The following is a 55949-nucleotide window of genomic DNA, read 5'->3' as shown; positions in this document are numbered from 1 at the left end:
CGTGGCGCCGCGCGGACCTCGGCGCCGTGAACGGGCACGGCAACGCGCGTTCGGTCGCGCGGATCCTCTCGGCCCTCGCGCTGGGCGGCACGGTCGACGGCGTCCGCCTGCTCGGCCCGGACACGATCGAGCTGATCTTCGAGGAGCAGGCCAACGGCGTCGACCTCGGGCTCGGCGTCCCGCTGCGCTGGGGCATCGGCTACGGGCTGCCGCTGTGCGAGGCGGTGCCGTCGATCCCGGACGGCCGCATCTGCTTCTGGGGCGGCTGGGGCGGTTCGATGATCATCACCGACCTCGACCGGCGCCTGACCATCTCGTACATGATGAACAAGATGGGCCCGGGCATCATCGGCTCCGACCGCAGCGGCACGTACGTCCAGGCGGTTTACGACGCGCTGGGATAATCCCGGCATGGACTCGGGGACGACCACGCAGCTGATCACCGTGGGCGCGACGCTCGGCGGGGTGGTGCTCACCCTGCTGACGAACACGTTCGTGGAGAGCCGGAAGCTGAAGGCGACCCAGCGGGTCGAAGCGCAGAAGCGGGCCACGGACCAGGCCAACTGGCTGCGCGACGAGCGGGTCAAGGCCTACGCGGGCCTGTCGACGGCGAGCGAGGAAGCGTTCCAGCTGATCCGGTCAGAGTTCATTGGGCTGCAGGAGGACCGACCCGCGATCGAGGCCCGGTGGCGCGAACGCCGCAACGAGCTTCGCAAGGCCTACAACCAGGTGGAGCTGTTCGGCACCGACGAACCACGCCGCCGCGGCAAGGAGCTGTGGAAGGCCGCCCGCAACGGGGTGAACGGCGTCTTCGCCGAACTGGATGCCGGGGAACCGCTGGTGCAGCGGGAAAGCCTCGACCGGGTGCTGACGGGGATCAGCGAAGCGGGCGAACGGTTCCTGGAGGCGTGCCGCGCCGACGTCCAGGGCACGGCCGAGGAGCGCTGAGCCCTCGTCAGGCCGGCCCGGCGAGGCCGATCAGGTTGCCCTCCGGGTCGGTGAAGTGGGCGACGACCAGGTCGCGGCCGGGCGCGCGGTCCGGGCCCATGCGGCGCTTGCCGCCGAGGCGTTCGGCCTGCTCCAGCGCGGCCGCGACGTCCGGAACGCCCACGTAGAACACGGTTTGCCGCGCGAAGGACGCGCCGCCGCCCACTCCGCCGGGGATGCCACCTGTTTCCACGAAGCCGTAGTCGCCCGGCTCCGACACCTGGTCCGACACCGGGCCGGACGTGTCGTACTCCCAGCCGAACAGCTCGGCGTAGTACCCGCGCAGGCGCGCCGGGTCGGTGCCGATGATCTCGAAGTGCACGACGGGGGCGGCCATGGCCGGTTCCTTCCGTTCGACGTCCGGAGCTTCACCGTAGGCTAAACTAGTTGTTAAAAACAACCTCGGAGTTGTAAATTAGCTCCATGCCGACCAGCCGGACCTACGGAGACGCGTGCGCCACCGCCCGCGCGCTCGACGTCGTCGGGGAGCGATGGGCCCTGCTCGTCGTGCGCGAGCTTTTACTGGGGCCGCAACGGTTCTCCGACGTCCGCCGCGCGCTGCCGGGCGCCAGCTCGAACCTGGTCACCGACCGGCTCCGCGAGCTTGAGGGCCGGGGCGTCGTGACCCGCCGGACGCTACCGCCGCCCGCCGGTTCGACGGTCTACGAGCTGACCGCGTGGGGCCGCGAGCTGGAGCCGATCGTGCTCGCGCTGGGCGCCTGGGCCGTGAACGTCCCGCTCCCCGAGCCCGCGACGCTCGGCGCGACGTCCGTGCTGCTGTTCCTCCGCGGCTCCGCCCGCCCGCGCGGTTCGGCTTGCTACCGCGTCGAACTGGACAGTCGCGTGTGGACGGTCCGCACCGAACCCGGCCGGCTGACCGTCGAGCCGGGCGAACCCGCGGCACCGGACGCCGTCGTCCGGACCGATCCCGTCACGTTGAACGCCCTCCTCGAGAACCCGGCCGGCTTCGACGCCGCGATCGCGGACGGCCGCGTCGAGATCGAGGGCAGCAAGAAGGCCGTCCGCAAGCTGCTGCGCGAGCACGCTTAGGCGAACTCGGCGGCGTGGTCCTCGGCCCAGACGGCGAAGCCGCGAGCCGGCCGGCCGGTCACTTCCAGGACGGTCTCCGTGGTCGGCTGCGGCCGGTCCACCAGCGCCGCCAGCCTCCGGATCCGCGCTTCGACGACGTCCGCGGAGCCGACCGTGCCCAGGCCCCGGGCCTCGAACGCCGTCGTCAGCTCGCGGCGGTAGTCGTCGAGGTCCTGGCGTTCGACGCTGACCGGACGGCCGATGGCGTGGCCGATCAGCTCGGCGTGGCGCCGCACGGTCAGCGATTCGGGCCCGGTCAGCGTGTACGCCGCTTTGAGGTGCCCGGACGACGTCAGCGCGCACACGGCGACGGCGGCGATGTCCGCTTCGTGGATCAACGCCGCCTGCGAGTCCGGGAACGGGTCGCGCACCACGCCGGCCGACCGGATCGCCTCGGCCCACAGCAACCGGTTGGCCGCGAACCCGACGGGACGCAGGAAGGTCCACGGGATCCCTGAGTCGCGCACGGCCTGTTCGGCTTCGCCGTGGGCGCGGGTGATGGCGTCTTCCGACGCGGGATCGGCGCCCGCCGCGGACAGCAAGACCACCTGCGCCAGGCCGCCCGCGTGGGCGAGGAACCCGCCGAGCCCCGCCGTCCCGGCGTACAGGAACACCTTCGTGACGCCGTTCAGCGCGGCCTCCCAGCTTTCGGGCCGGGACAGGTCGGCCGCCACCACCTCGACGCCGCCGGGCAGCCGGGCGCGGCCCGGGTCCCGTCCGGCCGCCCGTACGTCCTGCCCCGCGTCCAGCAGCTTTCCCACCAGCGCGCGGGCGACGTTCCCGCGGGCTCCGGTCACCAGAATCGTCATGCTTCCCAGGCTGGTCCCGATCCGGCCGGCCGGGGTAGGCCAACCGGTACCACCCCGGGGCGGGGTGATGATGGCACCGTGGACAGGGTGGAACTGAGCGGTTTCCTGCGCAGCCGCCGCGACCGGCTGCGACCGGCCGACGTCGGGCTGGTGCCCGGCCCGCGGCGGCAGACGCCGGGGTTGCGGCGGGCGGAGGTCGCGCTGCTGGCCGGGATCTCCGTCGACTACTACGTGCGGCTCGAACAGGGCCGCGGGCCACGGCCGTCGGAGCAGGTCCTGACCGCGCTCGGCCGGGCGCTGCGGCTGACCGGCGACGAGCACGCCTACCTCCGGCGGCTGACCCACCCGGTGCCGATGACCCCGCCGCGCGAGGTGCCCGCCAACGTCCTGCGGCTGCTCGAGCGCCTCGGTGACGTGCCGGCGATGGTGATCGACGCCGGTTTCGACATGGTCGCCTGGAACCGGATGCTCGTCGCGCTGATCGGTGACCCGACGGCGTGGCCGCCGCGGCGCCGCAACCGGCTGCGACGGCTGTTCGACACCGGAGACACGATCACCGGCAACCGGCTGGACCTGGCCCGGCTGTGCGTCGCGGACCTGCGCGCGGGCGGGCGGTACCCGGCCGATCCGGCGGTCCGCTCCCTCGTGGACGAGCTGCGGGAAACGAGCCCGGAGTTCGCCCGGCTGTGGGCCGAGCGGGAGGTCGAAGTGCAGCGGACGCTGACCAAGCGGACCGTGCACCCGGTGGCCGGGGCGCTGGAGCTGGACTGCGAGATCCTCGCGGTCCCGGGCCACGAGCACCGGCTGCTCGTCTACACCGCGGCGCCGGGCACTTCGTCGGCCGAAGGGCTGCGACGGCTGGCCTCCCTCAGTGAGGGGGCGAGCAAGAAGATCCCGAGCGTCACCACGACCGCCGACGACAACGCCCAGTGCAGCCCGACCCGCGTCGCCAGCGCCCCGACCAGCACCGGCTCGACGAGGAACCCGAGGTAACCGCAGGCGGCGACGGCAGCCACCGCCTGGCCCGGCCTGTCCGCCTGCTTGCGGCTCGCCACGCTCCACGCGATCGGCACGATCCCGGCCACGCCGAGCCCGACCACGGCGAAGCCCAGCACCACCGCGACCGGCCACGGCGCGAACAGGACCACGGCGAACCCCAGCACCGCGACCGCCGTGGCCACGCGGGCGAACCGCACCGCGCCCGTCCGTGCGACGATCCGGTCCGCGACCAGCCGGATCGCGATCATGGTCGTCGAGAAGGCGAAATAGCCCAGCGACGCCAACGCGGGTGCCGCGCCCGTGACGTCGGCGAGGTACACCGCGCTCCAGCTGTTGACCGCGCCCTCGGCGACGAACCCGCAGAACGCGATCACGCCGAGCGGCACCAGCGCACGGCTCGGCCACGCGAACGCCGCCTCACCCTGACCGCGATCCGCGCCGGTGAGGAACCGCGTGCGCGCGGCCCACAACGCGAGTGCCAGCAGCATCGCGCCGGCGATCGGGAAGTGCACCGACACCGGGACGTGCGCGGCCTCCATCAGCGCGTCCACGCCGGAGCCCGCGAGGCCGCCGATGTTCCAGAAGGCGTGGAATCCGGCGAAGATCGGCCGGCCGTACCCCTCCTCGACGCGCGCCGCGTGCGCGTTCATCGCGACGTCGAGCAGGCTGTTGCCGACGCCGAGCACGACCAGCGCGGCGACGAACACCGGCGCCGACCAGGCGAACGCGACCAGCGGCAGTCCGGCGCACAGCACGACGGCGCCGAGCACGACGGCCGCGCGGCTGCCGATCCGGGCGAGCAGCGCGCCGGCACCGAGCAGCGCCAGCACCGACCCGGCGGCCAGCCCGAACAACCCCGTCGCCAGCTGCCCGGTGCTCAACCCCAGCTGCGCCTGCACCGCCGGCACCCGGGCCAGCCAGGTCGCGAACGCCGCGCCGCAGACCGCGAACACGACCGAGACCCCCAGCCGGGCGCGCTTCAGCTCCCCCGCCATGCGGCCACCCTACGGATTGCCCTGACGTCCGTGGCGAGCCGGGAAGACGCCGGCCGGATCGCGCGCGGGCTCCCGTAGGTGACCGAGGAGAGCGCTTGCCGTTTCCCACCGATCCTCGTCGAACTCGACCGCGTCGACGTGCCGACGCTCGGCGAGGTGCTGACCGAAGCCTGGTTGTGCCGGGCGCCGAACAGCTTGCCAAGGAATGGCTCGAAAGCGGCTAAACTTCGGCGTTCGCTCCGCATCTGCGGGATCTGGGAGGTCGGATGCTGTTCCGCGTACTCGCCCTGACGACCGTGCTGCTCGCCGGGACCACGACCGCCGCCGGGGCGTCGACCCGGACGCTCACCGTCGAAGGCGCGGTGACGACTCCGGCGTCCTACACCAGCGCTCAGCTGAAAGCGCTCGGCGAGACGACGTATCCGCAGGTCACCGGCGTCGACCTGACCAAGGTGGTCGCCGCCGCGGCGCCCGTCCTGCCGCCGGGCAAGAACACCGCGCTGCGCGTGACCGTGACGGTCACCGGCGCCGCGCACCGCTCGGTCACCTTTGCCCTCGCCGAACTCGACCCGGCCTTCGGCAACCACCCCGCCGTGCTCACCACCGGCCGCGACGTCGACCTCGTCGTCCCCGGCGACCGCGACCGCAGCCGCCGCGTGGACGACGTCCGGTCCGTCCGGGTCGCCGTGTCCGCGGCCCAGAAGGCCGAGCGGGCGGTACGGATCACGACCGCGCACCGGTCCGTCACGCTGCCGCCGTCGCTGTTGAAGCTGCTGCCCTCCCGCACCGTGACCGCGACCTTCGCGTCGGGGACAGGCCAGCAGACGCACACCGAAACCGGGCCGTCGCTCCGGCTGGTCCTGCTGGTCGCCGGCGTCCTGCCGCGGCCGGACACCACGGTGGTCGCGGTCGGCGACGACGGGTACGGCGCCGCGGTCACGCTCGCCGAGGAGTCCACGGGCGGGCGGCCGCTGCTGCTGTCCACCGCGGAGGACGGCACCGCGCTCACGCTGCCGCGGCTCGTCCCGCTGGGCGACGTCAAGGGCGGCCGGTACGTCTCCGGGGTGACGGCGCTCGACGTGCGCTGACCTCAGATGTGGTGCACCGACTCGACGGTGTACAGCTGCGGGTCGGCCTGCGCGATGTCCAGCGCCGCCTTCATGTGCCCCTGGCACGCGGGGTCGGCGAGCATCGCGCGAAACGCGCCTTCGCTCTCCCACTGCGCGTAATTGACGACGCGGGTGCCGTCGGCGCCGGCGTGGATGTTCGCCGAGACGAAGCCCGGCTGGTGCCGCATCGTCTCTTCGGTCGCCTCGGTCAGCAGGTCCACCAGCTCATGCTGCCGCGCGGGCTCGACCGTGAAGACGTTGATCAGGGTCGTCAGCTTCGCTTCGGTGTCGATCGTCGTGGTTGCCATGCGTGCTCCTAGGCGCCCAGCTGGCGCTGAACCAGGCCTGCACCGACCGGCTGCGGCCGCTCGAGCTGTCAATGTCGCAGTACACCGTACTCCGCGCTCGACGACCACCCGGCGCGTCGTCGGCCGAACTTGCCCGGATCACCTTCGTCACGCGGCAGTCGCTGCGGGACGTCCTCGGTGGGCTGCGGTCGGCCGGCCTGGTCACCGTGGCCGAGCAGGCGACCACCGGGCGCGCCCGGCCCGTGACCCTGACGACGTCCGGCCGCGCGAAGCTGCACGCCGCCGACGAGCTCGTCGCCGAGGCCGAGACGCGGATGCGTATCTGCGTCGCGAACCTGACTTGACCGGACCCGTATAGTCGGAACCGACTAATAGGGAGCGACTGACGACCATGGCAGCCCGCAAGATCCGCAACACCCTGGCGCTGGCCCTGCTGGGCCTGCTGCTCGAACGCCCGATGCACCCGTACGAAATGGCGTCCACGCTGCGCGAACGCAACAAGGACACCAGCTTCAAGATCAACCCCGGCTCGCTCTACGACACCGTGGAGTCCCTGGCCAAGCACCGCTGGATCGAGCCCGTCGAGACGGTCCGGGAGGGCAACCGGCCGGAGCGGACCGTCTACGCCCACACCGAGCTCGGCCGGCAGGAGTTCGTCGCGTGGCTCGACGAACTGGTGCGCGTCCCGGTCGACGAGTACCCGAAGTTCGTCGCGGCCGTGGCCTACCTCGGCGCGCTCGGCCCGGAGCGGGCCGCCGACGCGCTGGAGGAACGCGCCCGGCACCTCGCCGAACGGGTCGAAGGCGCGGAGACGGCGCTGGCGGACACGGTCGGCCAGGGGGCGCCGCGGCTGTTCATGATCGAGGTCGAGTACGTCAAGCACGCGTGGCAGGCCGAACTCCATTGGGCGCGCCACACCGCCGCCGAAATCCGCAGTGGCTCCCTGCCCTGGCCCGAACACTTCTGAGGGGAAGACCGTGCCCGATCTCGAAACCGACGTCCTCGTCGCCGGCGCCGGACCCGCCGGCCTGCTGCTCGCCGCGGAGCTCGCGCTCGCCGGCGTGCGCACCACCGTCGTCGAACGGAACCCGGAAAAGCCGCCGTACTGCCGGGGTTTCAACCTGAACTCACGCTCGCTCGACCTGCTGGCCCGGCGCGGGCTGGCCGAAGGCCTGGTCGCCGAGGGCCACCGGGTGCCGCACGCGCCGGCCACCGGGATGCCGGGGCCACTGCTGCTCGACGGCGCCGCGACCGACCACCCGTTCTCGCTCGGCATCCCGCAGACCCGCGTCGAAGAGGTCCTGGAGGCGCGGGCACGGGAACTCGGCGCGGACCTGTTGCCCGGTCACGAACTGAAGAGCTTCACCCAGGACGAGGACGGCGTCACCGTCAAAATCGACAATGGACGGACGATCCGCGCGCGGTACCTCGTCGGCTGCGACGGCGGGCGCAGCACCGTGCGCAAGCAGGCCGGGATCGGCTTCCCCGGCGTCGACGCCCGGTGGTTCGCGCTGCTCGGCGACGTCGAATGCGAGCTGCCGTACGGGGTTTCGGCCGGACCGGACGGCCGGACGCTGTTCGTCATCCCGCGACCGGGGTACGTCCGGATCGTCGTGCGGGAGGACGATCCGCCCGCGGACAAGGACACCCCGGTCACGCTCGGCCGGCTCCAGTCCCAAGTGGACAGCGTGCTCGGCCGGCACGTCGAGCTGCGCGCACCGCGCTGGCTGACCCGGTTCGGCGACGCCGCGCGGCTGGCCGAGCGCTACCGCGAGGGCCGCGTCCTGCTGGCCGGCGACGCCGCGCACATCCACCCGCCGGCCGGGGCGATCGGCGTCAACGTCGCCCTCGACGACGCGTTCAACCTCGGCTGGAAACTCGCCGCGACGGTGCGCGGGACCGCGCCGGACGGCCTGCTCGACAGCTACCACACCGAGCGACACGCGGCGGGGGAACACATCCTGGCCAACACCCGCGCGCAGGTCGCGCTCGAAGAGGCCGGGCCGGAACCGCTGGCCGACCTGATGCGCCGCGTCGCCGCGCACCCGGGCGGCAACCGCGCGCTGGCCGAGATCATCACCGGGCTCGACGCCCGCTACGAACCCGGGGACCACCCGTGGCTCGGCCGACTCGCGCCGGACATCCCGTTGCGGGGCCCCGAAACGCACCTCGCCGCCCTGCTGCACCCGGGACGTCCGGTACTGCTGGACCTGACCGACGATCACCACTTCGCCGCGTGGTCACCGGGAATCGACGTGGTCGCCGCACAGTCCACTTCGGACGTACGGGCGCTGCTGCTGCGCCCGGACGGGCACGTCGCCTGGCTGACGACCGGCTCGGACGGCACCGGCCTGGCGGAGGCGATCCACCGCTGGGTGGGCGACGTCCCGGTTCCGGCGACGGCGTAGGACGGGTCAGCGCGGGCGGTCCAGCACCGCCCGCCGCTCCCGCCGTCCCTCGAGGGTGAACGTGCTGTGCGTCGTGAACCCCAGCTTCTCGACGACCCGGCCCGACGCCTCGTTCGCCGGCTCGTAGACCGCCAGCAGCCGGTCCGCGAACCCGGACGCGAAGACGTGGTCCCGCACCGCTTTCGTCGCCTCGGTCGCGTAACCGCGGCCCCAGCACGGCCGCGCGATCCACCAGCCCATCTCCACCGCGGGATGCCCGATGCCCGACTCGACGCCGTCGCGGCACACCAGCGCGACCACGCCGTCGAACGAACCGGGCGCCGCCGACACGGCGAACCAGCCGAAGCCGTGCTCGGCCCAGTGCTCGATCGTCGCGCGGTGCTTGGCGAGGGTGTACTCGCGGGTCCACGGCTCGCCGGTGCCGACGTACCGGACGGTCTCGGGCACCTGGGCCATCGCGAACAGGTCGTCGAAGAAGTCGTCGGACCAGGGGTGCAGCGTCAGCCGTTCCGTGGTGATGCGCATCGCGCCGAGTCTAGGACTCCTTGAGCAGCACGGCGATCCCGTCGAGCTGCACCCGGAGGCCGAACTCGAACGCCTCGTCGAGGTCGACGTCGCTCAGCCCGGTGATCGTCTCGGTGAGCGCCGGGAACCGGCCCGACTCCAGGTGCCCGACCAGCACGGCCATGTCGGCCTCGAGCCGCTGGGAGCCGGTGATGCCGGTGTCCAGCTCGGCCTCGACCTCGAACGCGTGGCTGACGGCGAGCCCGCCGACCCAGCCGTTGAGCGTCATGATCACCTGCAGCCGCGTGCGGCGGTGCAGCCCGGTGCCGGCCAGCGCCCGCAGCATCCAGTCGACCAGCCGCAGCCCGCTCGCGACGACCGGCGGCCGCACCAGCGAGTGCAGCATCACCGGCGCCAGCCACGGGTGCCGCCGGTACGCGCGCCACTGCGTCCGCGCGGCCAGCTCCAGCCGCGGGCGCCACTCGGCCGGCCCCGGTTCGGGCAGCTCCTCGGCGCCGAGCGCGGTGTCGGCCATCAGCCGCACCAGCTCCTCCTTGTCCGGGACGTGCCGGTACAGCGCCATCGGCCCGACCCCGAGCTCGGCGGCGAGCCGGCGCATCGACAGCGCCCCGCGGCCCTCGGCGTCCGCCAGCGCGATGGCCGCGCGGACGAGCCGCGCGCGGCCCAGCGGGGGTTTCTGCGGGGTCCGGTCGCTCACCACGGTGCCGCTGCCCGGCACCGCGCGCACCCAGCCCTGCTCACCCAGCACGGTCAGCGCCTTCGCCGCGGTTGCCATGGCCACGCCCCACTCGCGGACCAGCGACCGGGTGGACGGCACGCGCTCGCCGGGCCTCAGCTCACCGGCGGTGATCCGGCGGCGCAGGTCCGCCGCGATCCGCAGGTACGGCGCCTGCTCGGCCACGAACACCCCGATCCGTACTAGAACACTTCCCCCTCACACCTAGAACGGTTTCAGGGTACTCCCCCATTGTCGTCAGCAAGGATTGTCGCGTCCTCCCGCTGGTCAATACGGTGCGGATACACCGTAAGAGACAGGGGGACGGCATGACCACGACCGAGAAGCCGGCGTCGACCGGGGAGGCCCGGCGCAGCACAGCGTGGTGGCGGCGCCCGTGGGTGTTCCCGCTGGGGCTGCTGGTCACCGTGTTCCTGGTGTACTCGCTGCCGCCCTACCTCGGGCTGGACCCCGCCGAGTCGCGGATCCCGGCCCCGGCGGGCGTCGGCTGGTACTACCCGGTGCTGGTGACGCACATCGGCTTCGCGACCATCGCGATGGTGACCTGCTCGCTGCAGATCTGGCCGTGGCTGCGGCGGAAGCACCCGGTGGTGCACCGCCGGACCGGCCGCGTGTACGTCTTCGCGGGCGCCATCCCGGCGTCCATCGCGGGCTTCGCGATCGCCGTCGCCGCGCCGTTCGGGCCGGTCGGGGCGGTGTCGAACGTCCTGCTCGCGACGCTCTGGTTCGGCTGCACCGTGCAGGGCTACCGGATGGCGCGCGCCCGGCGCTTCGGCGACCACCGGCGCTGGATGATCCGCAGCTTCGTGCTGTGCATGTCCATCATCAGCAACCGGATCTGGGGCGTGCTGTGGGCGATCGTGTTCGCGCCGCAGCTGGACACGACGTTCGGCGGCAGCGAGCTGGCGATGGGCCAGGCGATCGCCGGGGTCACGACGTGGACGGGCTGGGTGATCCCCTTCCTGATCGCCCAGTGGTGGCTGGAGCGGGGGCGCCGTCGCACTCCGGCGGCCGCGTGAGCACGGGTGGAACCGGTCTCCGGGGCCGGTTCCGCCCGTCACCGGCGGTCATGCCCCCGAACGGCCTATGGTCCGGACCACATTAATGGTCTATACCAATTAGGACAGGAATTCCCGCCGCCGCGTTCGTCGTCGTGGAGGTCCCCCATGCGTCTGTCCCGTCTCCGTCCGCTCCTGGCCGCCCTGGGCGGTTTGGCCGTGCTGGCCACCGGGTTCGCGGCACCCGCCGGCGCCGCGGCCGGCTCGCCGATCCCGGTCGGCCCCTACGTCGACATGGGGGCGTGGCCGACACCCAGCCTGTCGGCGATGTCCGCCGCGAGCGGCGTCAAGAGCTTCACCCTCGCCTTCGTCAACTCCTACGGCTGCAAGGCCAGCTGGTTCGGCGCCTACGACCCGCGCACGGCGTGGCAGAAGGACGAGATCACCAAGATCCGCAACGCCGGCGGCGACGTCAAGATCTCCTTCGGCGGCGCGTCCGGCATCGAGCTGGCCCAGGCGTGCAGCACGTCGGCCCAGGTCGCGGCCGAGTACGACGCGGTCGTCAAGGCGTACGGCCTGAAGTACGCCGACTTCGACATCGAGGGCGCGGCCGTCGCCGACCCGGCGTCGATCAGCCGCCGCTCGCAGGCGCTGAAGACGTTGCAGAACAACAACCCGGGGCTGAAGATCTCGCTGACCCTGCCGGCGCTGCCGACCGGCCTCGACGCGAACGGGCTCAACGTCGTCAAGGCCGCCAAGGACGCCGGGGTGAACCTCGACCTGGTCAACATCATGGCGATGGACTACTACCAGGGCGCGGGCGACCAGGGCGCTAAGGCGATTTCGGCGGCCAAGGCCACGCAGGCGCAGCTGAAGTCGCTGTACGGCCTGAGCGACGCGGCGGCGTGGAAGAAGGTCGGCGTCACCCCGATGATCGGCGTCAACGACTCGCAGAACGAGATCTTCTACCAGAAGGACGCGAAGGCGCTGGTGGCGTTCGCCAAGACGGTCCACCTGGGCATGCTGTCGTTCTGGGAGGCGGGCCGCGACGCCAACGCGTGCACGGGCGCGCTGTACAAGTGCACCAACGTGCCGCAGGCGAAGTACGAGTTCGCGAAGATCTTCGCGGGCTACACGGGCTGAGTCACCACCGGGCGGCGTCCGCGAGCAGGGCGTCCCGCACTGCCGCGGGCCCGGCCCGGCAGGGTTCCACCCGAGTCACCACGAAGAGCGTGTTGATCGGCGGCTCGGCCGGGTCCAGCAAAGCGACCAGCGAGCCCGACGCCAGTTCCGCCGCGCACAAGTACCGCGGCAGCACGCTGACGCCGAAGCCCGCGAGCACGCACGCCAGCACACCCCGCAGGTCAGGGACCACCACCGCGGGTCCGGGTGGCGGGCGCACGCCCAGCACCGAACGCCAGTAGCGGCGGATGATCGGCAGGTCCTCGGCGTACGCCACCAGGGGCGCCGTCCGCGGGTCGCCGGTGAAGCCGCGGGGGCCGACCAGGACGAACTCCTCGTCGGTCAGCGGGGTGGCCGTGAAGCGGCCACGAGGCCGGATCGTCGAAATCACCAGGTCGTAGCGGCGTTGCGTCAGCCCGGCCAGGAGGTCGTCGGCCAGGCCGAAGCTCACTCGCAGCTTGAGGCCGGAGGCGACCAGACCCGCCAGTGCGGGGAGAACCCGGACCGTCGTCAGCTCGGCCGGTCCGGCCAGGTGGACAGGCGCGGCGAACGGGTCGACCCCGCCGACGGTCAAGGAAGAAAGCGCGTCGACGTGCGGGGCGATGCGGGCCGCCAGTTCGTCGGCCACCGAGGTCGGCGTGACGCCTCGCGCGCGCCGGACGAACAGCTGCTGCCCGAGCTGCTCCTCCAGGGCCCTGACCTGCGCGGTCACCGTCGGCTGGGACAAGCCCAGCGACGGTGCCGCACCGGTCAGCGAGCCCGCGCGGTGGACCGCGAGGAACGTCCGCAGCAGGTCGAGGTCCAGCTCAGTCCTCGATCAGCTCGATCGAGTCCACGACGTTCGGGTAGAACGCGACGTGGTCCTTGATCGCCGCGACCGCGTCGTACGGCTTCTCGTACGTCCAGATCGCGTTCTCCGCCTGCACGTCACCGGCGTTCAGGCTGTAGTAGCTGCTGTCGCCCTTGTACGGGCAGTACGTCTCGTGGTCGGTCCGCTCCAGCAGGCTGAAGTCGACGTCCGCCCGCGGGATGTACTGCGCCGCCGGGTAGTTCGACTCCTGCAGCGTCAGCGCGTTGCGGCTGTCGGCCACCACGCGCCCGCCCGCCTTGACCACCACGCGCGCCTTCGTCGGCTCGACGGTGATCGGGTGGTCCGGGCCCGGGACCAGCACCTTCTTCTCCGGCATGTCAGCTCCTCGAAAAGGTCGTGTACTGGGAGCAGCACCCGGGACCCGGCGGTTATTCCGCCGTCAGGGCAGGTAGTACATCGGGTTCGGCAGCTTGACCGGACGCAGCGCGTAGCCGCCTTCGAGGTCGCTGAACTGGTCACCGAGGTTCAGCACGATCTTCGCGCCGGTCGCCTCGATGTGCGCCCGCGTGCCCGACTTGTACTGGACGGTGTTGCAGGTCAGGCCGCACGGCAGGTAGTCCGGCGCGGTCACCTTCGGCTTGAAGAACGCGCCGGCCGGGGCCGGGAAGCCCTCGTTCGCGAGGTTCTTCAGCGACTGCGGGCCCTGCAGCTCGTTGCGGCCGGTCAGGAAGTAGACCTTGACGCCGTGCTGCGCGGCCCAGTTGCTCAGCTCCAGCACCGGCTTGTTGGCCGTGAACGTGCCGTTGTCGATGGCCTGCTGCTGCTTGACCGGGTCGAAGCCGAAGTCGTTGTCGGCCTCCCAGCCGTAGGTGACCTCGGAGGTGTCGTCGACGTCCAGCACGATCGCCGGGTTCTTCACCCAGCCCAGCTGCTGCTGCAGGTAGCGCTTCGCGTCGGCGACGACGTTCTTGGTGTCCTTCACGAACCGGCTCGTGTCGGAGTAGTGGTGCTTGCCGGCGGCGTCGAGGTAGTCGCCGTAGTAGGCCTTGACGTCGTTCTTGACCTGGCCGATGTTGGCCGGTTCCTTGGCGCGGGCGGCGGTGGCGTCGTCCGAGCCGGCCAGCGCGGTGGCCCCCGAAGCGACGGTGGCGCCGATCGCCGCGGCGGCGGCGAGCTTGACGAGACCTGACCATTTTCCGGACACGGGCGACCCTCCAGTGCAGACTTGACGACGGAGGGAACCTACGTCACGTTCACCTGGAGTTCCACCCTACGTTGGTTCCTGTTCACCTAAACCCGCTCGGCGCGGCACACGAACGCCACCGGCGCGCGGCCGATCCGCGTCAACACCACCGAAGCTTCCGCCGAACCGCGTGGTTTGAGCCTGCGGCGCAACGCGTCCGGGTCGACGTCCAGGCCGCGAATCAGGATCTCGAGCCGTCCGACGTCGTGTCGCTTGAGGACGGCCTTCAGCGCCTTTTCGCTGTACGGGCCCTGCTCCAGCACGCGGAACGCGCGCACCCCCGGCGGCGGTGTGTCCCCGGTCAGGTAGGCGATGCGCTCGTCCAGCTGCCACAACCCGTGCCGCGCCGCGTAGTGGCGGACCAGGCCGGCCCGCACGACGGCACCGTCCGGGTCGACGATCCACTCCCCCGGCGCCCGCGCCGGCAGGTCGTCCGGTTCGGCGTCGGTGACCGTCCACTGTGTCCCGTCCGAGCGCAGCACGCTCGCCCGCCGGGTGACGCCCGTGCCCAGGCCGCGCCACAGGCAGGACTCGCGCACCTGGCCGTCGAGGGACACCAGCTCGACCTCGTCCGCCCACGGCGCGATCGCGAAGTCGAGGCCCGGCGCGCACTTCACGGACAGCGGACGCCCCGGGTACGCCTCGACCAGGCCGTCGAGTGGCGGGGTGAAGTCGGCGGGTTTCCAGGCCCGGCGTCCGGCGGAGTCACGCCGGGCCGGGTCGGCGACGACCACGCCGGAGCGGCTCACCGGCCGCAGCGCGTCGGCTTGCGCGAGCCCGAACGAGACGCCCGCGGAGACGCCGTTGTGCCGCGCCATCGCCAGCCGCACCGGGTCCACATCGGACCCGAGGGCGCGCTTCGCCACCCGGGCGATCTCGACCAGGTCGGCCCCGACCGAGCACGTGACGTCGTGGACGTCCAGCCCCGCGAGCCGGGAAGCCCGGTGCCGCGCGACCAGGGAAGCACTCGCCTGCTGAAGCGCGTCCGAGGTGAACAGCCAGTCCACACCGGACAGTTTGCCGACGGCTTTCCGGCGCAGAAGCACGGTTTCCAGCACGGCGGCCGCGCGCTCTTCGCCGACGACGCGGCGCACGGCGGCGACGTCGGCGATGTGGTCGGTCAGCGGCCGCGCCGCGACCTCGGCGAGCGCCGCCTCACCCGCGCCGGAGCGCAGGTGGGCGACGTCGCCGAGGGTGAAGGAATAGCCCACTCAGGACGGCCGCTTGGTCCCGGTGATCATCACGTTGTAGAACAGCTCGCGCGGCAGCACCTTCGCCAGCAGCTTCTTGTCCACAGCGGACAGCCGCAGCCACAGCTTGTAGGCGAACAGCCGCCACCGGACGGTCAGCTTCTCCTGCGGCACCGCGGCTTCGAACGTCCGGATCGGCCAGCCGGCCAGCGCCGCGGCGAACTCCTCGGTGACCGCGCGGACGTCCTGGGCCCCGGCGCCGCGAGCCATCGTCTCCAGCTCCGACGGGTCGAAGGTGTGGATGTCGACGACGGCTTCGAGGGCGGCGGCGCGCGAGGACTCGTCGAGCTCCTCCTGCGGACGCCGCCAGCCGCTCAGCGCGGGCAGCTTCGTCACCCGGGTCGTCAGGAACCAGGTGAACTGGCCGAGCTTGCGGGCGTAGAAGTCGCCGATCTTGGTCGGCTCACCGGCGAACACGAACCGGCCACCCGGCTTGAGCACGCGCAGCACCTCGCGGAACGCCGCCTGGACGTCCGGGATGTGGTGCAGCACCGCGTGCCCGACCACCAGGTCGAACGTGTTGTCCTCGTACGGGATCCGCTCGGCGTCGGCGACCCGGCCGTCGACGTCGAGGCCGAGGCTCTCGGCGTTGCGCAGCGCGACCTGCACCATGCCGGGCGAGAGGTCGGTGACCGAGCCCTTCTTGGCGACGCCGCCCTGCATCAGGTTCAGCAGGAAGAACCCGGTGCCGCTGCCCAGCTCCATCGCGTGCTGGTACGGCTGGCCGTCATCACCCGCGACGGCGTTGAACACGTCCGTCGCGTACGAGATGCAGCGCTCGTCGTAGGAGATGGACCACTTCTCGTCGTAGGTGCCGGCTTCCCAGTCGTGGTACAGCACGTTCGCGAGCTTGGGGTCGGCCCAGGCGGCCTGGACCTCCTCCGCGGTGGCGTGCGGGTGCGGGGCCGGGTCGTTCACGTCGGTCAAGGCGTCATTTCCCTTCGAAAGTGGCCTTGCCGGGGCCGTTCTCGATGAACGACTTCATGCCGTTCTGCTGGTCTTCGGTCGCCCAGAGCGCGGCGAACAGGTGCGATTCGAGCTTGAGGCCGTTCGCGAGGTCGGTGTCGAGGCCGCCGTCGATGGCCGCCTTGGCCGCGCGCAGCGCGACGGCCGGACCGTTCGCGAACCGGGACGCCCACTGGTGGGCGACGGCGTAGACGTCGTCGGGGGCGACGACCTCGTCGACGATCCCCAGCGCCAGCGCCTCTTCCGCCTTGACGAACCGGCCGGTGAAGACGATGTCCTTGGTCTTGCTCGGCCCGATCAGCCGGGCCAGGCGCTGGGTGCCGCCCGCGCCGGGGATGACACCGAGCTGGATCTCCGGCTGGCCGACCTTGACGTTGTCGCCGGCGACCCGGCGGTCCGCGGTCAGCGCGAGCTCGAGGCCGCCGCCGAGGGCGTACCCGGTGATCGCGGCGACGACCGGCTTCGGGATGTTCGCGATCGCGGCGAGCGTCCCGGTGAGGGTGGCGCCGAACTTCGCGATCTCCGGGTAGGTGCGGGTGGCCATCTCCTTGATGTCCGCGCCGCCGGCGAAGGTCTTCTCACCGCCGTAGAGGATCACCGCGCGGACGTCGTCGCGCTCGGAGACCTCCTTGGCGAGCTCCGCCAGCTCGGCGGTGACCTGGGCGTTCAGGGCGTTGACCGGCGGCCGGTCGAGCCGGATCGTGCCGACCCCGTCCTTGACCTCCAGCGATACGAACTCTCCCACGCCCATCCTCCTCGTTGACGATCTGCCAGCACGCTACCGGCGGGTAAGGACAGCCTAGCGACGGCGGGCGAAGAAGCGATCCCCAGAGCGTTCCAAGACCAGGTCCTGGTCGAACGTCTTGGAGAGGTTCTCGCTGGTCACGACGTCGTCGACGAGGCCCGACACGACCGCGTGACCGTCGCGGAGAAGCAGCGCGTGGGTGAACCCCGGCGGGATCTCCTCCACGTGGTGGGTGACGAGCACCATGGCCGGCGCGTCCGGGTCGAGGGCCAGCGCGGACAGCCGCGCGACGAGGTCCTCGCGGCCGCCGAGGTCCAGCCCGGCCGCCGGCTCGTCGAGCAGCAGCATCTCCGGGTCGGTCATCAGGGACCGGGCGATCAGGGCCCGCTTGCGCTCGCCCTCGGACAGCGTGCCGAACGTCCGGTCGGCGAGGTGCCCGATGCCCATCGCGCCCAGCAGCTCGGTCGCGCGCTCGGTGTCGAGCTTGTCGTACTCCTCGCGCCAGCGGCCGACCACCGCGTAGCCGGCGCTCACCACGACGTCCTTCACCAGCTCGTCGCCCGGGACGCGCTGGGCGATCGCGGCGGAGGTGAAACCGATGCGGGGGCGCAGCTCGAAGATGTTGACCTTGCCGATGCGCTCGCCGAGCAGGTCGAGCTCGCCGGTGCTCGGGTGCAGCTCGGCCGCGGCCAGGCGCAGCAGGGTGGTCTTGCCCGCGCCGTTCGGGCCGAGCACCACCCAGCGTTCGTCCAGTTCGACGTTCCAGTCGAGGCCGGCGAGGAGGTCGTTGGTCCCGCGGCGGACGCCGACACCGGCCATCCGGACCACGAGGTCGTCAAGTTCGCTGGGCTGGATCGGCTCGCTCACGAACCCCATTCTGTCTGCCGTCGCGCGCGCGTGCGCACCCGCCCGGGTGAGACGGCGAACCGGCAGGTCGGAGACGTCCACGACGTGGAACGCCGCAGTCCGGAAGTGTAGGTCCCGGCGCCGTTGTGGCAGGATCGGCAGCATGTCGGCAGACGCGCCCGTGCCCCCGGTGACCCGGGGCTCGTTCTGGCGCCGTCGCGCGATCGACCTGCTTCTCGTCGCTTCGGCCGGGTGTACCCCGGCACGGCTCCGCTGACCCGTCGCGTCCTCGTCCGGACGCGTGCGGCCGGTGCCGTGCTGGCCCCGCGTCCCGATCACTTCGCGTCCGAGGAGCACCCGCGTTGACCACTTCGATCGTCCGTCCCGCCGTCGAGATCCACCCGCAGCTGACCGACCCGCTGCTGCCCGAGCTGCTGCACCCGTCGCGGCTGCTCTGGACACCGCGTGAGCTGGCGGAGCTGACCGCCACCGTGACCACCGAGCTGACCGCCGGCCTGCGGGGCATCCTGCGGTTCGACGAGGACCAGCGCTGGTGGGCCCGGCTGGCCCTGACCGACGGCGTCGAGCTGTGGCTGCTGTCGTGGCTGCCCGGCCAGCAGACGAAGCCGCACGACCACGGCGGCGCGTCCGGCTCGTTCACCGTGCTGCAGGGCGAGGTCGGCGAGGAGTACCGCTACCCCGGCGGCCCGGTCCGGCGCCGCACGCACACCGCGGGCGAGGGCCTCGGCTTCGGCGCCGGGCGCGCGCACCAGGTCACCGGCATCGGCGAGACTCCGGCGGCGACGGTCCACGCGTACTCGCCGCCGCTGGTGCCGACCCGGGAGTACGCCACGCTCGCCGACGTCCCGGCCGAAATCCCGCCGCTGCCCGCTATCGTCGGCCGATGAGCGCGATCGACTCGTTCCTGGAGAAGGCCCGGTCCGGCCTGGACCGGGTCACCCCGGCCCGGGCCCGCGAGCTGCAGGAGGCGGGCGCGCTGCTCGTCGACATCCGGCCGCACGCGAACCGGCAGGCCGAGGGTGAGATCCCCGGCGCGGTGATCGTCGAGCGGATCCACCTGGAGTGGCGGCTGGCACCGGACAGCGACTGGCGGCTGCCCGCGGTGACGCCGGACTCGACGGTGATCGTGCTGTGCAACGAGGGTTACTCGTCGAGCCTGGCGGCGGCCGACCTGCAACGGCTGGGCCTGCCGCGCGCGACGGACCTCGACGGCGGCTTCCGGGCCTGGGCCTCCGCCGGCCTGCCCGTGCAGACCGGCGGAAGCCCGGCGGTTCCCTAGGTTCCTCGGGTTCTCAGGCCAGCGCGGGAGCGACCTGCGATGTGAACAGGTCGATGCCGGCGCGGTCGTACGCGGCTTCGGGGAAGTTGAAGATCGCGTAGGACATGCCGAGCGCGCCCAGCTCGGCGAGCTTCTCGGTGACCTGCTCCGGCGTGCCGGTGGTCGGGCCGTTCGCGAAGTTGGCGTACCAGCCCTCGCCGGCCTCGCCCGGGGCGTACTTCGCCAGGTGGGACTTCAGCCAGGCCAGCTTGTCCTGGACGTCCTTCTCGGTCTCCCCGATCACGACGTTGTGGTTGACCGAGCGCACGATCGCGTCGTAGTCGGTGCCGACGTCCTTGCAGTGCTGCGCGAGGATGTCCGACTTGCGGGTGAACGTCTCCGGGTCGCCGGCGAAGTTGGTGTACTTCGCGTACTTCGCCGCGATCCGCAGCGTCTTCTTCTCACCGCCACCGGCGATCCACAGCGGGATCCCGCCTTCCTGCGGCGGCAACGGGCGCAGGATCGCCCCATCGGTCTGGTAGTGCTTGCCGTCCAGAGTGGACGTTCCGGTGGTCCAGAGGTCCCGCATGATCTGGACGCCCTCGTCGAGCTGCCCGAGCCGCTCGCCGGCGCCCGGGAAGCCGTAGCCGTAGGCCCGCCACTCGTGCTCGTACCAGCCGGCGCCGATCCCCATCTCGACGCGGCCGCCGGCGATGGTGTCCGCGGTCGCGGCGACCTTCGCCAGGTAGGCGGGGTTGCGGTAGCCCATGCAGGTGCACATCTGCCCGAGCCGGATGGTGTCGGTCGCGGCGGCGAAGGCCGAGATCAGCGACCACGCCTCGTGCGTGGCCTCCTCCGTCGGCACCGGCACGGTGTGGAAGTGGTCGTAGACCCAGATCGATTCGAAGGGCCCGGCTTCCGCGTGCTTCGCGAGGCCGAGCATGGTCTTCCAGTGGTCCGCGGGGTCGATGCCGGCCAGGTCCAGCCGCCAGCCCTGCGGGACGAAGAGTCCGAAGCGCATGCCCCCAACTTAACGCGGGCAGCGCCGTCGCGCGGTGTGGTTTTCAAGCTTTTGGGCTGGAGTTGCTCCAGGTCAGACGCGGCTTTCCGTCAGGCGAGGACGACCCGGGCCAGCTCCGCCGGGGTCGCCAGCAGGCCGTGCTTCGGCAGCACGCGCACCGTGTACCCGATCGCGCCCGGTTGCGGCAGCTTCAGCCGGGCCGCGAACGCGCCGATGCCGTCGCCGGTCATCGGGACCGTGACCGGGTCGCGCAGCTCGTCGTCGTCGCCCACCCGGCCGACCACCGCCTGGATGTCCACTTCGGACGGATCGAGGCCGGCCAGGTCGATGCGCGCGCGGATCGTCACCTCCGTGCCGACCACCAGCGGCTCGGCCGCCTCGATCTGCAGCTCCGAGTCGAAGATCCGCAGCCGCGGCCACGACACCTCGAGCTTCGTGCGGTAGTCCGCCAGCGACAGCGCGCCGCGGTAGCCGTCGCCGGTGGCCGCCGCGACCGTGCGGGACGCGGGCAGGTAACCGTTGTCGACGTACTCGCGGACCATCCGCGACGCCTGGACCCGCGGGCCGAGCGTCTCCAGCGTGTGCCACACCATCGACAGCCAGCCGGACGGGACGCCGCCCGCGTCACCGTCGTAGAACAGCGGCGCGATCTGCTGGCCGAGCAGGTCGTAGAGGGCCGCGGCCTCGAGGTCGTCGCGGCGCAGCGGGTCGGCGACGCCGTCGGCGGTCGGGATGGCCCAGCCGTTGCTGCCGTCGTAGCACTCGTCCCACCAGCCGTCGCGGATCGACAGGTTGAGCCCGCCGTTGAGCGCCGACTTCATCCCCGACGTCCCGCACGCCTCCAGCGGCCGCACCGGGTTGTTCAGCCAGACGTCGCAGCCGCGGTAGAGGTACCGGGCCATCGACATGTCGTAGTCCGGCAGGAAGACGATCCGGTGCCGGACGTCCGCGCCGTCGACGAACCGGACGATCTGCTGGATCAGCTGCTTGCCGTTCTCGTCGGCCGGGTGCGACTTCCCGGCGACGACGACCTGGATCGGCCGTCGTTCGTCGAGCAGCAACGTCCGCAGCCGGTCCGGGTCGCGCAGCATCAGCGTCAGCCGCTTGTACGTCGGGACGCGGCGGGCGAACCCGACGGTCAGCACGTCCGGGTCGAACACCGAGTCCACCCAGCCCAGCTCCAGCGGGGACGCGCCGCGCTGCAGCCACGCCGCGCGCACCCGGCGCCGCACCTCGAACACCAGCTTCTCGCGCAGCTCGCGCCGCAGCGCCCACAGCTGGGCGTCCGAGACGCCGTCGCGCAGCGGTCCCTCACCGGTGTCCAGGCCCCACTCGCGGCCGAGCAGCGTGCTCAGCTCGCGCGCCACCCACGTCGGGCCGTGGACGCCGTTGGTCACCGACGAGATCGGCACCTCGTCGTGGTCGAAGCCGGGCCACAGCCGAGAGAACATCCTGCGCGTGACGCGGCCGTGCAGCTGGGAGACGCCGTTCGCGCGCTGCGCCAGCCGCAGGCCCATGTGCGCCATGTTGAACAGGCCCGGGTTGTCCTCGGCGCCGAGCGCGAGCACGCGCCGCGGGTCGATGTCGGGCACCAGGCGCCCGTCGCTGAAGTAGCGCTGCACCAGGTCCACCGGGAACCGGTCGATGCCCGCGCTGACCGGGGTGTGCGTGGTGAACAGCGTCCCGGCGCGGACCGCGGGCATGGCCTCGTCGAACGCGAGGCCGTCGGCCTGCACGATCTCGCGGGCCCGCTCCAGCCCGAGGAACCCGGCGTGGCCCTCGTTGGTGTGGAACACCATCGGCTGCGGGTGGCCGGTCAGCTCGCAGTACTTGCGGACGGCGCGGAAGCCGCCGATCCCGGCGAGGATCTCCTGCCGCAGCCGGTGGTCGGCGTCGCCGCCGTAGAGCCGGTCGGTGACGCCGCGCAGGTCTTCGTCGTTGGCCTCGGTGTCGGTGTCGAGCAGCAGCAGCGGCACCCGCCCGACGCGGGCCTGCCAGATCTGCGCGCACAGCTCGCGCCCGCCCGGCATCGCGACGCCGATCAGCACCGGGCGCCCGCCCGCGGTCAGCAGCTCCAGCGGGAACGCGTTCGGGTCGATCACCGGGTAGTGCTCGACCTGCCAGCCGTCGAGCGAGAGCGACTGCCGGAAGTAGCCGTTGCGGTAGAGCAGCCCGACACCGACCATCGGCACGCCCAGGTCGGACGCGGCCTTGAGGTGGTCGCCGGCGAGCACGCCGAGGCCGCCGGAGTAGTTCGGCAGGGCTTCGGTGACGCCGAACTCCATCGAGAAGTAGGCGACGGCGGGCGGCAGGTCCGCGTCGTCACGCTGCTGGTACCAGCGCGGCTCCGACAGGTAGTTCTCCAGGTCGACGGCGGCGACGCGGGCGCGTTCGAGGAAGTCGTCGTCGACCGCGAGCTCGTCGAGGCGGGCCGGCGGCAGCGCGGTGAGCATCCGCAGCGGGTCGCGGACGGCGTTGAACAGCTCGGCGTCCATCGACGCGAAGAGGTCGCGCGTCGGCGGGTGCCACGTCCAGCGCAGGTTGGTGGCGAGCGCACCGAGTCCCGACAGCGACTCCGGCAGGCTGGCGCGGACGGTGAACCGGCGGACTGCACGCATGGACAGCGACGATATCGGGCCGCCGCGCGCGCTGCTCGGGGAGTACTTCGGGGATTACGCGCACACGCCCCGTAAGCCCTGGGTATGGTCCTGGCCGTCGGGTACGCGCAGGTCGGGAGTGGAGCACGTGAAGATGATCCGAGGGGGACGCGGGCTGGTCGCCCTGCTCGCCGTCGCGGCGGTCGCCGTGAGCGGGTGCAGCGGCAAGAGCGGCTCCGGGCCGGTCGCGGACACCGGTGCCGGCTCGGTGGCCGGGCTGCCGGTGACGCACTTCGAGAGCGGGCTCAAGCCGGACGCGCCGACCCCGAGCCTCGACGTCCGCAACGCCGACGGTGGGGAGGACGACAAGCTCGCCACCGCCGCGATCGACGACGTCCAGACGTACTGGGGCGAGATGCTGCAGTCGGACTTCGGCGTGCGGTTCGAGCCGGTGAAGTCGCTGCTGTCCTACGACGCGCAGACCGACACCGAGCAGACCGGCTGCGGCAGCGTGAAGAAGCTCGTGAACGCGTTCTACTGCCCGACCGACGACTCGGTGGCGTGGGACCGCGGGGTGCTGCTGCCGATGCTGCGCAAGCGGTTCGGCCCTATGTCGGTCGTCGTCGTGCTCGCGCACGAGTTCGGCCACGCCGTCCAGTACCGGCTCGGCGACAAGGCCGGGATCACCAAGAGCACCCCGACCGTCGTGAAGGAGCAGCAGGCCGACTGCTTCGCCGGTGGTTACTTCCGCTGGGTCGCCGAGGACAAGAGCAAGTACTACCGGGTGTCGACGTCCGACGGCCTCAACCAGGTGATGGCGTCGATGTTCCTGATCCGCGACCAGGCGGGCACCAGCGCCGCCGACAAGGGCGCGCACGGCACGGCGTTCGACCGCACGTTCGCGTTCCAGGCCGGGTTCGAGAAGGGCCCGAAGGAGTGCGCGGCGATGAACACGGAGAACGTGAAGGCCCGGCTGACCGAGCGCCCGTTCGACAAGGGCGACACGAGCAAGGGCGACGCGAAGTTCAACGACCAGGCCGTCGAGCTGCTGAAGAAGAGCTTGGACGAGGCGTTCAAGGGCGCGGGCGTGGCGGCCCCGGAGATCAACGACGGCGGCAGCTGCAGCACCACGGCCCCGGCGTCCTACTGCCCGGACGACAACACGGTGAGCATCGACCTGGCGAAGCTGTCCGAACTGGCCCAGCCGATCGACCGCGACGCCGAGATGAAGGGCGAGGACCCGGGCGGCATGGGCGACTTCGCGGCGTTCGCGGAGGTGGCGTCGAGGTACGCGCTGGGCATCCAGAAGGGCGTCGGGGCGTCGATCGACAACCCGAACGCGGGTTTGCGGACGTCGTGCCTGGTGGGTGCGTGGGCGGCGTTCACCAACCGGCCGGGCGACCTGCGGCTGTCGGCGGGCGACCTGGACGAGGCGATCGCGGACCTGCTGCAGCCGGAGAGCCTGGTCGCCGCGGACGTCAACGGAAAGCGCCCGGACAGCGGTTTCGACCGGGTGGAGTCGCTGCGTCGGGGGTATTTGGAGGGGTCGTCGGTCTGCTCTAAGCAGTACGGCTGAGGTTCGTTGCTTGGGAAGGCCCCCACCTGCTTGGTGGGGGCTTTTTCGTGTCTGGGGGTGGGTCGGTTCGGTCGCGTTTCGGTGCGAACGGTCCGCTGGTGCGCTCCGCGGTGCGAACGGTCCACTCGCGCACCCGCACGAACGGTCCACTCGCACCCCTTGCGCACCGCGACCAACGGTCCACTCGTGCTCGCCGCAGTGCGAACGGTCCTTTCGCGCCGTGGCGCGGCGCCACCGGACCGTTCGTCACGCGCGCGGCACGAACGGTCCACTCGTGCTCCCGGCGGTGCGAACGGTCCACTCGCGCCCCCGCCATCGCCGGAATGCCGCGAGGGGCACCCCCATGGACATAAGCCATGAAGGTGCCCCTCACAACACCAAACCTCAGATCAGCGGCTCAGAACAGAGCGCTCGCCAGATCCCGCCGTGCCTTCATGACCCGCTCATCAGCCGGGTCGAAAAGATCAAACAACGCCACCAGGTGCTCCCGTGCCTTGTTGCGGTCATCACCAGCAGTACGACGAACCACGTCGATCAGCCGCTTGAACCCAGCCTCGACATCGTTCTCCGCGATGTCCAGATCGGCCGCCGCAAGCTGAGCCTCCAGGTCCGAAGGATCAGCGTCGGCCTTCGTACGCGCCGAGGGGTCCGCAGCCTCCGCTCGAGCCGTGAACTTGACCTGGGCCAGGGCGTTCTTCGCCAGCTCGTTGGCCGGCTCGACGTCCAGGATGCGCTCGTAAGCCGCCTGCGCGGCAGCGAAGTCGCCCCGCTCGAAGGCCTCCTCCGCCTCCGTGAAGCGCGGGTCCTCCGGCTCCTCCACCGGGCCGGCGCCACCGGCCTCCGCCTCGCGGATCGCCGGGAGCTTGTCGCGCAGGGCGTCGAGCAGGGCGTTGATCCACTTGCGGATCTCCGGCTCGGGCAGCGCGCCGGAGAACGCGTCGACCGGCTGGCCGCCGCCGATGGCGACGATCGTCGGGATCGACTGAGCGCCGAACAGCTGCGCGATCCTCGGGTTGGCGTCGACGTCGACCTTCGCGACGACCCAGGCGCCGCCGGACTCGCCCGCCATCCGCTCCAGCACCGGGGAGAGCTGCTTGCACGGGCCGCACCACTCGGCCCACAGGTCGACGATCACCAGCTGGTGCAGCGACCGCTCCACGACCTCGGTCTGGAACGTGGCCTCGGTGACATCGATCACGGCCTCGGACGAGGACGGGGCGCGCGGGGGCGGGCCCTCGCCGCCGGGGCCGGCCGGGCCGGCGGGCGTGGCCGGCTGCGGGCGCGCCGTTTCGGCGCGGGCCTTGAGCGCGGACAGGTCGACCGCGCCGGACAGGGCGGCGGACAGGGCCGCTGACTTCGCTGCAGATCCGCGTGGTTGTGTCACGCTTCCATCCTGGCACGCGCGCCGGAGCGTTTCACCGGGTGGCCCGGCCCGTCCGCTTGGCAGGAACCGCCCACCTGCGGCACGCTCGGCGGGTGCACATCCGGCGTGACATCAAAGTGGGGCTGTCCGTCGCCGCCGCCGTCGCCTGGATCGGCGCGGTGACGCTGCTGATCGTGCACGAACCGGACCCGGGCGCGGCCTCCCCCGCCGAGCTGCGCGACCAGCTCGCCACCGCGCTCGCCGAGCACGACGCCGACGCGCTGGCCGGCCTGCTCGACTACCCCGGCTCCGGCGCGGACGACTTCGCCAAGGACTACGTCGCGGTGCTGGCCGGCAACGGCGTCCACGCCGTCACGGTCCGACTGGCCCCGGACGACCGGGACCCGACCCGCGCGACGGTCGACGGCGTCCTCGCCGACGGCCGGCCGTTCAGCTACCCGCTGACGGTGACGACCGAAGAAGGCCGCTGGACCGTGGCCTTCACACCGCCGCTCCCCTAGGACTCGCGCAGGTGGGCCTCGATCCGGTCCACCTTGGCCTCGAGCTGGTCGGCGAAGCCGGGCCGGATGTCGGCCTTGAGGACGAGCCCGACGCGCGCCGAGCCCTCCCCCGCCGCCTCGACCGCGCGCTTGACGACGTCCATCACCTCGTCCCACTCACCCTCGACGTTGGTGAACATGGCGTTGGTCGAGTTGGGCAGCCCGGACTCGCGGACCACCTTCACCGCGCGGGCGACGGCCTCGCTGACTCCGCCGTCGGGCTCCCCGCCGGACGGGCTGACACTGAACGCGACGATCATGCTCGGAAGTCCCTTCTTCGGTGCTCTTTCCGCCGGTCGTGCGACACTCGCCGGTACCCGCTGGTAACTTCGCGTGTCATGAACCGTCCGCTGCCGTTCGACCCGATCGCCCGCGCGGCACAGCTCTGGGAGGCCCGGATCGGGCCCTCCGGCACCATGGCCGCGGTCACCGGCGTGATGCGGGTCCAGCAGATCATCCAGTCCGCGGTGGACGGCGCGCTCAAGCCGCACGGCCTGACCTTCGCCCGGTACGAAGCGCTGGTGCTGCTCACCTTCGCCCGCAGCGCCAGCCTGCCGATGCGGGTGATGGGCGAGCGGCTCCAGCTGCACCCCACCAGTGTCACCAACATAGTCGACCGGCTGGAGCGCGACGGGCTCGTGAAGCGGGTCCCGCACCCGACCGACCGCCGCACGACGCTCGTCGAGATCACCGACGAGGGCCGCAAGCGCCGTGAGACCGCGACCGTGGCGGTCACCGAGATCGACTTCGGGCTGAGCGGGCTGACCGAACGGCAGACCGAGCAGCTGACCGACCTGCTGACGAAGGTGCGCCGCGCCACCGGCGACTTCACCGAGTAGCAGAAAGGCCCGCACCGAAGTGCGGGCCTTTCTCACATGCCGGGATCAGGCGGCGACGGGTTCCTGCACCTGGAACAGGCCGACACCGCCGTGGGACAGCCGCTGCGGGCCGTCGAGCTTGCCGTTGCGCAGCGCCCACTTCTCGAACAGCCACGTGAACAGCGGCGGGATGCTCGCGAGCAGCGCCAGGACCAGCGTCTTCGGACGCCAGCCGAGCGGCTTCGCCACGGACAGGGAGACGACCACGTAGAGGACGAAGATCACGCCGTGCACCATGCCGATGACGGGCACGCCGCCCTCACCGGAGGAGTGCACGACGTACTTGAGGAACATCCCGACAAGCAGCGCCGCCCAGGACAGGGCTTCGGCAACTGCGGCCACGCGGAACACTAGAGCGGCCTTGCTGGACACTTCTTCCTCCTGTGGGGTCTCACCACTTTGGTCGTGACATGAGAAAACGTCCGACGCACCGTCCAAGGCGGACTGCCCGTGGACGTCAACAGCGCTGTCGGACGTTCTGAGACCAGTGTGAGGCGTGATCGCCCTCACGGGAACACCGGGGCCCGTGACCCTGCTCACGACCGTGGTCCACTGTGGTCTGGACCACGGTCGTGAGGGTCCGTTGTCTACTTCCCGCAGGGTGCAGGCGGTGCCGACGACGGTGACGTCGCCCACGTCGTCTTCGCGGCGTCCTCCGTGATGCCGAAGTCGAGCGTGGTGCCACGCTTCAGCTGCTCGAAGCCGACGTACACCCGGTCACTGGGCTTCGAGCCGACCTCGAGCCCCGAGACGTACTGGAGTTTCGAGCCGTCCGCACCGGGCGCCTTGATCGTGACGTCGCGGCCGTTCTCCAGGTGCAGCACGGAGCGGGAGAACCGGGGCGCGTTGAGCACGAAATTCCCAGTCCCTGGGACGGCCGGGTAGAGCCCCAGCGCGCTGAAGACGTACCAGGCCGACATCGTGCCGAGGTCGTCGTTCCCGGTGACGCCGTTGGGCGCGTTGGTGAACAGCGTGTGCGCGGCCCGCACGACCGCGGACGTCTTCGCCGGCCGCCCGGTGAGCGCGTACATCCACGGCGAGTGCAGGTCGGGCTCGTTGTTCGGGTTGTAGCGGAAGGCGTTGTAGTAGCTGTAGGGCCCGACCACCCAGTCCTCGCGGACGGCCTTGGCCGGGTCCTGCACCAGGTGGTCGTAGGCGAAGAAGTCGTCCAGGCGCTGGCCGGTGGCCGCCGGGCCGCCCATCCGCTGCACCAGGCCGGGCACGTCCTGCTGGACCAGCCACTGGTACTGCCACGCCGTGCCTTCGTGAAAGCCGTCCTCGCCCTCCGGCGTGTACGGCCCGGTCGCCGGGGTGAACCAGGCGCCGCCCGCGACCTTCGGCCGGAAGAAGCCGGTGAAGCCGCGGTCGGTCTGCGACTCGTCCCAGAGCGTCTGGTAGGTCCGGCCCTTCGCGGCCAGCGCCGCCGCGTCGTCCTTCTTCCCGAGCGACGCCGCCATGATCGACAGCGAGCAGTCGCCGAGCGCGTACTCGAGGGTGGCCGATGCGCCGTGGTTCGGGTCGGTGTCCTGCCCCTTCTTCGGGAAGTCCGGGTCGTACTGGACGAACCCGTCGGCCTGGTAGCTCGTGTTGCCCGAGCGGCCCTGGAACGGCGACGACGCGGGCGGGATCTGCGTCGAGTTCTGCAGCAACGCCTGGTAGGCGCGCATTTCGTTGCCCGACAACGCGCCGAACCGCCAAAGGTCCACCAGGAACGGCGTGACCGGGTCACCGGTCATCGTGTTCGTCTCCTGGCTCGCGTACGCCCACCGCGGCAGCCAGCCGCCCTGGTCGTGGATGGCGAGGATGCTCTTGGCGATATCGCGAGCGCGGTCCGGCCGCAGCAGCGCCAGGAGCTGGTTCTGCGTGCGGTAGGTGTCCCACAGCGAGAAGAAGTCGTAGTAGGTCCAGCCGACCGCACGGTGGACCTTCTTGTCGAAACCGTAGTACCGGCCGTCCGCGTCGTTCGCGGTCAGCGGCTGCAGCAGCGCGTGGTACAGCGAGGTGTAGAAGACGGTCCGGTCGTCGGTCGTGCCGCCCTTGATGTCCACAATGGACAGTTCACGGCGCCAGGTGCGCTGGGCGTCGGCCTTCGCCACGTCGAACGACCGGATGTGCTCGGCGGCCAGGTTGCCCCGCGCGCCCTGCGCGTCCACCTGGGAGATCGCCGTGGTCGCGGTGACCTGGCCCGCGCCGCCGAACGTCAGCCACGCGCCGCGCAGGCCCGCGCCGCCTTCGGAAGAGCGGCTGCCCGGGGTGCCGCCGGTCGGCGACCACGTGCCGGACGCCTTGAACGGCTTGTCGAACTTCGTCGTGAAGTACGTCGTGTACGCCTTGCCGCCGCAGAACGCCTGCGACTCCACGGTTCCTTCGACGGTCCGGTCGTCGACGACGCGGATGCTGCTGCCCGTCACCGGTTCCTTGTCGTTGGCCTGCCCGACGTTGACGAAGACGTTGTGGTCACCGGGTTGCGCAAACGTGTAGCGCTCGGCACCGGCCCGGGTCGCCGCGGTCGTCTCGACGTCGACGCCGCCGTAACCGGTCAGGTGGACCTTGTAGTAGCCGGGCTTGCCGACCTCGCCGTCGTGGGTGAACGGCGCCGCGTACTTCGTCTGGTCGAAGGTCGCCGCTTTGGTCGTGTCGAACGCCTTTCCGGGCCCGATCTCGCCGGTCGTCGGCAGCGTCGAGACGAGGCCGCCCTGCTCCCAGCAGCCCGCGCCGGAGAGGAAGAAGTGGCCGAACCCGCGGATCGCGGTGTCGGTGTAGCGGTAGCCGGCGTAGTGCGAGGTGATCGGGCTGACCTGCGTCATCCCGAACGGCGCGGACGCGCCCGGGAACGTGTTGCCCTCGTCCTGCGTGCCGATGAACGTGTTGACGGCGTCGAGCGCGTCCCCGCCGGAAGCCGAAGCGACGGCGGGACTCACCCCCGTCGCCACGACGGCGAGCGCCAGCGCGCCCGCCAGGACCTTGCTCCTCATCGAGCTTCCTCCCTGAAACGACGAAAAGCCGTGAAGGCCACCTTGAGGGACTCAGAGTCCCTCAAGGTGGCCTTCACGGACCGATCACACTGCTAGCCGATGCCGATGGCGAAGACGTGCAGCACGCCGCCGCTGACGTTCGACGGCAGCGTCACGCTGGCCACCGTCTTGCCCGCGTCGAGGGTGATCGGGTTGGTGCCGAACACCATCGTGCGGATCTGCTGCGGGTCACTGCCCGCGGCGTTGCGGTACGGCGTGGACAGCACGATCCGGTTGCCGAACGACGGCTGGGCACCGCCGCCCCCGAGCGTCCAGTCGGACGTCCCGATCGTCGCCGTCGACTTGCTGCCATCGGTGTAGGTGATGGTCAGCGTGCCCTGCGCGTTGCCGTTCGAGCCGGCGCCGAGCAGCGCGAGCCGGGTGCCCGTGCCGGTGACGTTCACCGTCTGGCCGTTCGCGATGACGTTGTCGGGGTCGCCCTTCGGGAACGACGGCCAGGTGAACTTGATGCCGTCACTGGTCACCGTGCCGCCCGGGGTGGCGCCGGCCGCGGCCAGCGCGTCGGCCGAGTAGCTCCAGCCGCCGCCGTCGAAGTTGGCCGCCGACGAGTCGGAGTCCGGCGAGATGCCCGCGTTGTTCACCGTGGCCAGCCAGCTGTTCGGCTGCGCGACCAGCACCGTGAGCACCGCCTGCGACGAAGCCACCCCCGGCGCCGAGAACGTCACCGGGATGCGGCGGGCGCCGTCGGCCAGGCCGGCCGGAACCGAAACCGTCACGTCGGCGTGCGCCTTGCCGCCCGCCGGCACGGCGATGCTGCCCGACGCCGGGGTCAGGGTGATCCCGTCGACGCTGCCCGCGCTGTAGGTCCAGGTCCGGGCCGTACCGGAGAGGTCCTGGACGCCGACCGAAGCCTGGGACGTCGACCCCGCGGGGGTCACCGCGCGGGCCGGGTCCACAAAGGACAGGCTCGGCTTCTCCTGCTCGCGGAACGACGGCGGTGCGTCGGCCGCGGCGCTGCCCCACGAGGTGGCCGTGGCGGAGCGGGTGTAGTCGAGCGTGCCACCGCTGGAGATCAGCGACTCCGGCAGCCACGCCTTCGAAGCCGCGCCACCGTTGACCTTCAGGCTGCCCACGTAGTCGCCGGTGCCCGGCGCGTTGACCGTGATCTTCTTGCCCGCGCCGGTGGTGAGCACGGCGTGCTCGAAGCGCGGGGTGACGAGCAGCGTCTCGGCGCGGCCCGGGATCTCCGGGTAGACGCCGAGCGCGGACCAGACGTACCAGGCCGACATCTGGCCGAGGTCGTCGTTGCCGATCAGGCCCTCGGGGTTCGGGTTGTACAGCTCGTCCATCGAGCGGTGCACGATCGACTGGGTCTTGGCCGGGGCGCCCGCGTACGAGTAGACGTACGGCGCGTTGGAGTTCGGCTCGTTGCCCATGAAGGCGTACGGCTCCTGCGTGCCCGCGTTCAGCTTGGTGAAGAAGGTGTCCAGCCGGGACTGGGTCGCGGTGTTCCCGCCGAACGCCGTCACGACGCCGCCGAGGTCGTAGGGCACCATCCACTCGTACTGCGCGCCGTTGCCCTCGACCCAGCCCTGCGAGCTGGCGGGGTCGTAGGTGCCGGCGAACGAGCCGTCCGCGTTGCGCGGCTGCAGGTGACCGGTGCCCGGGTTGTAGAGGTTCTGCCAGTTCTGCGCGCGCTTCATGAACGTCGTGTACGTCGCGCTGTCGCCGAGCCGCTTCGCGAACTCGGCGATGGAGAAGTCGGCGCTGGTGTACTCGAGCGTGTCCGCGCCGGCGCCCGGCACGTAACCGAGCTTCTGGTAGTCCTCCAGGCCCGGCCGCTCGGTGTAGCCCTGCGTCGGCTGGGTGGCGCCCTTGATCATGAGCAGCAACGCCTTCTGGGCGTCGAAGTCACGCGCGCCGAACGCGTACGCGCTGGACACGATGATGTGGTAAGGGTCGCCGTTCATCACGCCGGTGTAGTCGTTGGCCACCGTCCAGCGGTCCCACGACCCGCCCTGCTCGGCGTAGGCCATCATCGACCGGACGATGTCCGAGGTCTCCTTCGGGTCGATCGTCGCCAGGAGGGGAGCCTCCGAGCGGTAGATGTCCCAGCCGGAGAAGTTCGTGTACATCGCGTGGCCCTTGTCGGCCTTGTGGATCCGCCCGTCGAAGCCCGGGTACTGGCCGTCGACGTCGGAGAAGACGTTCGGCTGGATCAGCGAGTGGTACAGCGCGGTGTAGAACGTCGTCAGGTCGGCGTCGGAGCCGCCGGTGACGGCGATCTTGCCGAGCTGGTCGTTCCACGCCTTGCGCGCGGCCGCGGCCACGGTGTCGAACGACTTCTTCGTGTTCTCGGCCTTGAGGTTGGCCTTCGCGCCGTCGACGGACACAAAGGACAGTCCGACCTGGACGTTCACCTGCGCGCCGTTGAGGTTGGCGAAGGTGACGTACCCGCCGCTGCCCGGGCCGGACACGGTGGTGTCCTGCTGCTTGGCCTTGGCCGGGCGCGCGATGGACGCGTTGACGCCGTTGGGCTGCGCGACCTTCGCCTTGGCACCACCGGTTTCGGCGGACTTGCCCGGCGTCACGGCGCCGTTCTTCCAGGTGCCGATCGACTCGAACGGCGTGTCGAACTTGGCCGAGAAGTAGACGCGGTAGCTGTTCTGCGCGCCGCAGAAGCGGCCGCTGGTGGCCCAGCCGCTGATGGTGTCCTTGCCGATGGTGATCGACGCGTCGTCGGTGCCGTTGACCGAGCCGGACGTGTTGACCAGCAGCGTCGAGGACGCGCCGGCCGGGTAGGTCAGCCGGGCGGAGCCGGTGCGCTGGGTCGCGCTGAGCTCGACTTTCGCGCCGCTGTCGAGGGTGACGTCGTAGGCGCCGGCCGTCGCGTGCTCGTTGGCGTGCGAGAACTTCGACGTGTAGTGCCCGGGGTCGGTCGCCGGGGACGTCGAGACCTCACCGACGTACGGAATGAACGGAATGTCCTGATAGGTCGAACAGCCCGCTCCCGAAAGGTGCGTCAGGCTGAAGCCGTTCAGCGCGTTGTCGTCGTAGAAGTACCCGCCGGGCTGGGACTTCACCGTGTCGGGGCTCCACTGCACCATGCCGAACGGCGCCACCGCACCCGGGAACGTGTTGCCGGCACCGCCCCCGGTGCCGTGGTCCTCGCCGCCGGGCCGGGTGCCGACGAACGGGTTGACCCACTTCGCGAAATCGGTCGCCTGAGCCGCGGCAGCGGGCATCGCGGGAGCCACCGCGGCCACGACTGCCAAGCTCAGGAAGGTTAAACCGGCTCTCCAGCGCGCTCGCGCCATCGCCATCGCCTCTCACCTCATCGGCGCGACCAGGACGGTGAATGACAACCTTGTCGCGCGCTCGGTCGAACCGGGCCACCTTGGGCAGCGGCTCACGAGACAGTCAAGAGAGCTGTCAACACCTGTCCACTTCCGGACAAGCTGATCAGCCGTCTGACCTACAACTTCGGTAGCCGAATCGGCACAATCCGCACGCGAGGCGTTGACAAGCACCCGGGCCGTGGCGTTCAATCCCGTGCACTATGACAACGTTGTCTCCACCCGGCCGGGACCGGGACGGCAGCACGCGCACGGCCAGCCGCCGGGCCACGATGAGCGACGTGGCCAGACTGGCGGGCGTGTCGATCAAGACCGTCTCGCGCGTGGTCAACGACGAACCGGCGGTGCACCCGGACACCGCCGAGCGGGTCATGGCGGCCATCGAGCAGCTGGGGTTCCGGCGCAACCTCGGCGCGCGCAACCTGCGCCGCGGGTCGACCACCGGGACCATCGGGCTGATCGTCGAGGACGTCGGCAACCCCTTCTACTCCGAGCTGAACCGCGCGGTGGAGCGCATCGCGACGTCGTTCGGCCGCCAGGTGCTCACCGGCTCGTCCGAGGAGAACTCCGACCGCGAGCGCGAGCTCGTGCTGGAGTTCTGCGCGCGGCGGGTGGACGGCATCCTCGTCGTCCCGGCCGGCCTGCAGCACGGCTACCTGGTGCCGGAGATGCGCGCGGGCACGCCCGTGGTGTTCATCGACCGGCCGGCGGGCGACATCGTCGCCGACACCGTGCTCGTCGACAACCTCGGCGGCACCATCGAAGCCGTCACCCACCTGGCCAAGCACGGCCACCGGCGGATCGCGTTCCTCGGCGACAGCCCGGACATCTTCACCGCGGCCGAGCGCCTGCGCGGGTTCCGCGAAGGCTGCGTGCGCAACGGGATCTCCTACGACGAGTCCCTGGTCTCCATGCACACCCCGACGCAGGAGTTCATCGGCGACGCCGTGAAGCGCCTGCTGCACGGGCCCGACGCCGCGACCGCCGTGATCGCGGGCAACAACCGGGTCGCCGTGCACCTGCTGCGCGCGCTGGCCCACGCCGAGTACCGCCCGGCGATGGTCGGCTTCGACGACTTCGAGCTGGCGGACCTGCTGGACCCGCCCGTCACCGTGATCGCGCACGACGTGAGCGCGCTGGGCCACGCCGCGGCCGAGCTGCTCTTCGCCCGTGTCCAAGGAGATCAGTCCCCGCCGAGAAAGGTAGTCCTGCCCGTGCATCTCGTCGCCCGTGGTTCCGGTGAGGTCGCCCCGTGACCCTCGAACCGATCCGGCTTCCGGCCAACCAGCCGCCGCAGTTCTACCGCGGGGGCGACGCCATCGCGGCGCTGCGCGGCGCCTCGTCCGACAAGAAGTTCGGCCCGGAGGACTGGGTCGCGTCGGTCAGCACCATGTTCGGCCAGGAGACCAACGGCCTGACCCGGCTCCCGAACGGCGCCTGGCTGCGCGACGCCGTCGAGACCGACGCCCCGGCGTGGCTCGGCGCGAAGCACGTCGAGGCGCTCGGGACGTCGACCGGGCTGCTGGTCAAGCTCCTCGACGCGGGCCAGCGGCTGCCCGTCCACTTCCACCCGGACGACGCGTTCGCGAAGCAGCACTTCGACTCGCACTTCGGCAAGACCGAGGCGTGGATCGTGGTCGGCACCTACGGCGACGACCCGCGCGTCTACCCCGGCTTCAAGGAGACGCTCACCAAGGCGACCGTGTCCGAGTGGACGCGGGAGCAGGACGTGCCGTCGATGCTGAGCGCGCTGAACAGCGTCCCGGTGACCGCGGGCGACACCGTCTACATCCCCTCCGGCCTGCCGCACGCGATCGGCGAGGGCGTGTTCGTCGTCGAGCTCCAGCAGCCGACGGACTTCTCGCTGACCATCGAGTGGCGTGACTTCCTCGCGTCGCCGGAGAAGGGCCACCTCGGGCTCGGCTTCGACACCGCGATCGAGGCGCTGGACACGTCCGGCTGGGACGCCGAACGCCTCGAGACCATCATCAAGCGGACCGCGGGCGACACCGCCGACACCGTCGACCTGCTGGCCGCCGGCTCGGAGCGGTTCTTCCAAGCGGAGCAGCTTCGGACGAGCAACATGACAACGTTGTCACTCGATCCGTCGTTCGCGGTGCTGGTCGTCCTCGACGGCGAAGGCACCCTGCGCACCGAGCACGGCGGTGAGCACGCGCTGGCCAAGGGCGACACGTTCGTCGTCCCGTTCGACGCGGGCCAGACCGAACTGTCCGGCACCGCGACGGTCATCCGCTGCCGCCCGCCGGCCCTGGAAGGGCGGACCGGATGAGCGAAATCCTGCTGGACGCGATCGACCTGACGAAGCACTACGGGTCGGTCGAGGCATTGCGCGGCGCGTCTTTCCAGGCCCGCGCGGGTGAGGTGACGGCGCTGATCGGCGACAACGGCGCCGGCAAGTCCACCCTGGTCAAGTGCCTCTCCGGCGCGGAGCAGCCGACGTCCGGGAAGATCCTCCTGGACGGCGCGGAGGCGCACTTCGACTCCCCCACGACGGCCCGGCGCCTCGGCATCGAGACCGTCTACCAGGACCTGGCCGTCGCCCCCGAGCTGGATCCGGCCGCGAACCTGTTCCTGGGCCGGGAAATCCACCGCAAAGGCATTCTCGGCAAGCTCGGCATGCTGGACAAGGCCGAGATGCGCCGCCAGGCGATCGAGGAGTTCCAGCGGCTCGGCGTGACGCTGCAGAGCACCGACGTCCCGATCGGCTCGCTGTCCGGCGGGCAGCGGCAGAGCGTCGCGGTGGCACGCTCGGTCGTCTGGGCGTCCAAGGTCGTGTTCATGGACGAGCCGACGGCCGCGCTGGGCGTCGTGCAGCGCGAGCGTGTGCTCGACGTCATCAAGAAGGTGCGAGACAAGGGCATCGCCGTCGTGCTGATCAGCCACAACATGCCCGAGGTGCTGTCGGTCGCCGACCGCGTCGAGGTGCTCCGGCTCGGCAAGCGCGTGGCCCGGTTCGCCGGGCCCGACACGAAGCTGGAAGACCTGGTCGCCGCGATGACCGGCGCGCTGGTGCAGGAGGAGGCCGCGTGAGCGCGCCCGAGATCCAGTCCACTGTGGAGGAAGGCTTCACCAAGCGCCCCTTGGGAAAGCGCCTCGTCGGTGCCAACACGTTCTGGATCGCGCTGGTGCTGGTGGCGCTGATCATCGTGTTCAGCGTGCTCGCGCCGGACGCGTTCCCGACGGTGTACAACTTCCAGCTGCTGCTCATCGAGACGGCCGTGCTGCTGGTGCTCTCGGTCGGCATGACGTTCGTGATCATCACGTCCGGCATCGACCTGTCGGTGGGCTCGGTGCTCATCTTCGCCGGCATGGTCAGCGGCAAGACGATGGAAGCGATGTCCGGCGGTGACGCCGCCGGCGCGGGCTGGGGCGTGATCATCGTCGGGCTGGTCGTCGCGATCCTGGCCGGGACGGTGTGGGGGCTGATCAACGGCTTCCTCATCGCGGTCGCGGGCATCCCGCCGCTGATCGTCACGCTCGGCACCATGGGCGCAGCCCTCGGCGCGTCCCTGCTGCTCAACAACGGCAGCGACGTGCGCACGGTCCCGGTCGTGCTGAACAAGCAGCTCGGGTACGGCACGTCGTTCGGCGTCGTCCCGAACCTGGTGCTGATCGCCGTGGTGATCACCCTGATCGGCGCGTGGCTGCTGCACACCACGAAGTTCGGCCGCTACACCTTCGCCATCGGGTCCAACGCCGAAGGCGCGCGCCGGGCGGGCATCGGCGTCACCGCCCACCTGATGAAGGTGTACACGCTGACCGGTGTCCTGGCCGGGCTCGCCGGGTTCCTTTCGCTGGCCTACTACAACTCGACGACCATCACCGGGCACACCAGCGACAACCTCAACGCCATCGCGGCCACGGTGATGGGCGGGACGAGCCTCTTCGGCGGCGTCGGCTCGGTGCTCGGCACCGTGATCGGCGTGTTCATCCCGGCGGTGCTGAAGAAGGGCTTCAACATCACCGGCGTCCCGGACTTCTGGCAGATGATCGCGGTCGGCGCGGTGCTGATCGCGGCCGTCTGGTTCGACCAACGGCGTCGTCGTCAACGCAACTCCCGCTGAGTTCCCCCGAGTACAAAGAGGTGCTTCCGATGAACTTGACCAAGACGCTCGTCGCGGCCGGGGCGCTGGCGTCCGCCGCCGCGCTGCTCACCGCGTGCGGCTCCGGCACGGTGGGCGACACCGGCGGCGGCAGCAGCCAGGCCAACTCGGCCAACGCCAAGAAGCTCGCGCTGATCCCGGGCGTGCAGGCCGAGCCGTTCTACATCTCGCTGCAGTGCGGCGCGCAGGCCGAAGCCAAGAAGCTCGGCTACGAGCTGACCACGCAGGCGCCCCAGAAGTTCGACGCGCCCCTGCAGACCCAGCTCGTCAACGCGCTCGGCGCCAACCCGCCGGCCGCGCTGCTCATCGCCCCGACCGACGACACGGCGATGCTCGCGCCGATCCAGCAGGTCAAGGCCCGCGGCACGAAGATCGTCGAGGTCGACACCTCGCTCAAGGACACGAGCGTGGCCGAGTCGTCCGTCTCCTCCGACAACGCCGCGGGCGGCAAGCTCGCCGCCCAGACGATGGCCAAGCTGGCCGCCGGCAAGAGCGGTTCGGTGCTGGTGCTCGACACGATCGCCGGCACGTCGACCACGGCCGCCCGCGTCAAGGGCTTCGAGGACGAGCTGAAGAACACGCCGAACCTGAAGTCCGTCGGCGTCCAGTTCACCCAGAACGAGCCCGACCAGGCCGCGTCCAAGGTGACCGCGGCGCTGGCCGCCAACCCGGACCTCATCGGCGTCTTCGCGACCAACCTCAACACCGGTGAAGGCGCGGCGACCGGCCTCCGCAACTCCGGCAAGGTCGGCGCGGTCAACCTGATCGGCTTCGACGCCAGCCCCTCCGAGGTCGAGGGCCTCAAGAACGGCCAGTACCAGGCCCTCATCGCGCAGGACCCGGCGGCGATCGGCACCCAGGGCGTCGACCAGGCCGTCGCGGCGCTCGAGGGCAAGCCGGTGATGCGGAACCTCACCGCGCAGCTGCACTCGATCACCAAGGACGACATGGACGCCAACTCCCAGTACTTCTACAAGCAGAGCTGCTGACCCGCTCCCCCGACCGGCGGCGGGGCCGTGCCGAGACCCGGCCCGGCTCCGCCGCTTTCACGTGGATCACCACCCGCCCGGAGCCTTCCCCCTGACGGCCGTCTTGCGTCACACTGGTTGCACAGGCATCTGCACGTGCACCTGACGGGAGCGCCTGATGAACTACGAACGACCAGCCGTGCACCGGACGATCTTCGCGGTGGACGTCGAGGGGTACAGCGACCGGCACCGAACCACGCCGCACCGCCTGGAGCTGCGCGAAGGGCTCTACGGCGCGCTCGTGCGAGCGTTCGACGACGCTGGTGTCCCCTGGGGAGCATGCCGGCGCGAAGACTGCGGCGACGGCGTCTTCGTCCTCGCGCCGGCGGAGGTCCCGAAGGGACTGTTCGTCGAGTTCCTGCCCGCCGCGCTCGCCGTCGCGCTGCACCGGCACAACCGCACGCACGAGGCCGGGGCCCGCATCCGGCTCCGGATGGCGCTGCACGCCGGCGAGGTCGCCTACGACGACCACGGCGTCACCGCGCCGTCGATCAACCACTCGTTCCGGCTGCTGGAGGCGCCCCCGCTCAAGGAGGCCCTCAAGTCCTCCCGCGGGGTGCTGGCGCTGATCACCTCGACGTGGTTCTTCGACGAGGTCGTCCGGCACAGCGACGGGCTCGACCCGACGACGTTCCGGCCGGTGTCGGTGGCGGTGAAGGAGACCCGGACGACCGGCTGGATCTCGCTGCCCGACCGGCCGTTCCCGGCCGACGCGGACCTCCTGGCCGCGAGCAACCGGCCTAGCGGGACGACGGCACCGTAGGATCTACTGCCCTGGACACCGTCGCCGAGGGGAGGCCCGATGACCGTGCTGCGCCTGGGGGCGGCCTCGCGCGCCGATCCGCTGCCGGTGCTCGCCGCGGCCCGCCGGATCACCGACGACCTGCGCGACGGCCTGTCCGGCACCCGCGCCCGCCGCGCCGCGCACGGCCTGCGGCGGCTGTTCGGCTTCCCCGGTCTCGGCCTCACCGACCTGTCCGGCGTGCTGCTGTGGTCGGGCCGTCCCGGGCCGGACGAGGTCGTCGCGACCGTGCTCGACAGCGTGCTCCACAGCGAAGAACCGGGCTCCGCCGACGACGTCCTGGTGCTGCCGCTGCACGTCCACGACGAACTCGCCGGCGCACTGCTCGTCGTCGGCGACGTCCGGGACTCCGTCGCCGGCCAGGCCGCGGACCTCGTCGTGCGGGCGCTGGAGCGCGGCCGGCTCGAGGCGTCGGCCGAGCAGGCCGCCCAGGCCGAGCTGCGCGCGCTGCGGGCCGAGATGTCGCCGCACTTCGTCTACAACGCGCTCACCGTCATCGCGTCGCTGGTGCGCTCGGACCCCGACCGCGCCCGCGACCTGATGCTCGACTTCGCCGACTACACGCGCTACAGCCTGTCCCGCCACGGCGAGTACACCGTCGTCGCCGAGGAGTTCCGCGCGATCGAGACGTACCTGGCGCTGCAGCGGGCGGTGCTCGGCGAACGGCTGCGCGTCCAGGTGCGGGTGGCGCCGGAGATCCTCGCCGTCGCCGTGCCCTACCTCGTGCTGGAACCGTTGGTGGAGAACGCGATCCGGCACGGCATCGAGCCGCGCCCGGAGGCCGGGCTGGTCCAGGTGCACGGGCAGGCGGAAGGGAACGACTGCGTGATCTTCGTCGAGGACGACGGGGTCGGCATGGATCCGAAGCGGGCCGCGGACCTGCTCGCCGGGCGGCTCGGCGACGACGACCCGGCCGGTCTGGGACTGGCCAATGTGGACAGACGGCTGCGGGACGTCTACGGCGCCTGGTACGGCCTGACCGTCGAGACCGAGGTCGGCGCCGGCACCCGGGTGATCGTGCGGGTGCCGCGGTTCCAGCCGGGGGTGCTGCCGTGACGGGCCTGCGGGTGCTCGCCGTCGACGATCTGCCGCCGGCGTTGGACGAGCTGTGCACGATGCTGCGCGAAGCCCCCGAAGTCGGCGAAGTCGTCGGCGCGGGTGACGCGCTGAAGGCGTTGAAGCTGCTTCAGGCCGACCGGTTCGACGCCGTGTTCCTCGACATCTCGATGCCCGGTCTCGACGGGCTCGAACTGGCGTCCCTGCTGGCGAAGCTGAGCGAGCCGCCGGTGATCGTGTTCGTCACGGCGCACGACGGCCACGCCGTCGCCGCGTACGGCATCGGCGCGGTCGACTACCTGCTCAAGCCGGTCCGCGCCGAACGGCTGGCCGCAGCGCTCGAGAAGGTCGGCCGGATGGCGACGCCGTCTCCGCGCTCGACGCCGGACGCGATGGCCGCGCTGCCGGTCGAGTCCGGCGGCCGCACCCGCTACGTCCGCCGTGACGACGTCCTGTTCGTCGAGGCGCACGGCGACTACGTCCGGCTGCACACGCGCGGCGGCGTGCACCTGGTGCGGATGCCGATCTCGCGGCTCGAGGAGTACTGGGAGGGCACCGGGTTCAGCCGGGTGCACCGCGGGTTCCTCCTCGCCGTCGGCGCGGTGCTGGAGCTGCGCAGCGACAGTGCGGGCGGGCTGCTCGCGCACACCGAGGCGGGTGACGTCCCGGTCAGCCGCCGCCACGCCCGCGACCTGCGCGACAGGCTGCTCGAAGCCGCCCAGCGCGGCCAGCTCGGGCCGGGCGCGCGATGAGCCGGATCCGGCGGGTGGCCGTCACCAGCCCGCAGACCCGCCTGGCCCACGCGCGACGCCGGTCGCGCGGCCGCTGGCGGGTCCCGCGGCTGCCGCCGGCGGAGACCCAGCGCGCCACGGCGTTGTACCGGGCGCAACGCCGTAGCGGCCTTCCCGCGCTGGTGCTGATGTTCGCGCTACTGCTGGGCCTGCCCGGTGTGTTCGCGGTGTTCCCCGGCCTGGACTCGGTGCGGCTGCTGGGGATTCCCCTGTCCTGGCTGATGATCGCGGTCCTGCCGTACCCGTCGATGGCCCTGCTGGCGCGCTGGCAGCTGCGCCGAGCCGAGCGTCTCGAGGACGACGGCTAGTGGGTGTCGCGCTCGCCGTCGCGCCGGTCGTGCTCGTGACGCTGCTGATCGGCGTCCGCGGGGTCGCCGCGATGCGCACGACGTCGGACTTCCTGGTGGCGTCCCGGCGGATCTCGCCGCTGGTCAACTCCGCCGCGGTGTCCGGCGAGTACCTGTCGGCGGCGTCGTTCCTCGGCGTCGCCGGCCTCGTCGTGAAGGACGGAATCGGCGCCCTCTGGTACCCGGTCGGCTTCACCGCCGGCTACATCGCGATGCTCGTGCTGGTCGCCGCGCCGATGCGGCGTTCGGGCGCGCTGACCGTCCCCGACTTCGCCGAAGCCCGGCTCAACTCCCCCGCCCTGCGCCGCCTCGCCGCGGTGGTGGTGCTGGTGATCGGCACGATCTACGTCGTCCCGCAGTTCCGCACCGCCGGCCTGGTGCTCACGGCGGTCGGCGGCACGCAGTACTGGGTCGGCGTGGTGCTGGCCGGGGCCGCGGTCAGCGTCACCCTGGCCCTCGGCGGGATGCGCGCGGCGACCTACGTGCAGGCGTTCCAGTTCGTGCTGAAGCTGCTGCTGTTCCTGATCCCGGCGATCTGGCTGGTGCTGCAGGCGGGCGCGGTCAACCGGGCCGACGCGCTGAACCCCGTCGAGTTCACCCACTTCACCCGCGAGACGTCGGTGAAGTTCGAGGTCGACGTCACCATGGTCATCCGCGAGCCGACCGCGGTCCGGCGCAACAACCTCGCGGAAACCCTGCAGCCAGGGGAGTTCACCGCGCACAGCCAGGACGTCGTCGTGTTCGACGAGGGCACGGCCGTCCCGGCGGTCCGCGGGGGCGCCCCGCTGGGCGGCCCGGACTGGCGGCGCCCGCTGCTCGACCTCGGCGACCAGGGATATCCGCTGCTGGGCACGTGGTCCGTGCTCATCGCGACCATGCTGGGGACGATGGGCCTGCCGCACGTGCTCATGCGCTTCCACACCAGCCCGGACGGCCGCGCCGCCCGCCGCACCGCCGCGATCACCGTGGCCCTGCTGGGGATCTTCTACCTCTTCCCCGGCGTCTACGGCGTCCTCGGCCGGGTCCTCGTGCCCGGGCTGTACCTGTCGGGCGCGACCGACACCGTCGTCGTCGCGCTGCCGTACCAAGTGGACAGTGGCTGGGCCGGCGGCCTCTTCACGGCGTTGCTGACCGCGGGCGCGTTCGCCGCCTTCCTGGCGACGTCGCTCGGGCTGCTGCTGGTGATGTCCGGGGCGCTGGCCCACGACCTCGTGCCCGGCGGGCTGCGCCGCCTGCGGTTCGCGGTGTTCGGCGTCGCCGCCGTGATGGTGCTGCTGGCGCTGCGCTCGGCCGAGCTGGACGCCGGGGTGCTCGTCACGTGGGGCTTCACCGTCGCCGCGTCGACGTTCTGCCCGCTGCTGGTGCTCGGCATCTGGTGGCCGAAGCTGACCGCGGCCGGCGGGATCGCCGGGGTGCTGACCGGGCTCGTCGCGTCGTCCGGCTCGATCCTGTTCGCCCTCGCCGGCCCGCAGCTGCACGGCTGGGTGGCGATCCTGGTGCAGCAACCGGCACCCTGGTCGGTACCGCTGGCGTTCGGCGTAATGGCGCTGGTCTCCCTGCGCGGGCGGCCACCGCTCTGGGCGACGTCCGCGATGCTCCGTCTGCACCTGGACGAACCCCGTTCGGCCAGGCCGCGCGACCGTTCGTCAACCGTTCGTCGTCTCGCGAGGCTGTTGAACCGCTGATTCTTCACGCGAGCCTCACGCCTCCCTACGGTGACCCGGACCACATTCCGCAACGTCGCGAGGGAGCACCATGAGCACGACGGAACCCGGCGGACCCCCGGAAACGGCCGAGGCCGTCTGGGAACGCGCGCACAACAGCACCGAGTTCCGCGAGCTGCGCAGCCGCCTGCGCCGGTTCGTCTTCCCGATGGCGGCCCTGTTCCTGCTCTGGTACCTGCTGTACGTCCTGCTCGCCGACTACGCGCACGGCTTCATGAGCACGAAGGTGTTCGGCAACGTCAACGTCGGCCTGATCTTCGGTCTCCTGCAGTTCGTCTCGACGTTCGTGATCACCGGGCTCTACGTCCGCTACGCGAACCGCCGTCTCGACCCGATCGCGGAGAAGATCCGCGAGGACATCGAAAAGGAGGAGCGGGCGTGAAGACACTCGCCGCGGGCGTCGAAGGCAGCAGCCCGCTCCTGAACATCAGCATCTTCGGCGTGTTCGTGATCATCACGCTGGTGATCGTGTTCCGGGCCAGCCGCAACAGCAAGACGGCGTCGGACTACTACGCCGCCGGCCGCGCGTTCACCGGCCCGCAGAACGGCATCGCGATCTCGGGTGACTACCTGTCGGCGGCGTCGTTCCTCGGCATCGCGGGCGCGATCGCCATCTACGGGTACGACGGCTTCCTCTACTCCATCGGCTTCCTCGTGGCCTGGCTGGTCGCGCTGCTGCTGGTGGCGGAACTGCTGCGCAACACCGGCAAGTTCACGATGGGCGACGTGCTGGCGTTCCGGGTGAAGCAGCGCCCGGTGCGGGCCGCGGCCGCGACGTCGACGCTGGTCGTGTCGTTCTTCTACCTGCTGGCGCAGATGGCCGGCGCGGGCGGCCTGGTCGCGCTGCTGCTGGGCATCGAGGGCAAGACCGGCCAGTCGCTCGTGATCGTCATCGTCGGCGTGATCATGATCGCCTACGTGCTCATCGGCGGCATGAAGGGCACCACCTGGGTCCAGATCATCAAGGCCGCGCTGCTCATCATCGGCGCGCTGGTGATGACCCTGTGGGTGCTCGGCAAGTACGGCTTCAACTTCTCCTCGCTCCTGCAGGCCGCCGTCGACAAGGGCGGCAAGACCGGCGAGGCGCTGCTCGGCCCGGGCAAGCAGTACGGCGCCACGGGAACGTCCAAACTGGACTTCTTCTCCCTCGGCATCGCGCTGGTGCTGGGTACCGCGGGCCTGCCGCACGTGCTGATGCGCTTCTACACCGTGCCGACCGCGCGCGACGCGCGTCGTTCGGTGGTCTGGGCGATCGTGCTGATCGGCGTGTTCTACCTGTTCACGCTGGTGCTGGGTTACGGCGCGGGCGCGATCGTCGGGCCGGACAAGATCAAGGCCGCCCCGGGTGCCGCCAACTCCGCGGCGCCGCTGCTCGCGCTCGAACTGGGCGGCCCGGTGCTGCTCGGCCTGATCGCGGCGGTCGCGTTCGCCACGATCCTCGCCGTGGTGGCGGGCCTGACGATCACGGCGTCGGCGTCGTTCGCCCACGACGTCTACGCCAACGTCGTCAAGAAGGGCCAGGCGACCCCGGGTTCGGAGGTGAAGGTCGCCCGGATCACCGCGCTGGTGATCGGCGCGGTCGCGATCCTCGGCGGCATCCTGGCCAACGGGCAGAACGTGGCCTTCCTGGTCGCGCTGGCGTTCGCGGTGGCGGCTTCGGCCAACCTGCCGACGATCCTCTACTCGCTGTTCTGGAAGCGGTTCAACACCCAGGGCGCGCTGTGGTCGATCTACGGTGGCCTGGCCATCACGATCGTGCTGATCGTGTTCTCGCCCGCGGTCTCGGGCAAGCCGATCGACCCAAAGACGCACAAGAGCGCGTCGATGATCCAGGGCGTCGACTTCCACTGGTTCCCGCTCGACAACCCGGGCCTGGTCTCGATCCCGATCGCGTTCTTCCTCGGGTGGCTCGGCACGGTGCTGTCGAAGGAGCACAACGAGAAGAAGTACGCCGAGATGGAGGTCCGCTCCCTGACCGGTGCGGGTGCCGAGAAGGCCGTCTCGCACTAGCTCCACCGACACCGAAGGCCGCCGCGAGGGTGTTCCCGATCCCCTCGCGGCGGCCTTCGGCCATTCCCCGTCAGTACGGCAGGTTTCCCTTGGCGACCTCGGCCAGCGTGCCGGCCAGGAACTTCCGGGTGTGGCCCCACAGTCCGCCGCCCAGCGAAATCCGCGCCACGCCCAGCTCGGCGAGCCCGGCGATACCCGGGCCGCCCGGCCACGCGGGCGCGTTGACGGCGCCGCCCACGCCCTGCACGAACTCCGCGAGCACGTCCGGGGTCCGCAGGTGGATCGGGTAGACGCAGTCGGCGCCCGCCTCGAAGTACGCCTTGGCCCGAGCGACGTTGCCGGCCAGCACGTCACGGGGGTCGCTCGCGCCGCGGAAGGAGTCGACGCGGGCGTTGATCACCAGGCCGTCACCGGCGGCCTCACGCAGGGCCGCGATGCGCTCCGCCTGCACGGCGACCGGCCGAACCTGCCCGGTGGCGCTGTCGGTGTCCTCGAAGTTGAGGCCGACGGCGCCGGTGTCCAGGAGCCGGGCGGCCAGTTCGGCGCCGTCCAGGCCGTAGCCGGATTCGGCGTCCACCGTGACGGGCACGCCGACGGCCTTCACGATCCGCGCGGCGGCCGCGAACATCTCGTCGACGGGAGCCTTCTCACCGTCGGGGAAGCCGAGCGCGGCCGCGACGGCGACCGAGCTGGTCGCGATCGCCGGGAACCCGGCGGCCTCGACGACCTTCGCGGTGTCGGCGTCCCACGCGTTCGGCAGGACCAGCGGCCGGCCCGGGACGTGCAGGGCCTTGAGCGCGGCGGCGCTCACGCGTCGCGCTTCGGCAGCGGCGAGTGGCTGGTGACGGCCACCCGGTTCCAGCTGTTGATCGCGATGACCTGCCACGCGACGGCGCGGTACTGGTCCTCGGTGAACACCCGCACGGCCTCGTCGTAGACGTCGTCGGGGACGCTCTGGGTCGCGGCCAGCCGGGTCATCGCCTCGGTGAGGGCGAGGGCGGCCTGCTCCTGCTCGGTGAACAGGGTCGTCTCGCGCCAGCCGTCGAGCACGAACAGCCGCCGCGGCGACTCGCCGAGTTCGAGCGTCTCACGGCTGTGCATGTCGAGGCAGAACGCGCAGCCGTTGAGCTGCGACGCGCGCATCTTCACCAGTTCCATCAGCTTCTGGTCGACCCCCGCGTTCGCGGCGGCCTTGTCCACCTCGGCCTGCACGTTCGCCATCGCCTTGTAGATCTCGGGCGCGTGCCCGAGTCCGATCCGCTTCGTCATGGTGTCCACGCTAGCTCGCACTGGTCCACGGGTATGGTCCAGTCACATGGCAGATTCGTGGTCCAGTTCCGGGCTCGACGTCCACCTCGGCTGGCAGCCGGAGACCGGCCGCACCGGCCTGGCCGCGGCGATCCGGGCGGCCATCCGCGAAGGCCGCTGGCAGCCCGGGGCGGCCGTGCCGTCGACCCGGGCGCTGGCCCAGGACCTGGGCATCGCCCGCGGCACGGTCACCCGCGTCTACGCCGACCTGGCCGCCGAGGGCTACCTGCGCACGGCCCAGGGCGCGCCGACCCGGGTCGCGACGGCGGGCGCGCTCCCCCAGTCCGCGCCAAGGCAGGCACCCCGCGACCCGGCCCCCCGCTGGGACCTGCGGCCGGGCCGCCCGGACCTGACGGCGTTCCCCCGCCAGGCCTGGATCACGGCGACCCGCCGCGCCCTGCTGCGCACCCCGGCAGCGGCGTTCGGCTACGAGTCCGAGCTGGGCGCCCCGGAACTGCGCGACACGCTGGCCGCGTACCTGGCGCGCAGCCGCGGAGTGGTGGCGGACCCGGCCCGGATCGTGGTGTGCCACGGCTATTCGCACGCGATCGCCATCCTGGCCCGGGCCCTTCGCGGGCTGGACATCAACGAGATAGCGTTCGAGAACCCGTCCCTGCGCATGTACCGCGACATCGCGACGGCACAGGGCTCTTCCGTCGTCGGAGTCGATGTCGACTCCGAGGGCATCAACGTGTCCGCAGTGGACAGTCCGGCGGTGGTCGTCACCGCGGCACACCAGTACCCCACCGGCGTCACACTCGCCCCACACCGCCGAACCCAGCTGGCCCGCTCGGGCGCCCTGATCCTGGAGGACGACTACGACGGCGAGTTTCGCTTCGACCACCAGCAGGTAGGGGCGCTCCAAGCCCTGGCCCCGGAGCGAGTGATCTACGCGGGCACAGCAAGCAAAACCCTGGCCCCGGCGCTGCGCCTGGCCTGGCTGGTCCTGCCACGGTCCTTGGTCGAGCCGGTCCGCGCAGCAATGTCGGACAGCGGCTCCCGCCCGGCATTCCTGAACCAGCTGGCCCTGGCCGAGCTGATCGACTCAGGCGGCTACGACCAGCACGTCCGCCGCAGCCGCGCGGAGTACCGCTCCCGCCGCGCCCGCCTCTTGACGGCCCTACCGGACTCAGTACGCCCCCACGGCATAGCGGCGGGCCTGCACCTCCTGCTGATGCTCCCGCCCGACGGCCCCACGGAAACAGAAGCGCTGGCGGCGTGCCGCCGCCGCGCCATCGGCATCGAAGGCCTGGGCACGTACTGGATGGACCCAAACCGCCCAGGAGGCCTGATAGTCGGCTACGCCGCCCCTCCGAAGCACGCCTTCGCAAGCGCAGTCCAAACCCTGATAGAAGCCCTCTGGGAAATCACCACCTAACCCCCGTCTCAGACCGAGGTAGCAGCCCAGTGGCCGAGCCAGTACTCCCGCCACACCACAGTGACTTCCCGGACCCCGGCCGCGTCCGGCTCGCCGTCCAGCGCCCCTTTCCACGCGTCTTCAAGGCCGACACAGAACTTCGACGGCCCTGTCTCGAGCGTCCCGCCGCGGAACTTGCGGAAGACATCGGCGAGGGGCACGGAGAACTTGCCTTTGCCTCGCAACAGCGAGTTCCCGAGGTCCCGGCAGATGAGATATTCGAGGTTGGGCAGATCCAGAACCGCTCCCGCGGCGTCCGGCACGCCGAAACCCAGTCTGTTGAACGCCGTCCACAGCGCACGGACAGCGGTGGCGATCCCACGGTCGGTCCGTTCCATCTGCCACGAGACCCACAACGCGAGGCGCCGATTCTGCAATACCGGAACGGCGGGTTGCGCGGGCCCGACAAGGGTTTGGTAGTCGCCGACGCGATCCCAGAAACTCTCCCCTGTCACCGCTCCGTTCGGCACCTCGGCGTGACCCTTGAGCGCCTCGACCAGAGCGGTCCTCGGATCCTGGCCCGTGCTGTAGCACAACGGCACGTCGTCCGCCTCGACCTTCACGGTGAGCCCGAGCTGGAGATGGATGAAGGCCAGGTCGTCCAGCAACGTGATCGATGAGCCGACGATGCCCACGCCGGGAAAGCGCTCGAGCATCGACACCAGTGCGTGCGTCGACCCCACCCTGGCCGGACCGACGAAGGTGACCGGAAGGATGGTCTCGATCCGGTCATCGGGCCCGCTCTCCGGCAGAGCTACGGGATCCTTGTCCTTCGGCCGATGTGCTCGCACAGAGAACCAATTGCCGGTGCGGTAACCCTGCCGGGTGTCGGCGAGCCAAAGCCGGAAGCCGCGGTCGTCGCAGTACTGGATCAACTCGTCGGCGAGCCGCAGGTTGAGCGCGACACTCGGGCGTTGCAGGGCGATGGAGAACCGGACCGCCGGTGAAGACGATCTCGGGATCTGCGACTCCCGGTACTCCGCGTCCCCTTCCACCGGCAGTTGTACCGGGCACTGCACGGAGAGCAGCGGGGCCTCGGCCACCTCGACCGCGATCCGGCTCACCATGCCGATCAGATGCTTGATCAGCAGGCCGTGGGCCAGTTTGACCGGGCCGGGCTCGTCCGCGATCGCGATGATCCCCTCGAACCGGCGGTCCGATTCGGCCAAGAACGTGAGGTTCGGCCTCGCCGTGCCGCGAAAGACGAATCGGTCGTCCGTCTGCTCGAAGTGCAGTCCGGGTTCTTCGCTGCTGCCGTGGTCCCGGATCCGGAGGTTCTTGGGTGGACCGTCGGTGCGGGTTCCGACGACGAGGCCCGCGCCGTTGGCACTGGACGACAGGGTCTCCAGGAAGAAGCGAGCCTTGGGCGGCTGCTGGTTCTCCTCGCCGACGACCAGTTCGAAAAGGTAGCCGGGCCGGTCGATGACGTGGTGCACCTCGAATTCGACCTCTGTCAGCGGCTGCCGCAGCGACGAGTACCCCGCCCGTGCCAGGTCAGCGAGAGCCTTGACCGAACGCTCTGTGGCCGGTTCGCCGTCAGGCGTCGCCCCGGTCACGAGATCGACCCCGACGACTTGTACGTGACGTCGGCGCTCCGCAGCCGATCGCGACCCCGGCCGTGGCCGTCGACCCACCGCGGCGCACCGATGAGGCGCATGTGTTCGACCACTCTCGCGTCGCCGCTGGCGGAGGCCCGTGCCCTGGCGATTGCCGGAACGAGCAACAACCCGGCGCCCAAGGGCACCGCAGTCGCCGCGCCGAAAGCGATGACGATCATCGGGTGCCCGACTCCGGCCGCGACGGCCGCGCACAACAACGCCATCGACCCGATGCAGACCTGGGCCACCAGCCGCGGCAAAGCGCGGAGCTGCCCGGCGACCGAGTGGCGGTCGGGCAGGGGAAGTCGCGTGTAAAGGAACCCTGGGACCAGGAGGAGGACGGCGATCAGCGGACCCGGATTGGGAATTGCCGGCCACCCATTGGCCGCCGCACCCCAGTAGGGCCACCATGCGTGTGCTGTGAACGCAGCGGTCACATACGCGATGGACGCGACGCTGAGCGCGTACCACAGAACGGTCGCCGGCCCGGAGGGTGCCGCGTCACGCAGCAGGATCCCGGCCCGGGTCTTCGTCTCGGCCCCACCTGGCGACCGGACTGCCCGGCGACGCCAGTACAAGCTCGCGCGGTTGCCGACAGGGTCGTCCTCGGTCGCCAGATCGAGTCCCAGTTCCTCAGTACGTACTTCTGCCGCCGCGTCGGCGAGTACCTCAGGTGCGACGAGCTGGTGTCGCACCAGGGAGTTGTCCAGCTCGCCGCCCTCCATCTGTTTCGCCTCGCCCGCGATCGCTGCCCAGCTCAGCTGGCTCGCGGCGATCAACCTGTCGTCCTTGAAGTCGAACCCCGCACTCTCGGCGTCCCAGCGACGTCTCCTGACGAGCTCCGACAGGCTCCTCAAAGTCACTTGCGTCTGCAGTTCCAGGAGTTTGTTGGCCGCGTCGCCTCGGGGCGCGGTGTGCTCCTGAGCCATCCGGGACGACAGCACACCCAAATCGGCCGAAAGCTCTTCTGCCTGAATCCGGTCGCCATCGGTCGTGAAGTACACGTGCTCGACGTCGACTCCGGGTTCCGTCTCGACGACGAGGTGATAGGAGCGCAGACCGGCCGGGATCGAACCCTCGTAGCGAACGAGGTAGCCGCGGCCGCTGGTACGCAGGCTGCTTCCGGCGGACCACGGTCGGCGGGACCGATCTGCGCGTAGCGGCGCGTCGTAGGTCAGCAAGTGCTCGTCTGTTCCGCGGTCGAGGGCGACTACGAGCAAGAAGTCGTTCACTGCGACCTCGAGGAGCTTGAAGTAGTCCTCCAGTTGAGGACGGTACCGCTCGCCCAAGATGCGCAAAGCGAGCGCACGGTGATCAGCACCGCGCCCCAGTCTCATTCCTGGCGTGGTCTCCGGCGTGCGCGGGCTGCGAGGACCGCTGCGATCGGTGAACAAGGTGAGCAACGCAGACTGGATGAGCCAACGTGGCTCGTGGCGCTGGTAGAGCAGCCGTCCCAATTCAGTGTCCCGTTGCGCTTCGGGAAAGCTGGTGAGGATCCCGCGCAGCAATCGGTAGAGGCCCGAGGCGAGCAGCCTCGATGCCTCGTACTGAGTGAGCCGGGGCAGTTTCCGGCCGGACGCATCGAGGACATCCACCGGGGCCGCGGTGCGCGGAATCCGGGCCACCGGAACCCACAGTTCCTGCAGCTGCCCCGCCCGGGTAGGCCGCCTCCGCCGCCCGGTCGGCAGCGGTTCGTGACTCGAAATGCTGCGGAACAGATCGGACGCCTGGACCTGGCCCTCGTCGAGCATCCCGAGCCGGATGTCGACCTCGATGGTCCGCCGCGCGACCCGGTGCTCGACCAGGGAGATGCGCTCGGTGAGCCTCCGGACGTGGTTCAGCCGTAGAACGGTATCGAGGAAGGACAGGCCGATCGCGGCACCGTCCAGTGACAGCCTGGGTGGAGCCCCCGGTACCGGAACCGATCGGATCGCCTCTTGGAGGAGTTCCAGTCCTGTCATCCTCATGCTTTCCCCCATCATTCGGAAAGCCCGCTGCGAGCACGGGGACATTGTCGTGCGCAGCGCAGATCCCGTTACACGAGGAGCGGCCAGGATGGCCTGACAAATTTAGGACGCCAGGCGCGATTACCGGATCAGGTAACCGAATGGTTCGGCGGTAACAAGATCGAAGACTCGAATCCGGCCAGGAAAGCACTCCTGGCCGGATTCGAGCCGTCGGGCGTCACCAGAGGTCAGAACCAGCAGTCGGGGCGTACCCGGAGCAGTTCCGTCTTCAGCACCGGCGTCCCGTCCACCGGTGCCGGGTCCTCGGCGGTCGGCTGGATCCCGCCGGCAGCCACCTTGTCGAGCGTCTTCAACCCGGCGGCGCCGACCGTGCCGAACACCGTGTAGTTCGGCCGCAGCGCGGAATCGCCGTACACGACGAAGAACTGCGAACCGTTCGTGTCCGGTCCCGCGTTCGCCATCGCCAGCAACCCCCGCGCGTAGACCTTCCGCGCACCGGTCGGATCGGTCGGTGCCGGCGGCAGGTCCACCGGCAGCTCGTCCTTGTACTTGTAGCCCGGCCCGCCTTCCCCGGTCGCGCTCGGGTCACCGCACTGCAGGACCTTCAGCGTCGGGTACGAAGTCAGCCGGTGGCAGACCGTGCGGTCGTAGAACCGGTGCTGCGCCAGGTGCAGGAAACTCTGCACGGTGCAGGGCGCCTCCGCGCGGTCCAGCCGCAGCGGCAGCGCACCCTGGGTGGTCGGGACCGAGACGTCCACCTTGCCGTGGCTCGGCGTGTGCCGCGGGTCGGGCGGCAGCGGCACCGGCCGCGAAGCCGGTTCGTCCGGCGTCTCGGTGTACTGGCACGGCCCGTGTGTGGTCTTCGGCGGTGGCGGGGTGTCGTCCGCGGTCGCGACGCCGCTCCCGGCCGCGAACAACGCGCCGACAGCCAGCGCGGTGACCAGTGCTTTCTTCATCCTGCACGCCCTCCCAGTGATCGCCCGGTTCCGGAGCGTCCCGCAGTCTAGGGCGCGGCACCGACAGGAATAACCGGCGAAAGTCGCCCATATCATCCGGTCGGGTGAACCGCGGCGACGACCCCCGGAAATTGTCGGACCCCCTGAGCACGATGTCGATCACGCGGCAAAGCGCCGCACGGCGAGGGAGAATCATGACGACGCACATGGCCACCGGGCAAAGAAGAAGTGTTCCGTGGCAAGGAGTATTCACAGTACTTCGCCAACTCGTCAGCGACTTGGTCCACGTGCGGCGCATCCACGGGGAGCGACGCCGAGCGTCAGCCGCGCAGGTCCGCGATCAGCTCGTCGGCCGCGGCGAAGGGATCCAGCTCCCGGGCCACGACCCGCTCGGCCACCCCCGCCAGCCGTCCGCCCCCGCGCAGGTCAGCCAGCTCGGCCCGCAACCGCCGCAGCGCGATGGCCTCGACCTCGTCACGGGCCCGCGCCACCCGGCGGCGGCCCAGCTCGTCGTGCGCGACCAGCCAGTCGTGGTGGTCGGCGAGCGCGCGGACGACGTCGTCGACACCTTCGCCCTTGGCCGCGACCGTCCGGACGATCGGCTGGCGCCAGCTCGGTCCCCGGATCTCCCGGCGCGCCAGCGAGATCATCTGCTTGAGGTCGTGCACGGTGGCGTCCGCGCCGTCGCGGTCGGCCTTGTTGACGACGAAGACGTCGGCGATCTCCAGCACCCCGGCCTTCGCGGCCTGGATCCCGTCGCCCATGCCCGGCGCGAGCAGGACCACGGTGGTGTCGGCCAGTTTCACGACGTCCACTTCGGACTGACCGACCCCGACGGTCTCGATCAGCACCACGTCGAAGCCGGCCGCGTCGAGCACGCGCACCGCCTGCGGAGTGGCCCACGAGAGCCCGCCGAGGTGCCCGCGCGTGGCCATCGACCGGATGAACACCCCGGGGTCGGTGGCGTGCTCGGTCATCCGGATCCGGTCACCGAGCAGCGCTCCGCCCGAAAACGGCGAAGACGGGTCGATCGCGAGCACCCCGACCCGCTTGCCCTCCGCGCGCAACGCAGTGAGCAGGGCCGACGTCGAAGTCGACTTGCCGACGCCGGGTGGCCCGGTGAGCCCGACGATCCGGGCCCGCCCGGTGTGCGGGGTCAGCGCCCGCGCGATCTCCGCGACGCGGGGGTGGGCGTCCTCGACGAGCGAGAGCAGCCGCGCGACGGCACGGGGCTGCCCGTCCCGCGCGCGGCCGACCAGGTCGTCGAGGTCGAGTGGTGCGGTCACCTACGCCGTCGGCACCCGCAGCAGCAGGGCGTCGCCCTGGCCACCGCCACCGCACAGCGCGGCGGCGCCGAGCCCGCCGCCGCGGCGGCGCAGCTCGTGGATCAGGTGCACGGCCAGCCGCGCCCCGGACGCCCCGATGGGGTGGCCGAGGGCGATGGCGCCGCCGTTGACGTTGACCTTCTCCGGGTCGACGCCGAGCTTGTCGGTCGACACCAGGCCGACGGCGGCGAACGCCTCGTTGATCTCGATCAGGTCGAGCGCGTCGGCGGCGAGCTTCTCCTTCGCCAGCGCGGCGAGGATGGCGTTCGACGGCTGCTCGTGCAGGCTCGCGTCCGGCCCGGCGACGACCCCGTGCGCGCCGATCTCGGCGATCGCCGTGAGGCCCAGCTCCTCGGCCTTGGCCTTGCTGGCGACGACCACGGCGGCGGCGCCGTCGGAGATCTGCGACGCCGAGCCCGCGGTGATGGTGCCGTCGGAGGCGAAGGCGGGACGCAGCCTGGCGAGGCCCTCGGCCGTCGTGTCGGCGCGGACGCCCTCGTCGGTGTCGAAGACGACCGGGTCGCCCTTGCGCTGCGGGATGGAGACCGGCGCGATCTCGTCGGCGAAGTAACCGTTCTTGATGGCTTCGGCCGCGCGCTGGTGGGAGCGCGCCGAGAACGCGTCCTGCTGCTCGCGGGTGACGCCGTAGCGGGAGTTGTACTTCTCCGTCGAGGCGCCCATGGCGACCTGGTCGAAGGCGCAGAAGAGACCGTCGTAGGCCATGTGGTCGACGAGGGTCGTGTCGCCGTACTTGAAGCCGGAGCGGGACTTGGGCAGCAGGTGCGGCGCCTGGGTCATCGACTCCTGGCCGCCGGCGACCACGATGTCGAACTCACCGGCGCGGATCAGCTGGTCGGCCAGTGCGATGGCATCGAGGCCGGAGAGGCAGACCTTGTTGATCGTCAGTGCGGGCACACTCATCGGGATGCCCGCCGCGACCGCGGCCTGGCGGGCCGGGATCTGGCCGGCGCCGGCGGTGAGCACCTGGCCCATGATCGTGTACTGCACCGCGTCCGGGGCGACCCCGGCGCGTTCGAGGGCGGCCTTGATGGCGACCCCGCCCAGCTGCGCGCCCGTGAAGTCCTTGAGGGACCCCAGCAGGCGCCCGATCGGTGTACGGGCGGCACCCAGGATCACGGAACCGGACACGGCGTCCTCCAAGCTTCGGCGCATGGGCAGTTCGTTCGACCATACCCGGGGGACTGCCTTCTTGATGGAGCCAGTGTGAGGCGGGGCACGCGACGATTCCGCCTCGCCGCGAGGCCGCGGCCGCCTATCCTGCCTCCATGAATGACGCCCTGCGGCCGTTCGTGACGGCCATCGACCACGTCGGCATCGCGGTCCCGGACCTCGACGCGGCCATCGAGTTCCACCGCGCGCACTTCGGCCTCGAAGTGGCGCACGAGGAGGTGAACGAAGAGCAGGGAGTGCGCGAGGCGATGCTGCGCGCGCCCGGCACGGCGGGCACGGAGACGCAGATCCAGCTGCTGGCCCCGCTGCGCGACGACTCGGCGATCGGCAAGTTCCTGGCGAAGAGCGGCCCGGGACTGCAGCAGCTGGCGTACCGCGTGTCCGATGTGGACGCGGCGGCGGCCGCTCTGCGCAGCCAGGGCCTGCGCCTGCTGTACCAGGACGCGAAGCGCGGCACGTCCAACAGCCGGGTGAACTTCGTCCACCCCAAGGACGCGGGCGGCGTGCTCGTGGAACTGGTGGAACCGGCCAAGGACGGCTCCGCGCACTGAGCGCACCCGTTCCGGCGTAACAGGTTCGGCGCGAAGGTCCGCACACGCGTAACGGGAGCGGCGGGGCGGGGGGGGGGGGGGGGGGGGGGGGGGGGGGGGGGGGGGGGGGGGGGGGGGGGGGGGGGGGGGGGGGGGGGGGGGGG

Annotated in this window: 55 protein-coding genes and 1 pseudogene (1 of these 56 running past the window's edge); 29 read left to right on the top strand and 27 right to left on the bottom strand. The window is 71.1% G+C overall.

The genetic code is table 11. The features are described from left to right. Positions 1 to 404: the final stretch of a serine hydrolase domain-containing protein gene (locus VA596_RS48630; protein ID WP_323337483.1), read on the top strand. 736 nt of this gene lie to the left of the window's left edge; the window shows 404 of its 1140 coding nt (coding positions 737–1140); its start codon lies off the left edge, out of view; its stop codon occupies positions 402 to 404. Positions 405 to 411: 7 nt separating this feature from the next. Next, positions 412 to 948, top strand: a complete 537-nt coding sequence (locus tag VA596_RS48625) for a hypothetical protein (RefSeq protein WP_323337481.1) — start codon at positions 412 to 414, stop codon at positions 946 to 948. 7 nt (positions 949 to 955) lie between these two features. Here VA596_RS48625 and VA596_RS48620 read toward each other — a convergent pair whose 3' ends face one another. Next, positions 956 to 1324: a VOC family protein gene (locus VA596_RS48620; RefSeq protein WP_323337479.1), complete on the bottom strand. Its 369-nt coding sequence runs from the start codon at positions 1322 to 1324 to the stop codon at positions 956 to 958. 86 nt (positions 1325 to 1410) lie between these two features. Here VA596_RS48620 and VA596_RS48615 point away from each other — a divergent pair, with 86 nt between their 5' ends. Further along, positions 1411 to 2037 (top strand): winged helix-turn-helix transcriptional regulator, encoded by a 627-nt coding sequence (locus VA596_RS48615; protein WP_323337477.1) that lies wholly within the window; start codon positions 1411 to 1413, stop codon positions 2035 to 2037. On the opposite strand, the gene VA596_RS48610 is transcribed toward VA596_RS48615, so the two are convergent. Beyond that, entirely contained in the window at positions 2034 to 2885 is an 852-nt protein-coding gene (locus VA596_RS48610; RefSeq protein WP_323337475.1) for an SDR family oxidoreductase, read from the bottom strand. The genes VA596_RS48615 and VA596_RS48610 overlap by 4 nt on opposite strands. A 78-nt stretch (positions 2886 to 2963) precedes the next feature. Here VA596_RS48610 and VA596_RS48605 point away from each other — a divergent pair. Then, a pseudogene (locus tag VA596_RS48605) lies at positions 2964 to 3686 on the top strand (helix-turn-helix transcriptional regulator); the annotation flags it as partial. Between the two features lie 11 nt (positions 3687 to 3697). Here the strand turns inward: VA596_RS48605 and VA596_RS48600 are convergent. Then, a complete protein-coding gene (locus VA596_RS48600; RefSeq protein ID WP_323337473.1) occupies positions 3698 to 4879 on the bottom strand; it encodes an MFS transporter in 1182 nt (393 codons plus the stop codon). Positions 4880 to 5145: 266 nt separating this feature from the next. Between VA596_RS48600 and VA596_RS48595 the strand changes: the two genes are divergently transcribed. Beyond that, entirely contained in the window at positions 5146 to 5967 is an 822-nt protein-coding gene (locus VA596_RS48595; RefSeq protein ID WP_323337471.1) for a hypothetical protein, read from the top strand. Positions 5968 to 5969: 2 nt separating this feature from the next. Here the strand turns inward: VA596_RS48595 and VA596_RS48590 are convergent, their stop codons facing one another. After that, positions 5970 to 6296 carry an antibiotic biosynthesis monooxygenase family protein gene (locus tag VA596_RS48590; protein WP_323337470.1) on the bottom strand — a complete coding sequence of 109 codons (327 nt, stop codon included), beginning with the start codon at positions 6294 to 6296 and terminating at the stop codon, positions 5970 to 5972. A gap of 2 nt (positions 6297 to 6298) precedes the next feature. On the opposite strand from VA596_RS48590, the gene VA596_RS48585 reads away from it, so the two are divergent. From VA596_RS48585 to VA596_RS48575, 3 genes are read left to right on the top strand one after another with little or no spacing between them, the layout of a single operon-like run. Beyond that, positions 6299 to 6640 carry a MarR family winged helix-turn-helix transcriptional regulator gene (locus tag VA596_RS48585; RefSeq protein ID WP_323337468.1) on the top strand — a complete coding sequence of 114 codons (342 nt, stop codon included), beginning with the start codon at positions 6299 to 6301 and terminating at the stop codon, positions 6638 to 6640. A gap of 47 nt (positions 6641 to 6687) precedes the next feature. Further along, positions 6688 to 7263: a PadR family transcriptional regulator gene (locus tag VA596_RS48580; protein ID WP_323337466.1), complete on the top strand. Its 576-nt coding sequence runs from the start codon at positions 6688 to 6690 to the stop codon at positions 7261 to 7263. Between the two features lie 10 nt (positions 7264 to 7273). Beyond that, positions 7274 to 8704 (top strand): FAD-dependent monooxygenase, encoded by a 1431-nt coding sequence (locus VA596_RS48575; protein ID WP_323337465.1) that lies wholly within the window; start codon positions 7274 to 7276, stop codon positions 8702 to 8704. A 6-nt stretch (positions 8705 to 8710) separates the two neighbouring features. Here VA596_RS48575 and VA596_RS48570 read toward each other — a convergent pair whose 3' ends face one another. Both VA596_RS48570 and VA596_RS48565 read right to left on the bottom strand, forming a co-directional pair. Continuing rightward, positions 8711 to 9229 (bottom strand): GNAT family N-acetyltransferase, encoded by a 519-nt coding sequence (locus tag VA596_RS48570; protein WP_323337463.1) that lies wholly within the window; start codon positions 9227 to 9229, stop codon positions 8711 to 8713. Positions 9230 to 9239: 10 nt separating this feature from the next. Then, positions 9240 to 10136: a TetR/AcrR family transcriptional regulator C-terminal domain-containing protein gene (locus tag VA596_RS48565; RefSeq protein WP_323337461.1), complete on the bottom strand. Its 897-nt coding sequence runs from the start codon at positions 10134 to 10136 to the stop codon at positions 9240 to 9242. A 137-nt stretch (positions 10137 to 10273) separates the two neighbouring features. Here VA596_RS48565 and VA596_RS48560 point away from each other — a divergent pair, with 137 nt between their 5' ends. Next, a complete protein-coding gene (locus VA596_RS48560) occupies positions 10274 to 10984 on the top strand; it encodes a DUF2306 domain-containing protein (RefSeq protein WP_323337459.1) in 711 nt (236 codons plus the stop codon). A gap of 147 nt (positions 10985 to 11131) precedes the next feature. Further along, on the top strand, positions 11132 to 12106 hold the full coding sequence (locus VA596_RS48555; protein ID WP_323337457.1) for a chitinase: 975 nt from the start codon (positions 11132 to 11134) through the stop codon (positions 12104 to 12106). Position 12107: 1 nt separating this feature from the next. Here the strand turns inward: VA596_RS48555 and VA596_RS48550 are convergent, their stop codons facing one another. From VA596_RS48550 to VA596_RS48520, 7 genes are all read right to left on the bottom strand, one after another. Then, on the bottom strand, positions 12108 to 12935 hold the full coding sequence (locus tag VA596_RS48550; protein ID WP_323337549.1) for a LysR family transcriptional regulator: 828 nt from the start codon (positions 12933 to 12935) through the stop codon (positions 12108 to 12110). A 16-nt stretch (positions 12936 to 12951) separates the two neighbouring features. Beyond that, positions 12952 to 13332 (bottom strand): DUF427 domain-containing protein, encoded by a 381-nt coding sequence (locus VA596_RS48545; protein ID WP_323337455.1) that lies wholly within the window; start codon positions 13330 to 13332, stop codon positions 12952 to 12954. A 63-nt stretch (positions 13333 to 13395) separates the two neighbouring features. Beyond that, positions 13396 to 14160, bottom strand: a complete 765-nt coding sequence (locus VA596_RS48540; protein ID WP_323337453.1) for an HAD family acid phosphatase — start codon at positions 14158 to 14160, stop codon at positions 13396 to 13398. 86 nt (positions 14161 to 14246) lie between these two features. Then, positions 14247 to 15410, bottom strand: coding sequence for a THUMP-like domain-containing protein (locus VA596_RS48535; protein WP_323337451.1), 1164 nt, complete (start codon positions 15408 to 15410; stop codon positions 14247 to 14249). Continuing rightward, the gene (locus tag VA596_RS48530; RefSeq protein ID WP_323337450.1) at positions 15411 to 16376 is read right to left on the bottom strand and encodes a class I SAM-dependent methyltransferase; all 966 of its coding nucleotides are present in this window, start codon (positions 16374 to 16376) and stop codon (positions 15411 to 15413) included. A 4-nt stretch (positions 16377 to 16380) separates the two neighbouring features. Next, positions 16381 to 17160 (bottom strand): enoyl-CoA hydratase/isomerase family protein, encoded by a 780-nt coding sequence (locus VA596_RS48525; RefSeq protein ID WP_323337449.1) that lies wholly within the window; start codon positions 17158 to 17160, stop codon positions 16381 to 16383. Positions 17161 to 17214: 54 nt separating this feature from the next. Next, entirely contained in the window at positions 17215 to 18036 is an 822-nt protein-coding gene (locus VA596_RS48520) for an ABC transporter ATP-binding protein (protein ID WP_323337447.1), read from the bottom strand. Positions 18037 to 18368: 332 nt separating this feature from the next. Here VA596_RS48520 and VA596_RS48515 point away from each other — a divergent pair, with 332 nt between their 5' ends. Continuing rightward, positions 18369 to 18914 carry a cysteine dioxygenase gene (locus VA596_RS48515; RefSeq protein WP_323337445.1) on the top strand — a complete coding sequence of 182 codons (546 nt, stop codon included), beginning with the start codon at positions 18369 to 18371 and terminating at the stop codon, positions 18912 to 18914. After that, positions 18911 to 19306: a rhodanese-like domain-containing protein gene (locus VA596_RS48510; protein WP_323337444.1), complete on the top strand. Its 396-nt coding sequence runs from the start codon at positions 18911 to 18913 to the stop codon at positions 19304 to 19306. The genes VA596_RS48515 and VA596_RS48510 overlap by 4 nt, the downstream gene beginning before the upstream one ends. A gap of 13 nt (positions 19307 to 19319) precedes the next feature. On the opposite strand, the gene VA596_RS48505 is transcribed toward VA596_RS48510, so the two are convergent. Together VA596_RS48505 and glgP are read right to left on the bottom strand one after the other, a co-directional pair. Further along, a complete protein-coding gene (locus tag VA596_RS48505) occupies positions 19320 to 20306 on the bottom strand; it encodes an LLM class F420-dependent oxidoreductase (RefSeq protein WP_323337442.1) in 987 nt (328 codons plus the stop codon). A gap of 89 nt (positions 20307 to 20395) precedes the next feature. Further along, positions 20396 to 22924: an alpha-glucan family phosphorylase gene (gene glgP, locus VA596_RS48500; protein WP_323337441.1), complete on the bottom strand. Its 2529-nt coding sequence runs from the start codon at positions 22922 to 22924 to the stop codon at positions 20396 to 20398. Between the two features lie 133 nt (positions 22925 to 23057). Between glgP and VA596_RS48495 the strand changes: the two genes are divergently transcribed. Beyond that, positions 23058 to 24479, top strand: a complete 1422-nt coding sequence (locus VA596_RS48495; RefSeq protein ID WP_323337547.1) for a neutral zinc metallopeptidase — start codon at positions 23058 to 23060, stop codon at positions 24477 to 24479. Between the two features lie 397 nt (positions 24480 to 24876). Here the strand turns inward: VA596_RS48495 and VA596_RS48490 are convergent, their stop codons facing one another. Beyond that, complete coding sequence (locus tag VA596_RS48490; protein WP_323337439.1) at positions 24877 to 25863, bottom strand: tetratricopeptide repeat protein; 987 nt, start codon at positions 25861 to 25863, stop codon at positions 24877 to 24879. Positions 25864 to 25955: 92 nt separating this feature from the next. Here VA596_RS48490 and VA596_RS48485 point away from each other — a divergent pair, with 92 nt between their 5' ends. Then, positions 25956 to 26363 (top strand): hypothetical protein, encoded by a 408-nt coding sequence (locus VA596_RS48485; RefSeq protein WP_323337437.1) that lies wholly within the window; start codon positions 25956 to 25958, stop codon positions 26361 to 26363. Here the strand turns inward: VA596_RS48485 and VA596_RS48480 are convergent. Continuing rightward, positions 26360 to 26662 carry a thiamine-binding protein gene (locus VA596_RS48480; RefSeq protein ID WP_323337435.1) on the bottom strand — a complete coding sequence of 101 codons (303 nt, stop codon included), beginning with the start codon at positions 26660 to 26662 and terminating at the stop codon, positions 26360 to 26362. The genes VA596_RS48485 and VA596_RS48480 overlap by 4 nt on opposite strands. 78 nt (positions 26663 to 26740) lie before the next feature. Here VA596_RS48480 and VA596_RS48475 point away from each other — a divergent pair, with 78 nt between their 5' ends. Continuing rightward, the gene (locus VA596_RS48475; RefSeq protein ID WP_323337433.1) at positions 26741 to 27241 is read left to right on the top strand and encodes a MarR family winged helix-turn-helix transcriptional regulator; all 501 of its coding nucleotides are present in this window, start codon (positions 26741 to 26743) and stop codon (positions 27239 to 27241) included. 45 nt (positions 27242 to 27286) lie between these two features. Here the strand turns inward: VA596_RS48475 and VA596_RS48470 are convergent, their stop codons facing one another. The 3 genes from VA596_RS48470 to VA596_RS48460 all read right to left on the bottom strand — a co-directional run bounded on the left by VA596_RS48470 (position 27287) and on the right by VA596_RS48460 (position 33572). Then, complete coding sequence (locus VA596_RS48470; RefSeq protein WP_323337431.1) at positions 27287 to 27652, bottom strand: DUF3817 domain-containing protein; 366 nt, start codon at positions 27650 to 27652, stop codon at positions 27287 to 27289. Between the two features lie 215 nt (positions 27653 to 27867). Then, entirely contained in the window at positions 27868 to 30255 is a 2388-nt protein-coding gene (locus VA596_RS48465) for a GH92 family glycosyl hydrolase (protein WP_323337430.1), read from the bottom strand. A 92-nt stretch (positions 30256 to 30347) separates the two neighbouring features. After that, positions 30348 to 33572, bottom strand: coding sequence for a GH92 family glycosyl hydrolase (locus VA596_RS48460; RefSeq protein WP_323337545.1), 3225 nt, complete (start codon positions 33570 to 33572; stop codon positions 30348 to 30350). Between the two features lie 311 nt (positions 33573 to 33883). Between VA596_RS48460 and VA596_RS48455 the strand changes: the two genes are divergently transcribed. From VA596_RS48455 to VA596_RS48400, 12 genes are all read left to right on the top strand, one after another. Then, the gene (locus tag VA596_RS48455) at positions 33884 to 34867 is read left to right on the top strand and encodes a LacI family DNA-binding transcriptional regulator (protein ID WP_323337544.1); all 984 of its coding nucleotides are present in this window, start codon (positions 33884 to 33886) and stop codon (positions 34865 to 34867) included. Continuing rightward, positions 34864 to 35901 (top strand): class I mannose-6-phosphate isomerase, encoded by a 1038-nt coding sequence (locus VA596_RS48450; RefSeq protein ID WP_323337429.1) that lies wholly within the window; start codon positions 34864 to 34866, stop codon positions 35899 to 35901. Before VA596_RS48455 ends, VA596_RS48450 begins: the two co-directional genes overlap by 4 nt. Continuing rightward, the gene (locus VA596_RS48445) at positions 35898 to 36662 is read left to right on the top strand and encodes an ATP-binding cassette domain-containing protein (RefSeq protein WP_323337428.1); all 765 of its coding nucleotides are present in this window, start codon (positions 35898 to 35900) and stop codon (positions 36660 to 36662) included. The genes VA596_RS48450 and VA596_RS48445 overlap by 4 nt, the downstream gene beginning before the upstream one ends. Continuing rightward, positions 36659 to 37696 carry an ABC transporter permease gene (locus tag VA596_RS48440; RefSeq protein WP_323337427.1) on the top strand — a complete coding sequence of 346 codons (1038 nt, stop codon included), beginning with the start codon at positions 36659 to 36661 and terminating at the stop codon, positions 37694 to 37696. The genes VA596_RS48445 and VA596_RS48440 overlap by 4 nt, the downstream gene beginning before the upstream one ends. 29 nt (positions 37697 to 37725) lie before the next feature. Then, positions 37726 to 38724 carry an ABC transporter substrate-binding protein gene (locus VA596_RS48435; protein ID WP_323337426.1) on the top strand — a complete coding sequence of 333 codons (999 nt, stop codon included), beginning with the start codon at positions 37726 to 37728 and terminating at the stop codon, positions 38722 to 38724. A gap of 157 nt (positions 38725 to 38881) precedes the next feature. Beyond that, on the top strand, positions 38882 to 39526 hold the full coding sequence (locus VA596_RS48430) for a hypothetical protein (RefSeq protein ID WP_323337424.1): 645 nt from the start codon (positions 38882 to 38884) through the stop codon (positions 39524 to 39526). Positions 39527 to 39565: 39 nt separating this feature from the next. After that, on the top strand, positions 39566 to 40621 hold the full coding sequence (locus VA596_RS48425) for a sensor histidine kinase (RefSeq protein ID WP_323337423.1): 1056 nt from the start codon (positions 39566 to 39568) through the stop codon (positions 40619 to 40621). Further along, on the top strand, positions 40618 to 41373 hold the full coding sequence (locus VA596_RS48420; RefSeq protein WP_323337421.1) for a LytR/AlgR family response regulator transcription factor: 756 nt from the start codon (positions 40618 to 40620) through the stop codon (positions 41371 to 41373). The genes VA596_RS48425 and VA596_RS48420 overlap by 4 nt, the downstream gene beginning before the upstream one ends. Next, a complete protein-coding gene (locus tag VA596_RS48415; RefSeq protein ID WP_323337419.1) occupies positions 41370 to 41720 on the top strand; it encodes a hypothetical protein in 351 nt (116 codons plus the stop codon). Before VA596_RS48420 ends, VA596_RS48415 begins: the two co-directional genes overlap by 4 nt. Then, positions 41720 to 43444 carry a sodium/solute symporter gene (locus VA596_RS48410; RefSeq protein ID WP_323337418.1) on the top strand — a complete coding sequence of 575 codons (1725 nt, stop codon included), beginning with the start codon at positions 41720 to 41722 and terminating at the stop codon, positions 43442 to 43444. Before VA596_RS48415 ends, VA596_RS48410 begins: the two co-directional genes overlap by 1 nt. A gap of 70 nt (positions 43445 to 43514) precedes the next feature. After that, positions 43515 to 43865, top strand: a complete 351-nt coding sequence (locus VA596_RS48405) for a DUF485 domain-containing protein (protein ID WP_323337417.1) — start codon at positions 43515 to 43517, stop codon at positions 43863 to 43865. After that, on the top strand, positions 43862 to 45493 hold the full coding sequence (locus VA596_RS48400; protein ID WP_323337415.1) for a solute symporter family protein: 1632 nt from the start codon (positions 43862 to 43864) through the stop codon (positions 45491 to 45493). The genes VA596_RS48405 and VA596_RS48400 overlap by 4 nt, the downstream gene beginning before the upstream one ends. A 70-nt stretch (positions 45494 to 45563) precedes the next feature. On the opposite strand, the gene VA596_RS48395 is transcribed toward VA596_RS48400, so the two are convergent. After that, a complete protein-coding gene (locus VA596_RS48395; RefSeq protein ID WP_323337413.1) occupies positions 45564 to 46304 on the bottom strand; it encodes an isocitrate lyase/PEP mutase family protein in 741 nt (246 codons plus the stop codon). Then, on the bottom strand, positions 46301 to 46762 hold the full coding sequence (locus tag VA596_RS48390; protein WP_323337411.1) for a carboxymuconolactone decarboxylase family protein: 462 nt from the start codon (positions 46760 to 46762) through the stop codon (positions 46301 to 46303). Before VA596_RS48390 ends, VA596_RS48395 begins: the two co-directional genes overlap by 4 nt. A 46-nt stretch (positions 46763 to 46808) precedes the next feature. Here VA596_RS48390 and pdxR point away from each other — a divergent pair, with 46 nt between their 5' ends. Beyond that, the gene (gene pdxR / locus VA596_RS48385) at positions 46809 to 48179 is read left to right on the top strand and encodes a MocR-like pyridoxine biosynthesis transcription factor PdxR (RefSeq protein WP_323337408.1); all 1371 of its coding nucleotides are present in this window, start codon (positions 46809 to 46811) and stop codon (positions 48177 to 48179) included. Positions 48180 to 48187: 8 nt separating this feature from the next. Here the strand turns inward: pdxR and VA596_RS48380 are convergent, their stop codons facing one another. The 5 genes from VA596_RS48380 to VA596_RS48360 form a co-directional block, all read right to left on the bottom strand. Next, positions 48188 to 49774: a hypothetical protein gene (locus VA596_RS48380; protein WP_323337406.1), complete on the bottom strand. Its 1587-nt coding sequence runs from the start codon at positions 49772 to 49774 to the stop codon at positions 48188 to 48190. After that, positions 49771 to 51777 carry a hypothetical protein gene (locus VA596_RS48375; RefSeq protein WP_323337404.1) on the bottom strand — a complete coding sequence of 669 codons (2007 nt, stop codon included), beginning with the start codon at positions 51775 to 51777 and terminating at the stop codon, positions 49771 to 49773. The genes VA596_RS48380 and VA596_RS48375 overlap by 4 nt, the downstream gene beginning before the upstream one ends. Before the next feature lie 233 nt (positions 51778 to 52010). Further along, positions 52011 to 52739 (bottom strand): peptidylprolyl isomerase, encoded by a 729-nt coding sequence (locus tag VA596_RS48370; RefSeq protein ID WP_323337402.1) that lies wholly within the window; start codon positions 52737 to 52739, stop codon positions 52011 to 52013. 320 nt (positions 52740 to 53059) lie between these two features. Next, positions 53060 to 54025 (bottom strand): methylmalonyl Co-A mutase-associated GTPase MeaB, encoded by a 966-nt coding sequence (meaB, locus tag VA596_RS48365; protein WP_323337401.1) that lies wholly within the window; start codon positions 54023 to 54025, stop codon positions 53060 to 53062. Then, positions 54026 to 55213, bottom strand: coding sequence for an acetyl-CoA C-acetyltransferase (locus VA596_RS48360; protein ID WP_323337543.1), 1188 nt, complete (start codon positions 55211 to 55213; stop codon positions 54026 to 54028). Positions 55214 to 55350: 137 nt separating this feature from the next. On the opposite strand from VA596_RS48360, the gene mce reads away from it, so the two are divergent. Next, positions 55351 to 55806, top strand: a complete 456-nt coding sequence (gene mce / locus VA596_RS48355) for a methylmalonyl-CoA epimerase (RefSeq protein WP_323337399.1) — start codon at positions 55351 to 55353, stop codon at positions 55804 to 55806. The last annotated feature ends 143 nt before the right edge of the window (positions 55807 to 55949 follow it).

It is taken from the genome of Amycolatopsis heterodermiae (assembly GCF_034929455.1).
Lineage (GTDB): Bacteria > Actinomycetota > Actinomycetes > Mycobacteriales > Pseudonocardiaceae > Amycolatopsis > Amycolatopsis heterodermiae.
This window is presented reverse-complemented; position numbering and strand designations above follow the sequence as displayed.

What these genes read in the sequence shown, in the direction of transcription:
- VA596_RS48625 (WP_323337481.1), top strand. Translation starts at nt 412, where the DNA reads ATGGACTCGGGGACGACCACGCAGCTGATCACCGTGGGCGCGACGCTC.
- VA596_RS48620 (WP_323337479.1), bottom strand. Translation starts at nt 1,324, where the DNA reads ATGGCCGCCCCCGTCGTGCACTTCGAGATCATCGGCACCGACCCGGCG.
- VA596_RS48615 (WP_323337477.1), top strand. Translation starts at nt 1,411, where the DNA reads ATGCCGACCAGCCGGACCTACGGAGACGCGTGCGCCACCGCCCGCGCG.
- VA596_RS48610 (WP_323337475.1), bottom strand. Translation starts at nt 2,885, where the DNA reads ATGACGATTCTGGTGACCGGAGCCCGCGGGAACGTCGCCCGCGCGCTG.
- VA596_RS48600 (WP_323337473.1), bottom strand. Translation starts at nt 4,879, where the DNA reads ATGGCGGGGGAGCTGAAGCGCGCCCGGCTGGGGGTCTCGGTCGTGTTC.
- VA596_RS48595 (WP_323337471.1), top strand. Translation starts at nt 5,146, where the DNA reads ATGCTGTTCCGCGTACTCGCCCTGACGACCGTGCTGCTCGCCGGGACC.
- VA596_RS48590 (WP_323337470.1), bottom strand. Translation starts at nt 6,296, where the DNA reads ATGGCAACCACGACGATCGACACCGAAGCGAAGCTGACGACCCTGATC.
- VA596_RS48580 (WP_323337466.1), top strand. Translation starts at nt 6,688, where the DNA reads ATGGCAGCCCGCAAGATCCGCAACACCCTGGCGCTGGCCCTGCTGGGC.
- VA596_RS48570 (WP_323337463.1), bottom strand. Translation starts at nt 9,229, where the DNA reads ATGCGCATCACCACGGAACGGCTGACGCTGCACCCCTGGTCCGACGAC.
- VA596_RS48560 (WP_323337459.1), top strand. Translation starts at nt 10,274, where the DNA reads ATGACCACGACCGAGAAGCCGGCGTCGACCGGGGAGGCCCGGCGCAGC.
- VA596_RS48555 (WP_323337457.1), top strand. Translation starts at nt 11,132, where the DNA reads ATGCGTCTGTCCCGTCTCCGTCCGCTCCTGGCCGCCCTGGGCGGTTTG.
- VA596_RS48545 (WP_323337455.1), bottom strand. Translation starts at nt 13,332, where the DNA reads ATGCCGGAGAAGAAGGTGCTGGTCCCGGGCCCGGACCACCCGATCACC.
- VA596_RS48520 (WP_323337447.1), bottom strand. Translation starts at nt 18,036, where the DNA reads ATGGGGTTCGTGAGCGAGCCGATCCAGCCCAGCGAACTTGACGACCTC.
- VA596_RS48510 (WP_323337444.1), top strand. Translation starts at nt 18,911, where the DNA reads ATGAGCGCGATCGACTCGTTCCTGGAGAAGGCCCGGTCCGGCCTGGAC.
- VA596_RS48505 (WP_323337442.1), bottom strand. Translation starts at nt 20,306, where the DNA reads ATGCGCTTCGGACTCTTCGTCCCGCAGGGCTGGCGGCTGGACCTGGCC.
- glgP (WP_323337441.1), bottom strand. Translation starts at nt 22,924, where the DNA reads ATGCGTGCAGTCCGCCGGTTCACCGTCCGCGCCAGCCTGCCGGAGTCG.
- VA596_RS48495 (WP_323337547.1), top strand. Translation starts at nt 23,058, where the DNA reads ATGATCCGAGGGGGACGCGGGCTGGTCGCCCTGCTCGCCGTCGCGGCG.
- VA596_RS48480 (WP_323337435.1), bottom strand. Translation starts at nt 26,662, where the DNA reads ATGATCGTCGCGTTCAGTGTCAGCCCGTCCGGCGGGGAGCCCGACGGC.
- VA596_RS48475 (WP_323337433.1), top strand. Translation starts at nt 26,741, where the DNA reads ATGAACCGTCCGCTGCCGTTCGACCCGATCGCCCGCGCGGCACAGCTC.
- VA596_RS48465 (WP_323337430.1), bottom strand. Translation starts at nt 30,255, where the DNA reads ATGAGGAGCAAGGTCCTGGCGGGCGCGCTGGCGCTCGCCGTCGTGGCG.
- VA596_RS48460 (WP_323337545.1), bottom strand. Translation starts at nt 33,572, where the DNA reads ATGGCGCGAGCGCGCTGGAGAGCCGGTTTAACCTTCCTGAGCTTGGCA.
- VA596_RS48455 (WP_323337544.1), top strand. Translation starts at nt 33,884, where the DNA reads ATGAGCGACGTGGCCAGACTGGCGGGCGTGTCGATCAAGACCGTCTCG.
- VA596_RS48445 (WP_323337428.1), top strand. Translation starts at nt 35,898, where the DNA reads ATGAGCGAAATCCTGCTGGACGCGATCGACCTGACGAAGCACTACGGG.
- VA596_RS48435 (WP_323337426.1), top strand. Translation starts at nt 37,726, where the DNA reads ATGAACTTGACCAAGACGCTCGTCGCGGCCGGGGCGCTGGCGTCCGCC.
- VA596_RS48430 (WP_323337424.1), top strand. Translation starts at nt 38,882, where the DNA reads ATGAACTACGAACGACCAGCCGTGCACCGGACGATCTTCGCGGTGGAC.
- VA596_RS48425 (WP_323337423.1), top strand. Translation starts at nt 39,566, where the DNA reads ATGACCGTGCTGCGCCTGGGGGCGGCCTCGCGCGCCGATCCGCTGCCG.
- VA596_RS48415 (WP_323337419.1), top strand. Translation starts at nt 41,370, where the DNA reads ATGAGCCGGATCCGGCGGGTGGCCGTCACCAGCCCGCAGACCCGCCTG.
- VA596_RS48405 (WP_323337417.1), top strand. Translation starts at nt 43,515, where the DNA reads ATGAGCACGACGGAACCCGGCGGACCCCCGGAAACGGCCGAGGCCGTC.
- VA596_RS48390 (WP_323337411.1), bottom strand. Translation starts at nt 46,762, where the DNA reads ATGACGAAGCGGATCGGACTCGGGCACGCGCCCGAGATCTACAAGGCG.
- pdxR (WP_323337408.1), top strand. Translation starts at nt 46,809, where the DNA reads ATGGCAGATTCGTGGTCCAGTTCCGGGCTCGACGTCCACCTCGGCTGG.
- VA596_RS48375 (WP_323337404.1), bottom strand. Translation starts at nt 51,777, where the DNA reads ATGACAGGACTGGAACTCCTCCAAGAGGCGATCCGATCGGTTCCGGTA.
- VA596_RS48370 (WP_323337402.1), bottom strand. Translation starts at nt 52,739, where the DNA reads ATGAAGAAAGCACTGGTCACCGCGCTGGCTGTCGGCGCGTTGTTCGCG.
- mce (WP_323337399.1), top strand. Translation starts at nt 55,351, where the DNA reads ATGAATGACGCCCTGCGGCCGTTCGTGACGGCCATCGACCACGTCGGC.